Origin of the sequence: Nostoc sp. ChiQUE02 (assembly GCF_034531305.2) — a bacterium.
In the GTDB taxonomy this organism is placed as follows: Bacteria; Cyanobacteriota; Cyanobacteriia; order Cyanobacteriales; family Nostocaceae; genus Nostoc.
In genome coordinates, this window is the sequence record NZ_JAVRBN020000028.1 from 38,636 (window position 1) to 91,029 (window position 52,394).

A 52,394-nucleotide genomic window follows, 5' to 3' on the forward strand; every position below is an offset into this window, starting at 1 on the left:
AGCCTGAACAATTTGGCAGGACTCTACAAATCACAGGGAAGGTACAGCGATGCCGAACCTTTGTATATCGAAGCTTTGGCGATGAGAAAACGTCTGCTGAGGGATGAACACCCTGATGTGGCAACTAGCCTGAACAATTTGGCAGGACTCTACAAATCACAGGGAAGGTACAGCGATGCCGAACCTTTGTATATCGAAGCTTTGACGATGAGAAAACGTCTGCTGGGGGATGAACACCCCTCAGTGGCAACTAGCCTGAACAATTTGGCAGCACTCTACAAATCACAGGGAAGGTACAGCGATGCCGAACCTTTGTATATCGAAGCTTTGGCGATGAGAAAACGTCTCCTGGGGGCAAATCATCCCAATACAATAAACACTCGTGAAAGTCTGGAATCCTTGCGGCGGAATCGTCAGCCTTTATTCAGGAGAATGGTTGCTTTTGTTTCCCGTTGGTTTCAGTAATTTAGGTAATCTGCATCGGCTGCATTACCCGCTTGGAATTCAAATCCCAGTCTAATAAGTAGGCAACATAATTAATTACACAATGTTATTACGAATGCAGTGAAGCGAAATAATGCGATCGCACAACCTACAACTACTTCTCTACGATATGCTTTGCGAAGGGTGCGATCGCAATTACTGTAAATATTTTTATTTTTCTACTTAATGAGCCTCTGAACTCCGTCAACGAGTATTTTATCTCCGTCAACGAGGCTTTTATCTCCGTTAACGAGTATTTTATCTCCGTCAACGAGTATTTTAGCTCCGTTAACGAGGCTTTTATCTCCATCAACGAGTATTTTATCTCCGTTAACGAGCCTCTGAACTCATTTATGATGGTAAAACTTGAAATCCAGCTTGATAAAAATGATTATCTAAGGTTAAAGCCGTAACAATCTCTCGTTGTTGCATAACGATAAATGATAAACAATCAGTGAGAGAATAAGATTTGTCTTTATGCTTTTGAAAATATTCCCACCCTTGATTAAATAGAGTTCGATCGATTTCGATTAATTCTATATCAGAGCTTTCCAATAACCGATTACCAACTTCAACTGCTTTATAATGAAGATTTCGACTATTAAAAAAAGTAACCACTTCATCAAAAATGTATGTTGTTGTCATTAAAACAGGTTTGGACTTTATTAAAGTAGCCCAATTTTGTAATACTTTTTGATGAGCATCTTCATTTTTGATTTCCAGAGCTAAAATATAGCTGGTATCCAAAAAGTAGATACTTTTCATGGGTTATAGAGATAGCGATCGTGGTTAATTGCACTATCTGTTACATCACATTCCACAGGATTTGAACCTAAATCCCAAATAGAAGATGTTTGTTTAATGCTAGTAATAATAATTTTCCCATTTTCTTGAATAATCTCAAACTCTTGGTTTTCTCCTAATAGTTCTTTAGGGATTAATAAGCCTTTTTCTGTTGCTGTTAATTTCATATTTAATTACCTCGATTGATTTTGTAAGCTAATCAAATGAATTTGCTTTAGGGCGGGCAAGATGCCCACCCCACAAAATTGGATAAGGCTACCAGTTACCTACAGGTTGAGCTTCATGAGAAAACATTGAGGGATCGATTGAAATGCCCAATCCTTCAGCTACACGACGACCATAAGAAATATCTGCCCGGAAGAAGTGGCAAAGTTGGCGCATTTGGATGTCTTCCCTTGCTTGAGAGAGACTACCGACAATATTTTTAGCGAGACGCTCTTGCTGTTCAGGAGTTAGTAACCGATACAGATCACCAGCTTGGGTGTAATCGTCGTTTCCTTCACGATGACTGTAACGATCGACTGTGACATCGCCCAAATGACTAGGTGGCTCTGCATAAGCTGGATTTTCTTTGGGCGTACCCTCAGCACTATTCGGTTCATAGTTAGGAACGCTACCGCCATTGTTCCCCGATGCCATAAAGCCATCTCGCTGATAATGCATCACTGGACATTTGGGCTGGTTGACAGGTAGTTGCTGATAGTTACCACCCAAGCGATACCGTTGAGCATCTGGGTAAGAAAAAATTCGAGCTTGCAGCATTTTGTCTGGAGAGAAACTAACGCCAGGAACCACTGCACTAGGGCTAAAAGCGGCTTGCTCTACTTCGGCAAAATAATTCTCAGGGTTGCGATTTAGCTCTAATATCCCGACTTCAATTAAAGGATATTCGCCTTGTTTCCAAACTTTGGTCAAGTCAAAAGGATTATCAGGATGTTTTGCTGCTTGCTCTTCAGTCATCACCTGAATACACATCCGCCACTTAGGATAGTCTTTTTTAGCGATCGCTTCAAACAAATCATGAGTCGCATGATCTGGATCTTCGCCCTTAATCTTAGCGGATTCTTCCTCCGTCAAGGTTTGATGCCCTTGTAGAGTCTTAAAGTGGAATTTACACCAAACGCGATCGCCCTCAGCATTAATTAAACTGAAGGTATGGCTACCAAAGCCATCCATGTGGCGATAGGTTTTGGGAATTCCCCGATCTGAAAAGAGGATCGTCACCTGGTGAAGCGATTCTGGACTGAGTGACCAAAAATCCCACTTTGCATTCTGGTCTTTGCAATTGGTTTGGGGATTGCGCTTTTGAGTATGGATGAAATCAGGAAACTTCAAAGGGTCGCGGATGAAGAAAATCGGGGTATTGTTACCTACAAGATCCCAGTTACCCTCCTCAGTATAAAACTTGAGGGAAAAACCTCTAGGGTCGCGCTCGGCATCTGCTGAACCTTTTTCTCCTCCGACTGTAGAGAAACGCAAGAGAAGTTCCGTTTTCTTGCCAATTTCAGAAAAAAGTTTGGCTTTACTGTAGCGGGTAATGTCATTGGTAATAGTCAAAGTGCCGTGAGCAGCAGCACCTTTCGCGTGGACAACTCTTTCAGGAATACGTTCTCTGTTGAAATGAGCCAGCTTTTCTATAAGGTGGAAATCCTGGATTAATACAGGGCCACGCGCTCCAGCTGTAAGTGAGTTCTGGTTATCGCTAACTGGAATACCATCAGCAGTTGTCAAGTTTTGGGGTTCAGTCATCGGTAAAGAAGCTCTCCATGTAAGTTACTCAGATTGCCCACACTACATTTTAGTCAGTAGATGGATACCTACTGATAGAACAATCTAATTCATAGTCATAACGAGTTTATATATAAAGCATACTCGATATGATTATGAATTACAAGGAATTTTTTTGTATTTTGGTAAGATGTAAAAGCTAAAAGGGCGGTTAGAAACCGCGTCTATACAGGCAAAACCCACCTCCGTGGGTTAAAAAACCTTAATTTTCTCTTAGGTGCACTTCTCTGCGAGACGCTACGTGTAGCTTGCTTCTCCGTTCGCGTAGCGGGAGTACGCTTGTGTAGCCGCGAATTCCATTCCCCCTGGCTCTAAGTTGACTGCCTTTCAGGTATTTAAATGTTTGAGAATCAACGAGCAAACATCTGTCGCCTCAATTTGATGTTCATTAACTAGGTGAGTTTGATGGGTGATAAATAGAGGCCCTTCAGCAACAGAAGTGGTGATATTACCGTGAGAACCACGCACCAGGGAAGCATCCAGAGGAATTACGTCCATTAAGTAGCGGAAACCCAGTTGTTTTTTAAGTAACTTGAGAGCAACTTTGCCTTGAGGAAATTTTATTTGCGGATCGAGGAAAAGTTCTACAGGATCGTAACCAGGTTTGCGGTGGATATCTACAGTTCTAGCAAAATCAGGCGCTTTGGCATCATCGAGCCAATAATAATAGGTGAACCAAGCGTCAGGTTGAGCGATCGCCACCAACTCCCCCGATCTAGGATGATTCAGATGGTAGGCTTGTTTACCCTCTTCATCCAATACCTGCGCTACGCCTTGAGTCGCTTCTAAAAGCGATCGCACTTTCGGGATGTATGCTGGATCGTTCACATATACATGAGCAATTTGGTGATCCGCAACGGCAAAGGCAATGCTAGCACCAAAATCGAGCAGTTCTCGCCCTAATTCTTCCCGCACAGCAATTAAACCATTTTCCCGTAGTACGCGGTTTAAATCCATAGCTTTAGAAACTGAGGTAATGCCATACTCAGAAAGAATAATTACCTGAGTATTACGTGCTTGAAAATATTCAATTAAATCACCACAAACAGCATCAATTTCTTGCAAATCTGCTTTAATCTGTGTTTGATTGTTACCAAATTTTTGCAGACAGTAATCTAAATGTGGTAGATAAACTAGTGATAATGTCGGGCTGTAACGTTCCTCAATCCATTTTGCGGAATTGGCAATCCATTGGCTAGAACTAATGGAAGTTTTTGGCCCCCAGAAATCGAACAGAGGGAAATTTCCTAAATCAGATTGAATTTGCGATCGCACATCACTAGGATGTGTATAAATATCAGGTAATTTTCTCCCATCTGCGGGATACATCGGGCGCGGTGTAATCGCGTAATCTGCTGTCGAGTACATGTTGTACCACCAAAAAAGGTTGGCACAAGTGAAATTTGGATCGATTGATTTAGCTATTTCCCAAACTTTGGGAGCCTGTACTAGTTTATTAGATTGCCGCCAAAATTTCACTTCACACTCATCGCGGAAGTACCAACCATTAGCGACAATTCCATGTTCATCAGGCAATTTTCCTGTTAAATAAGTAGCTTGAACTGAACAAGTTACAGCAGGTAACACTTTTTTGATAGGAAGCACTTGCCCTTTAGCCGCCCAAGAAGATAAAAATGGCGTGTTTTCTCCTAGTAAACTGGGCGTTAATCCGACGACATTTAAAATAACTATTTTCTGCATAAGCTTACTTCCTTTTTAATTTGCGACTAATTCTTTTAATACCCACTCATATTCACGCTGAATAGAAGTCAGCATATCTATCTTCATTTCTGATGGCAATACGTCCCAAGTGTAAGTTTCAATTTCTAAATGTGAGCAAGCATCATTTGTCTGAAGTAGTTGTAAAACAGTAGCAATATCATCTTGCGTAGATTGCAAAATCTGATAATCATGAATAAAAATTGGGACATGAAAATGAGTCCGCCATTCTTCAGCTAGAGATTGCTCTAAATGTGGTAATGCAGTTATTAAGTCAGGATAATGATGGAGTGTACCATCGCTACGACGTTCTATTACCTGGTGAAGATAGGTAGATTCTGCAAAAGGACGTAAGCGTTCAACTATCAAACTACGCTTTTCAACCTCAGCAGGTATTTTTACTTTAATTGCAGCGCTAATTTGAATTTTCCCAATCTTAATTCCTGCCGATTGCAAACGTGTAAATACAGAATTTGGCTGCTCATATTCAACTGAAAAATGGCACGTGTCATAGCAAACTCGAACGTGTTCTAGCAATTTAGTCTCTGCTAAATCTTGCTCAATATTTAACTTTTCTGATAAATAACTACTGCCAATGGGCAATAACCAATTTTGATAAAAGTCAATTACTTCTGAGGTATTTTCAATTAAACCATCAGGCTCAGGTTCTAAATCAATATGAAGAATCTTGCCTGTTTCTTCAGAGATACGAATCATTTCTACAACAACTGATGCTATGTTCAAACAACTCTTTTTTAGAACAATCTCGAAAGTTGCTTGGTCTTTTACCCACCAAGGTTTATAGGATAATGGTAGTGTAGAAATTCCGCCATCAAGTCCTTGGGGTAATAGACTAGCTAAAATGTGTGCCAAGTTTAATGTATAATTAACCCGTTCTTGTGTAGACCAATCTGGTGCATAAACTTGGTCTTTTACCACCTGTCGATGAAATCCGCCATAAGGGAATCCATTTAAGGTGAAAACATATAAATCTTGTTGAGTTAGCCAAGTTTGGAATTGAGCCAAGTTATTACTTTCTAAAAGTTCTTTTGCTGCAACATCTGCTAACCTCAAGCCAATACCAAAAGGTTCTGTTGGCGATAAACGTGATTTGAGTTTGGGAATATACTTCTCCAAATTAGCGAAAACCTCTAGCCAAGTTTCACCAGGATGAATATTACTGCAATAAGTTAAGTGAAAATTATGGTTTTTTGTAATTTTCATTTTCTAGCTCTATCCTTTGTATATGTAATCTGTTTTCTTTGGCTTAAACTATTTTACAAAATACTTGCTACATATTCATGGGTAGGGGCGCATAGATGTGCGCCCCTAGAGCCAATTAATGGTATTACTGGGTGTATACATTCAAATTTAAGTAACAGCAAATACTTTTGCTAACTTCATCGAAAATGGTAGCAAAATTAGAACGAATAAACCGTAATACAAACCAGCAAAACCAGATGCAACGGTTGCATCTAATACTATTAGAGATAAAACACCTATTTTCACAGCATTGCGGATATTTTCGGCTATCGGTTCCCGTGCCGCTTTGATAAAGTTAGGCAAGATTCTGATAGCTAATAAAATAGCGAATGGTAGGGCTGCGATCGCTCTATAGTCTTCTAATAATCCTAAAGCTAAAACTGCTGTCAAAACTATTGCAATTAGCAGTAGTGCTAGTAATCCCGTAATCTGCTTACCTCCGTGAACTTCACCCTGACTAATTGCGGTGATAGCAGCAATATAAAGAACAGGAATTAGTGCTAAATACCAACGTTCTCCTATTATTGCAGGTACAGTACTTACACCTAATAATAAGTTACTGCCACGACACAAACCCATATTTAAAGGGCCAAAAAAAGGATGGTGTTTGGACAGTGAGTCATACAGGAGGGATGAAAGAGTGATAAATGTTGCGATCGCAGCACTTAACCAAGATACTTGAAATGCAGCTATAATACCGATTGCAAATAGTAGACTTCCCAATAAGGTAGCATTTTGACGAGATACGCGACCACTGGGAATTGCTCTATTTGGCCGCTCTTTTGCATCTAAGTCTGCATCGAAAACATCATTAAAAACTATACCGCCGCCGTATAAACCAGTTGTAGCCAATAACAACCAAGCTAATGGAATTAGTACAGGCAAATTTGATTCTCCATTAATTAATTGAACAAAAATAATCCCAGAGCCAGAAGCAGCAAAACCAACAAGAATATCCGCCCAAGCAGTAACAATATTAGCAGGACGCATCAATTCCAAATAACCCCGCCAGCTTTGAAATTTTAAGCTTGCAACATTCACTTATCTGCCTCCCTGCCTAGTAATTTTTCAAAATAAACCGCATATTACAGATAAATCATTTATGCAATTCCTACTTCCCACTACAGACGCGATTAATCGCGTCTCTCCCCAATTTTCTACTCAATCAACACAAAATCTGAAACTGATTTGATTCCTGGTTCTTGTCCCCGTAGCACAGAATTACCACTGAACATTTGACGTTGATCGATAGATTGAGGATTGAGCCAATCTGAAGCTTTCATCTGCCCAGTTTGACTATAAGCAGCTAGGGCATTTTCATAACAAACTGCTCGCACATGTTCTTCAGGAATGCCTCTATCTAACATCAACTGAGCCGTTTTTGGGACTGCCAAAGGATCGCTAATACCCCAATCAGCGCTACTATCTACAATGATGCGATCGCGTCCATACTTGCGGACAACTTCTACCATCCTGGCGTTACCCATCTTCGTCTGTGGGTAAATCGTGAAAGCTGCCCAAAAACCCCGTCCTAATACTTCTTCAACGGTTTCTTCGTTGTTGTGATCGATAACTACTTGTGAGGGATCTAAACCATATTCAATACAGCGATCCATACTCTTACTAGCACCTGCCTTTTTATTGCGGTGAGGAGTATGAATTAGTACTAACATATCGAGTTCTTTAGCTAATGCTAACTGTTGACAAAAGTACTTATCTTCTGCTTCTGTCATATCGTCATAGCCAATTTCACCAATGGCAACAACACCTTCTTTACAGGCGTAAAGTGGTAGCAGTTCCATAACTTCTGTTGCTAGCGCTTCATTGTTAGCTTCTTTCGGATTTAGTCCAATTGTGCAGTAATGCTGGATGCCAAACTGACTAGCACGAAACCGTTCCCAGCCCACAAGACTACTGAAGTAGTCTTTAAATGAACCAGCGTTGGTTCGGGGTTGTCCTAACCAAAAGGCTGGTTCAATAACGGCGACAATACCATATTCCCGCATTACTAAGTAATCGTAAGTAGTGCGGGAACACATGTGAATGTGAGGATCAATGAACATCATGGTTTTAATTACTGGGAATTGGGCATTGGGATTAGGGGAGAGGTGACAGGTAATAGGGAATAATCTGTACCCTATTCCCTTCTTCATTTGTAAACTGACAAGCGTTAGCGTAGCTCGCCGCACGCATCGCGGCTAAAACTGCTCCAAGTCAGATTACCTTGTTGAATGGATGACTGTAAATCTGGGTAAGTAGAAAGTAACGCTTGCGCTTGGGGTAAAGGAGACTCAGCACAAGCTAATGCTGCTGCTTTTTGCTCATCTATATCCCCTTCAGCCAGTACTTTTTCCAAATCTGTGATGATTGCGCTATCGGCAAACCGCCCTACAGGTCGCCAAAGTTCTGGCGTAACTGAGCGTTTAGCTGCCCAACGTTCATGGGCATAGTCTGCCAACATCCTCGCCAATTCTGGGTTCGCACGCCGATCTAGACCCCAAATTAGATGCAACGGACTGCCAACAAACACAGCCTTCAGCACCATCTGATTCCAAGCAGCATTGTCTAAATAATCTGCTGGGTAAGGGTTACGTAGTGCTATGGCTTGAAATACATTACTCATATTGCTGCGAATTCCCTCAGCAGTACGGTGGCGATGTAACTCTGGATGTGGTAAAAGGGGCAAACTTTGGTAAAGGACAACCAACTCCCCCATATCGGCAGTGGAGAAGACTTGATCAAGCGATCGCACATACCCCTGGGCATCATTGTGGGGCAAAGCTAGAAGCAAGAGTGTGCGACCTGCTTGATCTACACTCCAATTACCAGGATACCAACCGGGAATCACATCTTCTGCTGCTTCCAAGTCCTGGAATGTTAGCTGCAAATCCTGTTTACCTAGATAACGCGGCACAGCACTAAAAGCCGTAAAAAACACTCTCTCAGCAGCGCCGCTAGCAATCTGTGCTTGCTTCTGTTCCAGCCAAGCAAAAGCTTTCTCTGAAACAGACTTTAACAGCCAATGATGCAGTAACTTGTTTACTTTACTCATGATGAATTTCAGGAGAAGTTGCCCAACTTTTTTGTGACAACCAAGTATAAAATCTACCACTAAACTTGATACTTTGGAATTGAAGCAGTTAGATAATATACTACCGAGATCAGAACTTCACTGAATCTATAAAAATCTCCCAATTTTAAAGAAGATACTGTAAAGATCCGATTTTGATTAGATAAATCCTAAAATTGTCTTACGGAAAAAAATTAGAATTCTATGTAATAATGATCTACATTGCCAGCCTAAGATATAAAGTCTAAGCATCAATAAAAATTGCAACCTAATGTTATTTTGAACTTATTTATCAGGATGAAGGCACTTCAAAACTGTGATTTATTTAGTAGCTAAATCTGTCTAATAAATCATTTCAAGATAGAAGTGTTTAATAGATTTTCTAAGTTTATTTTCCTGTAATTTTTCATTGAAGTAGTGCATCTATTTACAGTTACTTAAAAAGCAATAATATTCAAATGATTATTCAACAAAAAACCGCTCTTAATCTGCAACCAATTAACCAATGTGTCCGCGTGAGCTTCAATTATGATGTTCACTTCACTAGAGGTCTGTTTCAGTTAGATAATCCTTTACTCGCACAAGTGATTGCCGCAGATGGGGAGACAACCCCAAAACAAGTGCTAGCAGTGGTAGATGGAGGATTTTTACAGTACCAGGATGGGTTGCTAAAAAAGTTATCAGTCTATGCCCAGCATTATGAAGATGTACTAACACTAAGCGGTGAGCCGATAGTAGTTCCGGGTGGAGAAGCAGTCAAGAACGATTCTAGATTTATAGAGCAAATTCATCAGCAGATCAATGCAGCTGGATTGTGCCGTCACTCCTACGTCTTAGCAATTGGAGGTGGAGCCGTGCTAGACATGGCAGGATACGCAGCAACAACGGCTCACCGAGGAATTCGGCTGCTAAGAGTACCGACAACAGTATTAGGGCAAAACGATTCGGGCGTAGGGGTAAAGAATGGAATCAATGCTTTTGGCAAGAAAAACTTTTTGGGTACATTCATGCCACCTTATGCTGTCTTGAATGACTTTGATTTTCTCACTAGCCTTGACGAGCGAGATTGGCGATCGGGTATTGCAGAAGCAGTCAAAGTAGCGCTGATTAAAGATGCAGATTTCTTCGATTTCATTATGACTAATGCCGAGAAATTGGCTAATCGAAACATGGACATAATGGAAAAGCTGATTTATCGCTGTTCCCAGTTGCACTTAGAGCATATTGCTGGTAGTGGCGATCCCTTTGAAATGGGTTCATCGCGTCCTTTGGATTTTGGACACTGGGCTGCTCATAAACTAGAGCATTTAACTAATTACAGCCTACGTCATGGCGAAGCTGTAGCGATCGGCATTGCTTTAGATACAACCTATTCATATTTAACAGGGCAACTGTTGCAATCAGAGTGGCAAATAGTTTTAAGTACACTCAAGAAATTAGGCTTTACCTTGTACGTATCAGCACTGACAGAGCAATTAGATCAGCTAGACCATCCGCATTGTCTATTTAAGGGACTTACCGAGTTCCGTGAACACTTGGGAGGAAAATTGACAATCACCCTTCTACAAGGAATCGGACAGGGAATAGAAGTTCACCAGGTAGATTTGTCTTTGTATAGAGATGCTATTTTGATGCTGCAAGAATGGGAACTTTTGCTATAAAAGCAAATGCTACAGTTGAAAGATTGGCAGATAAATTTTCAGAGAACTTACGAATCTCAGTATATTTAAATTCATAACCTGACATTTGATCGTAAACCGTAATCCAACCATTTTTTGGAAGAGATACGTAAGCTTTTGTCATAGTTAGATTTTTAACAATGGCTATGACATTCTCTAAGGAAAAGGCCGAGGAATTACTCGCAGCCCTTAAAGAAAATCCTTTTCAAAATCCTCCACCTGATGAAAAGCTGGTTGGTGACTTATCAGGTGCTTATTCTCGGAGTATAAATATACAGCAACGGTTGGTATATGAGGTCATCGAATCAGAGCAAATAGTCAAGATAATTCGTATGTGAACGCATTACGAGTAAGTTATCTCCTCAACCCCCCTTGGTGTTCACAATGAAAACCTCGATCCTCCCAAGCTTGCATATCTACTTGGGTAAGCCTTGTCACATTTGAGCATTGCGGTTGAATAATTTGACTTAAAACCGCCCAAAATAAGCTGCGTGTTACATCTAATCCAGTTTTGACCCAAGATTCACGATTACCAGGAACACCCAACTCCTGAACAATCTCTGTCTCTACCCAAATACCATGAGCGCCCAAAAGAATCTGTGCCATCCATTTAGCTCTGGGTAAATGACTTGGCGAAGTAATCAACATGACTTTATGCACTCCCCAACGCCGCAGAATCGGGATACCATAATAAAAATTTTCAAAGGTAGAATTCGCGCACTTTTCTAACCAAACGTTTTGTAACTCTGCTAATTCCGGCTGAAAAATTAACAATATACAGGGGTCTGGGGAACCATGAGAAATTAAAATTGGGGTTTGCGGATATTGTTTTGCTTGTTGGGCAACATAAGTTTCTCGACGAATACTACCACCAAGTACAAAGAAGGCATCTACTGGCTGCGAAGAAGCAAAAACTAAGGTTATAGTAGTAAAAATCAGCCAAACACCCAAGACAACGTACAATCCACCACTTAGTTTTTGTAACAATTGCCACAGATTAGCCAAATTATTTTTAATAGAAATTAATGATTTGATGGTAAATTTGCGTTTCATGACTTAGGTAATAAAAACTGATTTAATGGCTGTATAACAGTACTGCAATTCAGTGAACAAAGTGCTATCTTATAAAAGTAATCTAGAATGCAAACATGACGCTAATCAAAGTGTCACATGTTCAGTATAGCCTTCCGGAGAAGGCTAAGAAACTGAGAAATGGTTGTTAATAATGCGGTAGTTTCGGCATCATTCAACGATAAAAATGGTGAAGAAAAAATAGCTGAGTTTGGAGTATAAAAACTTAAAATTTTCTGGAAAGCCTGATTGCTAAACTGTCAACAACACAATTATTCCAGCTAATATACATGAACCAATCTGCGAAAAGTTACTCGCCGCTCCAAGTAGCCTTGATTGGTGGAGCGATCGCCACGACTGCTACTATGTCTGTGTTTGGCTCTGCTTGGACTCGTGGTGTCCGTGCCGCCCTAGCCCTACAAGACAGCCCAAAAACGATAGTTGACCAAGTTTGGCAACTGGTGAATCATGAATATGTTGATGGCAAATTTAATCAACAAGATTGGCAAGCAACTAGGCAAAGCCTGTTGAGCAAAGACTATTCTTCTCGGGAAGAAGCTTATGCTGCCATCCGTGAAGCTTTGCAAAAGTTAGGAGATCCTTACACTCGGTTCATGGATCCCCAACAGTTTGAAGCCCTGACTAACCAAACATCTGGGGAAGTCTCTGGCATTGGCATTCGGATGGAAGTAAACGAAAAAACTCAGCGGCTCACTGTTGTCGAAGCTATAGAAAATTCTCCGGCGTTGAAAGCTGGGATCAAAGCAGGCGATGAAATTTTGGCAATTGACGGCAAACCCACTCTCAAAATGAAAGTGGATGACGCCTCTAAGTTAATCCGTGGCAAAGCGGGTACTCCCATCAAGCTACGGCTGGGACGAACAGGGCTAAATGCCTTTGATTTGAAGCTGACGAGGGCAAATATTGAAGTGCCAACGGTACGTTATACCCTCAAGCAAGAAGGAAATCGCCGCGTTGGCTATATCCGTTTGCGGGAATTTAGCGCTCACGCCGCAGAACAAATGCAACGAGCCATCCGCGATTTGAATACTAAGAAAGTTGATTCTTATGTCTTGGATTTGCGGGGAAATCCTGGCGGTTTGTTGCAGGCGAGTATTGAAATTGCCCGGATGTGGTACGATAACGGCGGCATTGTCAAGACAGTAGACCGTGTGGGCGGCACTGAAGAAACTAAAGCCAATCGCACTGCTCTGACAAATCGTCCTTTGGCGGTCTTAGTGGATGGTAATTCAGCTAGTGCTAGCGAAATCCTCACAGGGGCACTCAAGGATAATAAACGGGCGGTAGTCGTTGGTGGTCAAACCTTTGGCAAGGCTTTAGTGCAGTCAGTTCACGAACTCGCAGATGGTTCCGGCTTGGCAGTTACCATTGCCCATTACTACACCCCGGCGGGAACGGATATTAACCATAAAGGGATTACACCAGATATCAAGCTAGACTTGACAGAGGCACAAGAGCGGCAGTTAGCTTCTAATCCAGATTTAATCGGAACTAGGAGCGATCCACAATATGCTCGGGCGATCGCAATTCTATCCAATAACAACTTCGCCCAGCCGCCGGCAAATCAGCCCACTCGACCCATGAGCCGTGCCGATAACCTGAAATTTTAGATTGACACGAGTGATATAGTAGTATTCCCAAATCCAGATTTTTGGAGTTATAAAAACTGCCTGATATTACTATTCCAGGATTTTGGTTTGGGAATACTAGCTAGTAATCCCATCTCCAAAATCTCAGATTTATGAATCATCAGCCAGTTGATGCAACCACCGCCACCAGCTTTTTCACAATGGTGTCGGTGGTTGTTCCTATTTATAACGGTGAGGCGGATTTACCAGAGTTAATCAATTGTCTGTTGTCTCAAACTTACCCAAAAGATCGGGTAGAGTACTTGTTGGTAGACAATAATAGTAGCGATCGCACTCTCACCATCCTCAAAACATCTGCCAAAAACTGCCCAATTACAATTCGCCCCTTGAGCGAAAACCAAATTCAAAGCTCTTATGCTGCTCGTAATACTGGGATTCGGGCTGCTACGGGTGAAATTATAGTTTTTACCGATGCAGATTGTCGCCCACAACCTCAATGGTTAGATTCATTAATTCAGCCTTTTGTCAACAAAGAAGTGGTAATTGTCGCTGGTGAAATTTTGCCGCTACCAGGCACAACTCTACTAGAACAGCACGCAGACCGTGAAGAAACTTTGTCACAAAAACATACCCTTGACCATTCCTTTCGTCCCTATGGTCAAACCGCTAATTTGGCGATTCGACGCATTGCCTTAGAAAAAGCGGGTTTATTTCGTCCCTATCTTACTACTGGTGGCGATGCCGACATTTGCTGGCGGATTTTGGGCGAGAACATTGGGCGTTTGGAATTTGCCCCAAATGCGATCGTTCAGCATCGCCACCGTGCTACACTAAAAGAATTGCAAAGTCAATGGCGGCGATATGGACGCTCAAATCGCTATCTGCACGAACTGCACGGTGTAGATTTAATGCGAGAGATGACACCCAAAGAATGCTGTTATCGTTTGGCACGTTGGTTATTGAAGGAAGTACCAAGGGATATTAAAAAGGCGTTGGCGCAGCCTGCCGCTGGCATCGCGGGTCAAGCCACCCTTGTAGATTTATTAAATACTCCCATTGGTTTGTTCACAGCTAGGGCACGTACTGCTGGGCAAAAAGACGCCAAGCTGCCAGAGAATGCCAAGATAATTGATCGACTGTAACAATATTAAGACTTAGGCAAAACTATATGCTTTAGGGACAATTCATGAATTGCCCCTAAGTAAATAAAGCACAGTCTCACATAGAATTGGTATAATAAAAAACAAACACTCTTGTCAGCCTCAAAGCATTGACCTTATTATTTCGTTAAGTCACAAAAGTGAATGTATCTTAAGAAGTATTTCCAAAAATATCGAAAGCAAATATGCTGTTACTAATAAAGTTTTAATTTTTATAGCCTGTATTTAATAAAATAAAAATTTCAGTAGGTAAGGCTTGTTGCAACTTTGCACTTAGGTGGTTAATAGATAAGTTTGTGGCACTGCATAGGGCGAATAGTTGATTTGAGCGTGTACAAATTTGATTGCTTCCTCATCATTGATAGACAAGTTAGTAAATCAAGAAAACAAGTTCTGCAATATTTATTTACAACGTGTCCGCTCTTGCAAGTAACCCGCTCCTTGCCTGCTCAATAGGTCTGAAGCGTCGATGAAGGCATGGGGTTTCTTTACCCAGTTCTCTTCATTCACAGCTACGCTTCATAGTTTTGTGAGTTGAGCAACATGAATGTGGATAGATTTAGCCAACAGATAGAGAAATTATGCTCACAAATAGAGAGACTATTGCAATGCGATGGAACTAAGCCAAACTTACAGCAAGAGATCATAATAGAGGCTTTCGAAGAACTTAACACCGCAATGGAAGAACTATTGGCAGCTTCCGAAGAGTTAGAGGTAATACGAGCAGCAGTAGAGAAAGAGCGCCAACGTTACCAAGATCTGTTTGAGTTCGCTCCAGATGGTTACTTGGTAACTAATACCATTGGAACAATCCAAGAGGCTAACCATGCAGCAGCAACCTTGCTCGGTGTGAGCCAAAAGTATTTAGTAGGTAAACCTTTAATTATCTTTATTGCTCAACAAGACCGCCAGTCCTTTAGCTTTCAAATGAACAATTTGCAGCAGCTACTGAACTGGGAAATTAACCTACAGCCTCGGAGAGGAAAACCTTTCCCTGCTAGCGTTAAGGCGTCTGTAGTATATGACCTTGAGGAGAAGCAAATTGGCTGGCGTTGGTTGCTATGCAACATCAGTGAACGCAAACAAGCTGAAGAAATGTTGCACCGAGCTTACGATGACTTAGAAATACGAGTAGCAGAACGGACAGCGGAACTGGTAAAAGCAAATCAGAAATTGCTAAATGAAATTACAGAGCGTAAACGAGTCGAATCACAACTGCTGCACCTTGCCTTTCATGATGCACTGACGGGTCTGCCAAACCGCGTTGCATTTATGAACCGCCTAAGACATGCAATAAATTATTCAAAACGGCATTCAGATTATCTATTTGCTGTACTATTTATCGACCTAGATCGATTTAAGGTGATCAATGACAGTCTTGGACACCTAAATGGAGACCAACTTCTGCTTGCTATTGCAACTAGGCTAGAAGTATGTGTACGTTCTATAGATACAGCCGCACGGCTTGGAGGAGACGAATTTACAATCCTGCTTGAGGGAATCCAGGATGTGTCAGACGCCATCAAAGTGGCTGAACGGATTCAACAGGAACTGGCGTTACCCTTTGAGCTTGACGGACAAGAAGTGTTTACAACGGCAAGTATTGGCATCGCCTTGAGTTCGACAGTAGACTATGAACACCCAGAAGACCTATTAAGGGATGCTGATACAGCAATGTACCGAGCCAAGGTGCTAGGCAGAGCGCGTTATGAACTATTCAACTCAGATATGTATGCTAATGCTCTGGCGAGATTGCAGTTAGAGACTGATTTGCGCCGAGCAATTGAACGCGAAGAATTTCGGGTTTATTACCAACCGATTGTTTCACTCATTAGTGGCTCTATTTTAGGTTTTGAGGCTTTGTTGCGCTGGCAGCATCCAGAGCGTGGTCTGCTTAATCCAGCAGATTTTATTCCGCTAGCAGAGGAAACTGGACTAATTTTCTCTATTGGCAACTGGGTGTTGCATGAAGCCTGCCGCCAGATGCAAGCTTGGCGGGCGTGCCATCGTTCCAACTTACTAGAGAAAATCAGTGTCAATCTCTCCCTCAAGCAATTTTCTCAGCCGGATTTAATTGAGCAGATTGAGCAAATTTTGCATTTAACTGGTCTTGATGCTGGCACTCTAGTGCTAGAGATTACTGAAAGCGTAATTGTGGAAAATGGCGATAAGGCAACTGCTGCCCTCTTACAACTTCGAGAGATGGGCGTTGAGTTATCAATTGATGATTTTGGGACAGGCTACTCCTCATTAGGTCGTCTTTATAACTTTCCGATTAGTGTGTTGAAAATTGACCGTTCTTTCATCAGCCCGATGGGCACTAATAGTAAAAATTTAGAAATCATTGAGATAATTGTTACCTTGGCACACAAGCTGGGTGTTGATGTGCTCGCCGAAGGAATAGAGACAAAAGAGCAACTAGTACTTCTAAGAAAGTTGAACTGTGAATATGGGCAAGGACATTTTTTCTCAGTTCCATTAAATAGCTCTGCCGCGGAGACATTAATTAGGGAAAATCCTCAGTGGTAAGAGTTATAAAAAAATTCTTAATGAAGTAGGGACACGCATCTGTGTGCCCCCTCTCACTGATGGTACTGGAGTCTTTATGCTGGCGTAGCTTGATTGAAAGCAATACCGGAGGATTCACACAGAGCAAGTGCTGGTGAAGACAACACAATTAAGTAAGTTGTGGAATCTAGAAACTGCTGTCAGTCCAGATGGTCAATACGTTGCCACTGGCGGTGATGAGCAGATAGTGAAATTGTGGGACATTCATACAGGAAGTTGTCACCGGATATTCCAGAGACATACCGGCCAAATTGTCTGTATTCTCTTCACCGCCGATGGTAGCCACATGATTAGCAGTAGTAGCGATGTCTACGACGGGCTACGCCTACGCACCATCAAAATTTGGCATCTGGCTACTGGAGACTGCCTTGCGACACTAGAGAATCACCAAGATTGGGTATGGTCGCTTAGTCTGAGCCATGACGAGCAAACTCTCCTCAGCGGTAGCCAGGATGAAACAATCAATTGTTGGGATATTGCTACAGGGGAATGCTGGACAACTTTGCGGCCAGCCCGTCCCTATGAAGGCACGATGATTGCAGAGGTTAAAGGATTGACTGAGGCAGATATCTCAACTTTAAAAGCTTTGGGGGCGGTAGAGGTGAATTCAAGTTGTTCAATGCCTACCAACTTTCGCTAAATTGGAAAAAGGAAAACTCAAGGGAATTTTAAATGTCAGCACAATTGTTACTGGTGGATGATGAACCAGGGATACGGGAAGCCGTGAAAGACTATTTGCAAGAGAGCGGTTTCAGCGTTCAAGTCGCCAGTAACGCCGTTGAAGGTTGGGAATGGATGCAGCTGAATACACCTGATTTAGTAATTTCCGATGTAATGATGCCCCAGGTGGATGGCTATCAGTTCCTCAAGCAACTGCGAGAAGACCCCCGCTTCCAAGCACTCCCGGTAGTATTTTTAACTGCTAAAGGTATGACAGGCGATCGCATTCAAGGCTATCACGCTGGTGTTGATGCCTATCTACCCAAACCCTTTGATCCAGACGAGTTAGTGGCTATTGTCGAAAATTTGCTAGCCCGTCGCGCCGCTAAGGCTGCGAGTACGGGAGATGACGCTGAAACCCCCGATCTTGCTGAACTAGCCAATCAGATTGCCCAAATTAAAGCATTGTTAACTCAAAGAAATGCTATTTCCCAATCGCCAGCCCCTTTCAAAATTGATTTGACTCCCAGAGAACAAAGTGTTTTAAATTTGGTCGCTGAAGGGTTGATGAACAAAGAAATCGCCCGTCGCTTAGAAACCAGCGTCCGCAATGTAGAAAAGTACGTTAGTCGTTTGTTTAGTAAAACTGGCACCAATAGCCGTACAGAGTTAGTTCGTTTTGCTTTAGAACACGGTCTGGCTAAATAAGTATTGGGGATGGAGAAGAGACAGAGCGGCAGTTCTTGCTGGGTGCAACGGGGAGAAAATTACCTCTTTCCCCTCTGCTCCCTGCTCCTCTGCTCCCCTGCTCTCCTGCTCCCTCTACTCCTGGGTAATTGGTAATAGGTAAGTGGCTGCTAAACCATAACCTACTACCTGTAATAGATAAAACATAAGTATTTCAGCAAATCAGGCACTTAGTTAAAGCAAAAGCTAAAAGAAAGGTTATTTATTTTTACTTTGGTCTTTTAGGTTTTCATTTGATTCGCGCCTGTTGTCCAATTCCCCATCTGTAAAGACACAGGGTTTTATTCTTCCTGCAATGTTTTTATAAAAACTCGGTAAAATGCACCCGGCTGAATTTGCTCTTAGATTCTACCAGTACCCTTTGCTACAAAGTTTTTAATAGCGGAAACTGTTCCTGGGACTTTCTGCTGCTAAATAAGACTTTCACAAAATAGAAATCACAATATTTTATGAATTCTACTTGCTGCTTAGTTTTTATGGCAACGGGGGTAGGGGATCAACATTTGATTTGATGCCCAATTCACGTTTTCTCACTACTTAAATTACACTTTTAAGTTTGTGGATTTTCAGCAGCATTACGTAAGCGCATGAGCTGGCGTCGCATTTGAGGTGAGGCTTTAAACTCAGACACCTCTTGCGCTTTAACGGTCGCTTGCAGTGTCTCTAGAAAGTCATCAGAACCTTCGGTTAAAGCATCAAGTAACACTTGTAATAGTTGCTCGCGATCGCCCAATAGACTCTTTTCCTCAATCAACCGGAATTTGAGATGTATTTCGCACTCATAAACACCTACTTCGAGATTATTTATCTGGCGTGGTAATGCTTTGGAGTTCATAGCTATTGAGATTCCTTTACTTGGTTGTCATGAGGGTAAGGAGGTAGATGTCCAGCAAAAATTCTTTATATCTCTTTTGAATCCAAAGTGCTTGAATTAAGAATTTTTCTTCATCAATCACCTTTGTATTCCATTTCACTCTCCTGTGTCGTATTTACAAGCTAAATTTTCACTGTCTAGATTTTGATGTTTCTGTGCCAGATGTAGCTTATGGTAAGCCATAACTATTATTCAGTTTTTAAGATTCTACACAATAAAGTTTCTGTAAGAAGTTGTTCGACCTTTTTAAAGGTTTTTACATCAACTTTATGTTAACGTCAATAACAGTTTGTCTTGTTACTTTACTTTTGGTATTTATACGTAAGTAAAACCGCTTAAGTTTTTTGAGTTTATTAAAGCCAGAGGTCGATGTAGCTCTATTCAGTAAAATTACTAGATGTACGTTTTTTTCAATAGAAAATTCCGGATAAATTAACGAGGATAATTATTAAAGTAAAAACTTTTGTTCTCCCAAAAAAAACGTACACAGATCAAATTATTCCTGTCAAGCGCTTCAAACTACCGTCTTTTGGGCTTGATGAGTAAAAAAATCTTAGCAATAGGTAAAATTATTACACCAGATAAAAATACTCTACCCAGTAATTTTTACAGAAAAATAATTGGACTACTGTCAGTACTAGCAGATAAATTTGTCTTCAACTCATCACAGAAGTAGCAAGCTAATCAGTACAGGTGATATTTTTACTTATGCCCATTAAACATACTCTTTTGAAACTGTGTTCAAAGCTTGTAAATTGAGAGCATTCAAGCTCAGATATAGCGTTTACAATAATTTCAGTGTAATTCACCCAAATCTTACACCCTTTTATGGATAACTCGATGCTGCTCAAGTCCACAACCCGGCATGTCCGCATTTTTGCAGGTGAAATTGACCGGGATGGCGAACTGGTTCCTAGTCAACAAGTTTTAACCTTAGATGTTGACCCAGATAACGAATTCAACTGGAACGAAGATGCGCTGCAAAAAGTTTATCGAAAATTTGATGAACTAGTAGAAGCATCTAGTGGCGCAGACCTCACAGACTATAACTTGCGCCGTGTAGGGTCAGACTTAGAGCATTATCTGCGATCGCTCCTGCAACTCGGCGAAATCAGCTACAATCTTTCTGCCCGTGTTACCAACTACAGCATGGGAGTCCCCCAAGTTGCAATTGACGATAAACAATAAGCGAATGAGTTAGTAGCGGTCTGGCTGAACCCTTCTGTGTCAACTTACAGCTATTTTCGTATCGAGTCGAGTACCTCGTTCCCAGCCAAAGGCTGGGAATGCCATCTAGGGGTTGTGCTGCCTCTAGTCCAATTTGGCAGAGCCTCCAGACGGGCATTCCCATACGCAGCATGGGAACGAGATCATCTCATCTTGACACGCCCTAGTACTACTTCTTACTCAGCACGGGCTAAACCTTAGCTATCCGCTAACAGAACTCCTGAAGAAATTTTTAAAGCCACTTCATTCGTCAGGTACTTTTGCCAAAAAAGTATATTTAGCAATCTTAATTCTTAATTAAAGTTAATTGTTGCTATCCTACTTATAAACTAAATAAATACCAAGATTATCTGCCTCTTGATAATGGGGTAATTCAGCAAAAGCAAATAGCACAGTTATGCTTGGGTTATGCTTTGGTAACAGGGTTGGCATTAGTTGCTTTGGCGATGGAGAGTCACAGGGCAATAAAAGCTATGATGAGGCTGTAGGGTTGACTTAGGAGCGTATTCTTTGGATAAGTAAGTATTAGCACCTGCTGATATCCACCAGCTAAAATCATCATCTAAAGTCTGGGTATGTCAAGTTTAAGAAAGATGAGCGGTCTAGATTGTCCCTACTAATGCTGTTAAAGAAATTGCCAATCGCTGATCGGTGCGAAAACTATGGAAAATGACGCGGCAACGCTCTACTGTCCAAACGAAAATTGTCAGGCTGCCAACCCCCTGACCCACAAGTTTTGCCAGCGATGTTCCACGCCCCTACCCAAAAATTACCTCTGGGCTGTGGTAGATGGCCCAAGTGTGGGTAGCCCTGGAGAAATATTAGCCGATCGCTATTTAGTCATTGATAAATTTGTTCTTTTAGATACGAAACCTGGTTTTTTAGCGCTAACGCCGGAGTTAGATAATTTACAGCCTCTAAGAGCTTACCTGAGACTCATTCCCTACCGTTTGCACGTACCGCAGGTATATGGAGTGCTTTTTCTAGCTGATGGTACCTCCCACCGAGAAATATTACTCTTAGAAAAACCGCCACTGTTAGTAGATGACACAATCCAACAAGTGCATTTGGGCAGCGAGTTAACTACTGCTTGGCGTGATGCTACATCGATGCGTCAACTCAATTGGTTGTGGCAAATAGCTCATCTATGGCAACCTCTTGTGAGTGAAGGTGTCGCCTCTAGCTTACTTGACTCTTATGTATTACGGGTAGAAGGATCATTAGTCCGTTTGTTGGATTTACGTTTTGACACCGCAACATCACCAGAATTACCTCAATTAGGTGAATTTTGGCAGCAGTTAGTCAGTGATGCCAAACCAGCTATAACTGAATTTGTCGAGCGCATTAGCCTTTCCTTAATTCAGGGAGAGATTAACTCAACCGATCAATTAATCGGAGTTTTAGATCGGGGACTGGCGCAATTAGGTCGATCGCAAACACCCACGATCAAAATTATCACCAAAACCGACACTGGCCCAAGCCGCCAACGTAACGAAGATGCCTGTAGCCCCCCCAGTGGCACTCTAGTGAGCAAACCACCCCAGCCAACTGCCTTAGCAATTGTCTGTGATGGCATCGGTGGACACGAGGGCGGTAATGTTGCCTCAAATTTAGCCATTGAAACAATCCAGCAGCAGGTACAGCAACTAACAAAAGTTCCCTATGACCACATAGACCCCTCACTGCTGCTGAATGACCTAGACAAGGCAGTGGCAATGGCCAATGACAAAATTAGTCAGCGCAATGACGTTGAAAATCGCCAAGGGCGTCAACGTATGGGCACGACTTTAGTCATGGCATTGCCTGTTGCTCATGAAATGTACATTACCCACGTTGGTGATAGTCGTGCTTACTGGATTACACGCCACGGCTGTTATCAAGTTACTCTCGATGATGATGTCGCCTCCCGCGAGGTGCGGCTAGGCTATGCCATTTATCGCGAGGCTGTGCAACAGAGTGCTGCTGGCTCTCTCGTCCAGGCATTGGGCATGGGATCGAGCAATTCATTGCACCCCACATCGGGACGGTTTATGCTCGACGAAGATGCTGTTTTTCTGCTCACATCCGATGGTTTGAGTGATTTTGATCGGGTGGAGGAGTACTGGGAAACAGAAATCTTGCCAATTATAGCTGGGGAAGCAAATTTAGCTAATGTTGCGGATAGATTAGTCGAAATTGCTAATACTAAAAATGGACATGATAATGTCACCGTCGCTTTAGTTCACTATCAAGTTCAATATTGGGAACCAGAAATCACCATCAAAGCAGTCATTTCAGAGAGTTATTCTGCCAAAACTGTTGATTTAGCGTCCAAAGCGACAAGTGCGACACTTTTAGGTAGCCCAAACCACAAAACTCAGGTCATTCCCGAAAAGGAGCCAGTCAAAACGCGCAGTTTACCGCTACAGTGGATAGTCCCGTTAATCTGTGTGGTAGCAGCAGGTTCTTTAGGGTTGTTCGTGAAGCAACTGCGATCGCCATCAGGAGCCTCTCCAGTTTTTTCCAATCCATTACAAACTCAAAACCCTGGCATCGAAGCGACACCCGCGCCGCGATCGCTTGCTAACCTTTCTCCTGGTTGGGTAATTAAAACCAATAATGATATCTCCTTAGGAAACAACCAATCGCTCCCTCGTGGGACTTTTTTAGAAGTTATTGAGAAAATATCAAATCCCAAACCTGCTTCTGGAAGTTTTTCGGTATCTATGCGAGTCTGTGCCAATAAAAGCACACAAGCTCCAGCTAATACTAATAACCCAGCAGTAACTACGTCAGTTCCAGCAAATTCAAAACCTTTGCCAGCAACAGTATTGCTAAACTTCTCCCAACTCAACCGTTTTGGCGTATCTGTTTTACAATCAGACGCACCAAGCCCATGTAGAACCGTCACGCAACCGCCAGTTACTCAACCACCTGCACCTGACACCAGTCCAACTTAATCAAATACTCGATAAACTGGTAAAAACCTGAAATAATAACAGGTAACAATCAGAGTAAAAACTTACAAGGTCAAAAAAGTAGAAAGTTTTCACCTTGGAGAATTGTTATTTGAAATTATCAAGAAAGGCAGGAAACAGAAAGCAGTTCTTGCTGGAGAAAAATGCCCTCTAGTTTCAGCAAGAACCAGAGGGAGCAAGGGTCTAAGACTCCCACTGAACGAGAGTTCAGTAGCTCCAAATCAGGAGAGGTCGAATCCTATAGCTGATTTACTCCTCCTGTCTCCTGCCGACGCTCACGGACTCGCTACCGCTGTGCTATCCTGCCTCTTTCATTTGTTTTTAGCTTTTAGTTTAATGAATCCATGCCATCCCTGAATTTGGCGATCGCCCGTCTCCTACACACTGGCACTGACAACTTCGCCATTTGGGTGGTCAAGGCTCCATATCCCAGTGGCTACGTTTTACGTGACTGTGTATGGCCTGTTGAACTCACCCAAGTTTGGCAAGAATGGCAGCAGATGTTTGCTGGTCATAGTCGCCTAGATATTTCCCCAAACTTAACATCGCAAAAGGCTAACCCATTCCCCCCAGATTGGATTTCACCCGCTTCAGGTCAGACCACTGGCCCCTACAGCAGTCGTTTGATGCAACACTTGGGAATGAATTTATGGCGCTGGGTATTTGACGGACAAATTCTTGGCAGTCTAGAACGCAGTCGCGGCATTGCTATGGGTCAGCATACACGTTTGCGCTTTCGACTAGAAATTCGTGACCCGGATCTCATCGCTTTGCCTTGGGAAATTATGCAGCGTGAACCTGGTCAATCGGCGATGTCCCTTTCTCAAGATTTGCTATTTAGTCGCACCAGCACTGAAGTTGACGCCTTACCGTATTTGCGAACTGACCAGGCTTTAAGTATTCTGCTGGTTTTAGGTCATGATGACAAGCTGCAACTAGAACAAGAAGCTGCTATTTTACAGCAAACTCTTGCAGATACGTCTGGGGGTGGTAATTCCCAAAGATATGCACCTTGTATAGTAAATCAACTGCTACAACCAACTCCACAGGAGTTGATTCAAGAATTAGAAAGCAAAGCATACAATGTTTTCTTTTATGCTGGACATGGTTTGCCAGACCCAGATGGGGGGTTACTGTTTTTGCGACCAGATATGCCCCTCAATGGGATAGAATTGGCGCAAGTCTTGACCCGTACAGGTGTGAAACTAGCGGTTTTCAACGCCTGTTGGGGCGCACAACCAGCTGCTATCAATCATCAAGCTATCCCTGCCAGCAGTTTAGCAGAAGTACTGATTCGTCATGGGGTGCCTGCGGTTTTGGGGATGCGCGATGAAATCGCTGACCACGAAAGCCACAGTTTTATTCAAGCCTTTACCGAAGCTTTGCGATCGCACAAACCAATTGATGAAGCCGTAGCGCAGGCTAGGCAAGAGTTGTTAACACTATATAAATTTAATCAACCTGCTTGGACTTTGCCTGTTCTCTACCTGCATCCAGATTTTAATGGCGAACTCATTAAGAACCTAGATGAAGGTATTACGGAACTACCAGATACAGCCATTCCTGATGTAGGTTCCTCACTTCCAACTGCTTCTTTGCGATCGCTCACCCCAAAAGGTAAAACCTGGCTACTGCGTTATGGAATCACCCGCATCGGCCGCACGAAAGACAATGATATTGTCATCCCTGAACCATCTGTATCCAAACGTCACGCCGAAATCTTTTGCCGCAATACTCTTACTGATGCTACATTGGTGCGAACTTATTATTTGCAGGATTTTTCCACCTACGGGACAACCTGGTTTTTAGGACCTAATGGTTGGCAACAAATCCTCCGAGAGGAAGTCCCATTGAAATCGGGAATGCAGTTAAAGTTTGGAAGTGCTAGGGGTGAAACCTGGGAGTTTATTATTGAAGACTCCTAGCAGAGCTATTGCAGAAATGGATTTGAGTCTTTAGCATCAGCTTTTAAAATCTGTTTTTACCGAAGAAAAATTCAACTGTTTTTGCGGAAATCTCTTCTGAGGAATTGTAGCTGTCAATACCACCAAATAATAGTGAGGTAAGAAAAAATGGCTAATAAAATTAACGGCTCAGACAGTTTCTCTTCTTTGCCATCTCAAGTAGATTTAGAATTATTAGAAGCTTTACTAGAACCAGACGATGCTAACTATCCCTGGAATCCAGGTGATGATGAATCAGAAGCTTATTTTCAGGAACTAGAACAACAGTTCGGAATGCAAGATTTGCTTGATGAAGAACTGATGAAGCGATCGCAAGATTTTTACAGCCATCTAGATACACTTTGGTCTGGTATTACTTCTACACCAGATTACAATGACAACCGAAAACAGGCAGTAGTGGTTGATCTTCAAGAAATATTACGTACTACTTTTGCCGCCTGTGTCCCCCAAACATTGCTCAACACCATCGCCACCAAAGCTGCTGAAATTTTTGCTGCCCAGCAATCAATGGGTGAACAATTAGTTGAGTGCGTTCAGACAGTACTACCAACCTGGGGAACAGAGGATCTTTTAGTTTTGGCTCGTCCTTTTGCTTACGCTATGCGAAGTAGCGAATCGCAAAACGCGGCATCTACCCTCAGTAATCTTAAAAATACTGAATGGACAGCTTTATCAGAAGTAGAGAAAGCAAAAGTTAGTTTAGCGATCGCTTCTTATGCTTTTACTCAACTCAACAAACCTCAGTCTGAAGTATAAATAGGGAACAGGTGACAGGTTACAGGTGATCGGGAAGAGAAATAGTAGAGAAAGCTAAAATTTTCATCATGCGTTGTGTTCGCGTAATCCGCGCTTTGCGCTCACTCTGTTCAGAGGCGTCTTTTGCAAAGATGTTGGTTTGCCTTACGCAGAGGCGCAAAGAAAGAGTCGAAAATCAAGACTTTTGCAAGAAGTTTAATGTTCTTTATTTTTTAGGTATGGTTACCCCAAAGTAAAGTAACTTTACACTGATATTCAAACTACGCCATCTATCCCAAGAGATAAATATTCAAGCATTGGACATTCGTTATTCTGCCTCATCTCCCCCTGCTTCCCCTGCTCCCCCCGGTTACTGAGCGTAGTCGTTGGCGTAGCCTCTCGTAGAGAAGTATGCTTCCCCTGATCCCTCTACTCCCCCTGCTCCCATCTCTCATTTGGGACCGAGAAATCGGGTAGCAAAATTTTGCGATCGCGTCGGTGACAGCGCCCGTGCCTTGAGAATTGCCGCCATCAAAAAGGCGTAAGATAACACTCCAACAACTACCAACAGCAAGGCATTGATTGATCCTGTTGCATTCCACAGAGCGTGGAGCGCAGAGGCACTAAGATAACCAATAGAAAGAATTTGCCAACTTCTGCTGGGCTTGAGGACAGCCAATCCGATAAAATAACCAAGGTAGCCACTATAAGCCATGTGTCCGGCTACAGAACCTAGAATTCGCGGAATTAGCAGTTGTAAACCCGCCAATTGACCAGCAGCACCTATACCCACCTGTTGCGTGACATTTTGAGTGATATCTGGCACATACTGACCGAGGGTTTCCAAGAGAGTGAAGCCCACAGCAGAAGCCGTTCCCAGGAGAATACCATCTAGAGGTTCCCAGACGCCTATGCGTTCCCGCCAAGGTGAAGACAACATTCTACCGATGGCAAAGGCCCCTAGTACAGGCAATGCCTTGAGTAGTTCCTCCATCAAGCCAGCACCAAAAAACATCCGCACCAGTAACTCTGTGAAGGTGATAGATTCTTGGGGTGAAGGCAAGTTTCCAGGCAAGATGCCGCGAAACACGAAGATAAATAGATCCAACAGCGGACTGAGCAAAATCAGCGTTGTACTCATTGCCGCAGCCATTAGCACCCACCAAGGCTTCTGTTTGCCGCAAAGTTGGTAAACAAAATAGTAGGCAGCGAAGGCGATGTAAGTTGCGACGATGACTTGATTAGCCTGGGGCTGACCGACTGTAGCAAACATCAGCACCACAAAGATTACGGTCAGTATTCCCGGTACAAGGTAAGCTTTACGAGTTAAATCTTTTCCAGTGGAAATAATGGGAAAAAGTTGGGTGAAGCTAACAGAATCTGGCTGCTTTAATTGCGTGTGGTTGTGGTAGTTCGTTGCCGAAGGCAGTGGTGTCATTTGATTCACTGTCGTCGCCGGGGTGAGCGAGGTATACTCATACTCAAAAACGTATTGCGGCCCATCAGCACCTAGAGAAATGCGATCGCCTGGGTGCAATTCCTGACATTCATACAAGCGTTGTCCATTCAAATAAGTGCCATTGGCACTATTCAAATCACAAAGCACCCAGCTAAATTTGCTATCTGGGGATAGAGAGAGGGGACGAACCACTGCATGACGACGAGATACCATTCGGTACATCATGGCATCTAAGACAACTTGGCAGCTGGGGTCGCGTCCAATTACCATCTCTTTACTGGGGGGCAGCGAGTAGCGAGATTCTGCTCCAGAAGCTGCCCCATTACCAGACACTAGCCGCAGAAATGCATTATGTCTTGCGTTTTTGCCTGTCATCGATAAGAAGTGCGTTTCTAAACTAATTCTTCACATAATTTGGCAGCAGGACTAACCTTAGCCACATTAACAGCAGCATTGCTAAATCCACTATAGCTTCACTTCCTGCTAAGAAATTTAAAATTCTAGATGCAAAATTTCAAATTGTTTCACCTAATGTAAATAAGTATTTCATCTGCTGAGAGTTTGTCCTATTATAAAAAAATAGTAGTTTTTACTGCATTTAGTTCTATTCCAAAAATATATAATCTTCAGTGGTCTGTTGTCAGTTGTTTTTGCCACTGATAATTAATTAAGCTCCTTAGGAGCAGGGAATAGGGAGTAATGAGTAGTAAAAGAAACTGCTTTGAAGATCAAACCAAAAGATTTTCGGTATCTTGCTTCAAGCAACTGTAGCTAGTTCTGGGTGTTCAATCTTAGTTCCAAGTACTGTGAGGAATTCTGCCAACCAATGGGGGTGAGCAGGCCAAGCTGGTGCTGTCACCAAGTTACCATCAACTATTGCCCGATCGACAGGGATATCGACATAAATCCCTCCAGCACTTTTGATATCTGGGCTACAAGCAGGGTAGCCAGTACATCTCTTGCCTTGCAGTACATCAGCAGCTGCCAATAACTGCAAGCCGTGGCAGATGGCAGCAATCGGTTTATTAGTTTGGGCAAAGTGACGGGTGATTTCTAGCACCTGCTGATTCAGACGGATATATTCTGGTGCCCGTCCTCCCGGAATTACTAAGGCATCATAGGTTGCGGCTTCTACTTCTGCAAACGTAGCATTTAAAGTGAAATTGTGACCGGGTTTTTCGCTGTAAGTCTGGTCTCCTTCAAAGTCGTGAACTGCTGTTCGCACCTTATCTCCAGCTTTTTTATCTGGGCAAACTGCATGGACAGTGTGTCCCACCATTTGCAACGCCTGGAAAGGAACCATCACTTCATAGTCTTCTACATAGTCCCCAATGAGCATCAAAAGTTTCTTTGCAGCCATATTTTTGTTACCCTCATTTATTAATCAATAGTCAATAGTTAATAGTTGTTTATAAAGTAAATATTAATTTAGAGTCAGCTACATTAGGCGTTAGCCTATGATGAATTTTTGATACATTACAGCACTAACTGTGATGTAATGTATCATTTAAGAGCGGCAAGTTAACAAAGTGTAATCCACCCTACAGATTTGTTCTGTTAATGACTATTGACTAATTAAAGCAGATGAAATTCTGCCATTGCTCTGGGAAAGTTTTTATTTTCATGTCCTGCACGGCTGAGTTTAATCAAGGCAAAACGCTGTAAGGGCGTTAAAGCTGCCCAATGTTGCTGTGTCAGAGTTACACCTATTTCTTGAGATTTTTCCTGAATGATAGCTGGTACAGTGGTAGAGTCTAGCCATGCGGGATGAGGCTCGATGGGCAATTTTGTAGCTGCTATGCCCGTGCGTTGTAAAATTAACTGCTGAATATGCTCGCGGTAAGACTGAATTTCTGTTTCTGTAGTGCAAGGTAATTCGACTAAAGCTTGACGCTCGGCTGTAGTCATTTGATTCCAATCAGACAATTTTAGCTTGATGCCACAGGTGTCTAAATTGTAACGCACCTGCATGGGGATGCAACGCAGGGAATCAACAAAGTCTGCTTCAAATTGAAAGAAATCTGTCATTGTTCGACAAACCCAAAGTTGATGGGTGAGGATGGGAAATAGGGAGTAGGAAAAGATTTTTTGAAATCCACAACAGTTTGTTGGGCCTTTTATTTAACTTGCATCTTTGGAATTACTGAGACGAATTATCAAATAACTAATTGATAAGGCAAGAATAGCTATACCTAGACCAATTATATCAATACCTCCAATTTTTTCTAAGTCAAGAATAATAATTTTTCTGGCAACAGCAATTAAAGAAGTGACAATAACTAATTCAACTTGAAAAACGTGTCTTCGTAAATAGGCTGTAATGTTTTCTAAAATTTCTAAAGCGATTAAAATATTTAAAAATAAACCGAAAATCTTATACAGTGTTGTGTTAAACTTTCCATAAGGCGCTGTAAATAACTCTTTAAAAATAAAGACTCCTAAATCTGCGATCGCTACCAAAATTACAATTACCATGAAGATAGATAGAACTTTAGAAACTAGCACTTCTATGTTTTCGATGATGTGCATGAAGTTCTCATCTTTGGTAGATTCTAAAATTCGCCTCACTAGCTTTTTCATCTGCTGCACCCAATTCTAAAATAAAAGAAAATCCCATAGATAAATCTAGAGGATTAAAAAAAGATTGCTTGCTGATGCTTCGGAAGTTTTTTATCTCTATTTTTATCCCTAGCTAAAATCGATAATAATAAAACCTTTAATTACTAAAGATTTAGGCTCTTTAAATATGGTAATTGGTAACAGTAGAAATTAGAGAGTCATAAAAAATGATAATAACTATTGACTATTGAGCATTGACGAAATTACTGATTGCTGATTATAAATTACCACTTTAGAGATATACCTTGCAGCTTACCATTGTGAGGACTGGAGTTGATGATTTTTGGTTGTAAGTCCCACAGAAATTGGTATTAATTGCACTGCACAGGCTTTTAATTCTGGTTGCAGCGAATCGGGGCAAGATTCTGGATGGGTGAGAGCGTTAGCTTCGGCATTATCTGCCCACAGCGAACCCCAATGCATGGGGACAAAAACTGTACCAGGTGCGATCGCCCTTGTCACTTTAGCCGGAAACTTCGCTTTACCCCGACGCGATCGCACTTCCACATACATACTTTCTACAATACCTAACTTAGCAGCATCACGGGGATGAATTTCGATAAACGGTTCGGGATGCATTTTGCAAATTTTTTCAATTCGACCGGTGCGTGTCTGCGTATGCCAGTGTCCGTAAAGGCGTCCAGTGGTTAGTACAAAAGGATAATCAGGATCTGGTGGTTCTGCCAATCCCTTTGAGTAATATGCCCCAAATCGAGCGCGTTTGTCAGGGGTATGGAAGCGTAAATCAGTATATAACCGCTTTTGAGAGGTTTTTCCCCCTGCTTCTCCTGCTCCTCTGCTCTCTTCAGAATGAGGCCATTGAGTCGGGCCTTTAGCTTGTAATTGTGCGTGACTGATACCTGTCATATCGCAGGGGCGAGTTTTAGTTAGTTTGACAAACTCAGCATAAACTTCAGCAGAGTTAGCAAAGGCAAATTCTCTTTCAAAACCTAATCTACGTCCAACTTCGGCAAAAATTTCCCAATCTGCTTTAGCTTCTCTTGGCGGTTGGCGGAATGCTGAACACAAAGTTACCACCCGTTCGGAATTTGTCATCACACCAGTTTTTTCACCCCACTGGGCAGCTGGTAGCAGCACGTGAGCGTAGGCAGAGGTTTCTGTAGGATAATAGGCATCTTGGTAGATAGTAAAAGGCGATCGCAACAATGCCTTCTTAGTCCGCTCTAAATCTGGCATACTCACAGCTGGATTGGTAGCCGCAATCCACAGTAACTCTACAGCACCATTTTCCAAGCCAGCGATCATATCCCAAGCAGTCAAACCGGGATTGGGCGAAATCTGTCCTGGCTTGAGTCCCCAAAACTCCTCAACTTCTGCTCGGTGCTGGGGATTTTTTACCACCCGATAACCCGGTAATAAATGCGCCAAACCTCCGGCTTCCCTTCCTCCCATTGCGTTTGGCTGACCAGTGAGCGAAAAAGGGCCAGCCCCAGGTTTACCAATCTGTCCAGTCATCAGGTGTAGGTTAATGATAGTTCTTACCTTAGCTGTCCCTTCTGACGATTGATTCACACCCATTGACCACAAAGACAGTACCCGCTGTGATTGACCCCAGTAGCGAGCTGCTGTTTCTAAATCTTCAATGCTGATTCCACATTGACGAGCCACCACTTCTGGGGGATAGTGGCGAATTACTTCAGCATAAGCAGGAAAGTTGGTGGTGCAATCGTCCATGAACATGGTATCGATGTAGTTCCAGCGCATCAACAAGTGGGCGATGCCGTTTAACAAGTCGATATCTGTACCGGGACGAATCGCTAAATGCAAATCAGCGGCTTCTGCGGTTGGTGTGCGACGGGGATCAACCACAATCATTTTGACTTTGCGGTTCTTTTTGTGATATTTCTCCAGTCGATTGAAAACGATGGGGTGACATTCAGCGGTATTAGTGCCAATTAAAAATGCACAGTCAGTTAACTCTAGGTCTTCGTAACAGCAAGGCGGGCCATCTGAACCAAAGCTTTGAATGTAGCCAGCCACAGCACTAGACATACATAAGCGAGAGTTGGCATCAAAATTATTAGTACCCAGACAGCCTTTCATCAATTTCTGAGCTATGTAATAGTCCTCAGTTTGAAACTGACCGGAACCATACATGCATATAGCTTCTGGCCCTTGGGTGAAGCGTATAGTTTGAATGCGCTGCACGATCGTATTAAAGGCTTCATCCCAACTAACCCGGCGGAACTCTTGATCTAAGGAGTCTCGCACCATTGGGTAATGTAATCTATTTTTATCTAAAGATTCCGCGATCGTTGCGCCTTTGACGCAAACCATTCCTTGACTGGATGGATGGGCTTTATCGCCGCGCACCCGCCAAGTCGGATTTCCTTGACTATCTCGATTAGTTGCTTTGCCAAGTTGGGCTGGGGGTGAAACTTCTAGTCCACAGCCAACACCACAGTAAGGACAGAGAGTTTTGGTAAATTCACTCATGGCAGTTGTACCATTTTGTTATTTTGATTGTGCAACCTCAAATGCAGTGCCAGCTTGGGAAATTTATATGTTGCACGCCAATCCTGGATAAAGATACCAATACGCTTGGGTTAAAGATATGTAAGTTGGGTTTCGCTTTGCTCATCCCAAAATTAAAGGCTAATTGTTGAGTTTCTTCCTCAACCCAACTTACTACTGCGTAAAGTGGATTAATTTTTGCAGGTCTCGCATTAACAATGCAGGTCGATGCATTGGCATTGCAGGTTTCGCATTAACAATGCAGGTCGATGCATTGGCATTGCAGGTCTCGCATTAACAATGCAAGTCGATGTATTGGCATTGCAGGTCTCGCATTAACAATGTAGGTCGATGCATTGGCATTGCAGGTTTCGCATTAACAATGTAGGTCGATGTATTGGCATTGCAGGCGAAGAGACACTGTAGGTAAGCGGGGAGAGGAGACTTTGATGTAAGTCAAAAACGGGGTGGATTTCTTATTTTCGATTTATGCAAGAAGTTTATTCTTCCGCTAAAAAGGCAGGATTTTTAGTTGCGGTTTCTGGTAATTCACCTTCATAAGCAGCGGCAAAGGAGCCTTTTGGTTCTTTGAGGAAGAAGGCACACATAAAAGCGCAGACTAAAGCAGCTAAACCCATTGTGCTAAACAGTGTTGGAGCGTCGGTTAAGCTAAAGATTGTGAGATAAACCACGCCGCCAAAATTACCGTAAGCTCCCACATTACCAGCAATTTGTCCAGTGGCTTCTTTCTTAATTAGGGGTACGATGCTGTAGGTTGCACCGCAGCCAGCTTGGGCAAAGTAAGCGGCAAACATTGTAACTGCGATCGCTAGCGGAATCGGCCAGTTACTACTAATAAAATGTGCCATCAAATAACTAACACCAATGCCAGCACTGATAATTGTCATTGTCCATTTACGGGAGCTAAATTTATCAGAAATTAAGCCACCACTGGGACGAGAAACCAAATTTAAGAACGGATAGGTAGCAGCAATCATTCCAGCGACAACATGCTCTAAAGCAAAGGTTTTTTCAAAAAATGCCGGGAGCATAGAAACGGCTGCCAGTTCGCTGCCAAAGTTAGTGATGTAAGTGAATTCCAGTAAAGCTACTTGACCAAATTGAAAGCGTTCAGATGGAGCGTAAGTTTTCTTACCAGTTAGAAGTTCTCGGTTTACCTGCCAAGCTCTGTAACTTTGGTAAGCAAACAATCCTGCTAATAGCAACCAAGCCAGATACATTTGGCTCAAAGTTAGGAAGTGAATATTCTTTTGTTCCAAGCGCCAAGCTAATAAACCTAAGGCGAAAATCAAACCAAAATTCGAGACAATCATCGCCCAGAAGCTTTTAATGCTGGTCACTTCTAGAGAACCATTTTTCTTAGGTTTCTTGTAGACTTTGCCTGCGGGCGTATCTTGGACGCTGTTGTAATAAATTACGCCGTAGATGGCTGCAACGAATCCTGTAAATGCGATCGCAAACCGCCAGTTAGAACCACCACCAGCGAAAAAGCTAGTAGAAACTGCAAGTATCGGTAAGGCAAACTCTGCGCCAAAAGCCCCAAAGTTGCCCCAACCACCATAAATGCCTTGGGCAATTCCCATCTCCTTCGGCTGGAACCATTCCCCCACCATGCGGATACCCACAACAAACCCAGATCCGACAATTCCCATCAGCAAACGACTGATGACTAATTGATTAAAGTCTTGTGCTAGCGCCGTCGCCAAACAAGGAACTACCGCAAACATCAGCAGGATTGAATACGTGATTCTCGGACCAAAACGATCCAGAAGCATCCCAATAATTAGGCGTGCGGGAATTGTAAGGGCGAGGTTACAGATACCTAAAGTTTTGATTTGCTCAGGCGCTAAATGTAGCTCTTTACCAATGGTTGTAGCGAAGGGAGCAAAGTTAAACCAACAAACAAAGGTGAGAAAGAAGGCAAACCAAGTCTGATGTAAGATGCGATAGCGATCGCTGGATGAAAATAAGTTTTTAAGCATTCCAATCTTCCTAAATTGAGGGGAGTGGGGAGCAGGGAGCAGGGAGCAGGGAGCAGGGGGAAAATTCCTTTCCTCTGCACCCTTCCCCTTGCCCCTCTGCCTCTTTTCAATGCCTTGAAGCACTAGCAGTTAGTAACTACTAAGGCTTCTTGCTTGAGTTTTGCCCCAAAGTCTTTGATGAGTAAGTCTTGTAATATTGGCTTTAAGTCTTCACATGGTATGCCTTTGATGACGCAAGTACCCAAATGAGCATCTTTGCCGACTTTGCCACCTAAATATATGTCAACGCCTTCCAGGGTTTTGCCATTTTTGCGAGTTTTAGTTCCCATTAAACCGATGTCTGCAACTTGGGGCTGTCCACAGGAGTTTGGGCAACCTGTCCAGTGAATTCGTACTGGATTGATGAAGGTTAACTCTTCTTCTAAGGCTTTAATCATTGCCAGGGCACGGTTTTTGGTTTCGATGAGAGCAAAGTTGCAAAATTGTGCACCTGTGCAAGATACTAGCGATCGCGCCAGCAAACCAGGCTCAATGGAAAACCTTTCTAGGATCGGCTCTACTGAAAATGTTGCTAAACGTGATTCAGTAACGTTGGGGATGACAATGTTTTGCTCAACTGTGAACCGGATTTCACCACTGCCGTAAACTTCCGCTAGACGAGCGATTTCAAACATATCTTCGGCATACAACCGACCGACAGGAATGTGCAAGCCTACGTAATTTAATCCTGCTTGTTTTTGTTTATATACCCCAATGTGGTCGCGTTTTTCCCAGTCGATTTCGTCTTTTGCAGCTGCGGGTAATAATGATTTACCCAAACGGTTTTCTACTTCTGCTCGAAACTTTTCTAAACCCCATTCATCAATTAGCCACATCAGGCGGGATTTTTGCCGATTAGCACGCGGGCCATGGTCACGAAAGACTTCCAAAACCGCTCTACATACGGCTACCACATCTTCTGGAGCTACCCACGCATTCAGAGGAATCGCCGCCTCACAACGTTTGGCTGAGAAAAAGCCACCAACGAGGACGTTGAAGCCGAATATTGGTGATTGGGAAAATTCTTGCCCTGTCCCCTCCTTAAATGCGGGAACAAAAGCTAAATCGTTGATTTCAGCATGAACTGAATTGTCTCTTCCACCTGCGATCGCAATATTAAACTTCCGTGGTAAGTTGCTAAACTCTGGATTACCTTCCCCTTTGTTGGTGAGCATATCTTGAATTTGCTGTACCAACTCTCGTGTGTCGTACAACTCATCTGCATCTAACCCCGCCACAGGGTCGCCTGTGATATTGCGGACGTTATCCATCCCTGACTGAACGCTGGTTAAACCAACTGCGTGAAATCTATTAAAGATATCTGGTAAATCTTCAATCCTGATCCCCCGTAATTGAATGTTCTGTCTCGTAGTAATATCAGCGCAGCCATCATCTCCGTAACGCTGCACCACTTGGGCCAAAACACGCATCTGACTGCTGGTCAGAATACCGTTGGGCATCCGCAACCGCATCATGAACTTACCTGGGGTAACTGGACGAAAAAACACACCCACCCACTTGAGTCGATGGTCACGGTCTATTTCGTTCATTGCTTCCCAGCCCAGGGCGGCAAATTTCTCTATCTCACTCTTAATGGCGAGTCCATCTTTTTCTGCTTTTAATTTCTCGAACTTATTGAGGCTGGTGGTAGTTGCTGTGTCTGTCATGAGGCTGACTCTCGTTGCAAATTACTGATATCCTGAGGACTTGTGCTGGTAATTGCCCAATATCAATCAATCCGTAGTTACATCAGGTGCTGTATCTAGGAGGTTAGGGAATAAAACCTTAATATTTGATTACGGCTGATTATTTTTACTCAAGAGCATTCCAACGCGAAACTTTAAAACCGTGGTTAGCTAAGGAAAACTTGTCGCCATTTACTTCTTGGGAATTTGTCAAGCAGGTTTAGATACTGTTCATGTAACAATTTCGATACTCATAAGTTAAGGTGAGATTTCTGTTAAAATCGTATAAATTGTTACGTTTTTTTGGTAAAATTGCTGAAATCGTATGAATATTATGCATTTTTTGCATTAAAATCGCCAATAAACGACCAAAACCCTTAATAAGCGGTATTTGAGATGACTTAAGCAATTTTGGATCGCCATAGATTAATTCAAAATCTAAAATCCAAAGTTGGATGACAGATGTTAGCTAAAACTTAGATATTATTTCAGCAGTTATGAAACGTCGTGATTTTATTAATTGGGTAGGTTTGGGTTGGATAGCGAGTTCTCTACCTGTAGCGATCGCAGCTTGTTCTTCTCAAACAACTCCACCTTCTGGGGATTGGCAAACAATTGGGACATCGGCAGAATTAGATAAAACAGGTCAATTGCTGGCAAAAAACTCACCTGCTGGGCCTGTGCTGGTAGTCGGCACATCTAAAGCCGAAAAACTGGCTGCTGTTAACCCTACCTGTACTCACAATGGTTGCACCGTAGCATGGAAAGCTGAAGCAAAAAAATTCGCCTGTCCCTGTCATGGTTCGGAATTTGGCGTTGACGGTAAAGTGCAAAAAGGCCCAGCGACAGACCCACTGAAAACTTACGCCGCCAAAATTGAGGGGTATTCAGTTGTAGTCAAGCCAAGTTAGAGAAGGCAGGGGGCAGAAGATGATAATTCAAGCAGGATATTGTGAGTAACATCAACCAGCTTTTGGTACAAGCTGAGGCAGCATATAATGCGGCTGATTGGTCATCACTAATTCAATATTTGCAACAATTAATCTTCGGGGCAGACTCTAAACATCCAGACATAGTTAAAAACCGGGAATATCTGCTGACATTAGGACTTTCAATATTAGAGATGGGGGATTTTCAACAACGTTGGGAAATTACCAAAGTGTTGACTTACTTGGGAGATATTGCTATCCCACCGCTGATTGAGATATTGGAAGATGAAGACGCAGAAGAAGAATTGCGTTGGTATGCAGCAAGGACTTTGGGCGAATTTCAGCACCCAGAAGCCATCACACCTTTGGTGGAATTGTTGAAAACTGATGAGGATGAAGAACTTAAAGCGATCGCAGCTACAGCACTGGGACAAATGGGTACTGTTGCTATTACCTCACTAACTGAACTTCTATTAGATGAAGAGACACGACTGTTAGCAGTGCGATCGCTTTGTTGTATTCGGCAACCAGAAACCATCACACCGCTGTTGAGTGTAGCGCAAGATCCACAAGCAGGAATCCGCGCCGCCGCAATTGAAGCCCTCAGCAGTTTTCATGACGAACGTGTACCACCAGTATTGTTGAACGCTTTGGATGATATAGCTGCCATAGTTAGGCGTGCAGCAGTGCTTGGTTTAGGTTTTCGCCCTGACTTACACCAAGCATTAGATTTAGTAACGAGACTGCAACCTAAGCTTTACGACTTTAACCTTGAGGTTTGTTGTGCAGCCGCAGTTGCCCTTTCTCGTATGGGTAGTGATGATGCTGCCAAACACTTATTTGAACTGCTGATTTCACCTCAGACACCGACAACGCTGCAATTAGAAAGCATTCGCGCTTTAAGTTGGGTAGGGACACCATCCAGTTTGGAATATTTGCAAACAGCGCTTAATCAAATCACTTCCGAGACACTTTGGCAAGAAATTGTCACAGTTTTGGGACGAGTCCAAAAACCGCAGCTAACTACACCAGCCGCAGAAATCTTACTGCAAATACTGCGATCGCACCATCCAGCCACAGAGATTGCCAGCATCAAAAGTGCGATCGCTCTGTCTTTAGGACAGTTAGGCAAAATGCAAGCAATTGAACCATTGATTTCGCTGTTAGCCGATCGTAATGCATCTGTAAGACTGCACGCGATCGCTGCACTAAAAAATCTGGATGGGGAAGCCACACATCAACAATTGCAACAGTTAGTAAATAACGCCACACTAACACCAGATTTGCAACAAGGAATAGCGATCGCTTTAGCCGAATGGTAAATTCTAGGATTTACACATTGACAAGAAATCTCAAATATAGAGAATGCCTTATTTCGATAAAAAGGATTGCGAAATTTTTTTTGCAATCGGTCCCTTGACAGGGGAGATATTCTGCGGACTGGGCTGTCAATCAAGTTTAGAAAAACTTAAGTGAAATGAGATAATAAACTAATTGATAACAACATATTCCTTAAGTCGAAACTAAAATACACCTAGAGTATGAAGTTATAAATTCTCAGGTGAAATAAGATTGTGGAGTATTCTTAATAGAGTCTTAACTGCTGGCAGCAAAAAGTTATCTTGAATAACAGTAACAAAGAGAATAATTCATAATAAGTAGTTAAAAGTAAGGATAAAAAGGAATGTAATTTTATAGTAAAAATAAATATTATTATTCCTTTTTTTGTGAACAAGCGACTTTATTCGAGGGTTCCTAATCCTGAATTAGTAATTACAGATTATGAATTAGTTTGCTCTAACGCATAGTAAGTTTTGTGGGATATTCAGATGCTTTACAATTTCCCCCAAAGAAACTGGGTGAAAGACTCCTCAATTTGTCTTGCTAAGAATTTACATAATTTAGCAGTAGATTGAGTAGACAATGTCGGTTTTGAAGATCAATCAACCACAGAAATCTAGAACATAACATAAAAGGAACGATAAGCATGAAGCCTTTTGATTTATCTAAAACTGTTTTAGCTACTGTCTTTGCCATCAGTTTCGCTTCGGTGTCCTTACCTCCTTCTGTTTCTGCCCAAAGTGGAGGCTCCGGCAGCGGAGCTTCCAGTGGTGGCACTAGCTCAGGTACTGGTACAACAGGCACAACAGGTACTGGAACTACAGGTACTGGTACTGGTACTGGTACAACAGGCACTGGCATAACAGGTAGCGGAACTACAGGTACAACAGGCACTGGAACTACAGGTACTGGTACAACAGGTACTGGAACTACGGGCACTGGCACAACAGGCACTGGAACTACGGGCACTGGCACAACAGGTACTGGTACAACAGGCACTGGAACTACAGGCAGTGGCACAACAGGCACTGGCACAACAGGCACTGGAACTACAGGCACTGGCACAACAGGCACTGGCACAACAGGTACTGATACCACAGGCACTGGAACTACAGGCACTGGCACAACAGGTACTGGAACTACAGGCACTGGAACTACGGGCACGGATCCCACAGGTACTGGAACTACGGGCACTGATCCCACAGGCACTGGAACTACGGGCAGTGATCCAACAGGCACCGGCACAACGGGCACTGATCCCACAGGCACCGACACTACAGGTACTAACAGAAATGCAGGCGTCACAACTTCCCAAAGAACTAGCGATCGCGGTTTCGATTGGGGTTGGCTAGGTTTGCTTGGTCTAGCCGGTTTAGCAGGGCTGGCTCGTAATCGCCAAAAAGTCCGGGCTTATAGCGATCCTAATGAAGTAACAGGTACTCGCTCCAGATAGTATTCACCACACTCTAAAAGGTGTACAGTCGTTTTTTGGGTCAACTTCAATTTCTACTGACAAAAACGCTCTTGGGGTTGGCTTATATTCGGGTGGGCGATTGCAATGAAGTCCTAACTCGAAACTTAGGACTCTTCACATAAAAGACCAATACTGTAGGGGTACAGCATTGGTCTTTTTTGTATCAAAGAATAATTAAGAAAAGCCTGAAACAAGCTATTTTTGTTAATTCATATCATGATGAATTTTTACAGTGCCTAAGCCCTAAATTCTTTAAAACGACCCGCTATCCGTTACCTTTCCCGATCCTGACCATATAATTCATAATTCGTAAATGCAAATCTGATGCGATCGCAGCCCTATCCGCAAGTTGTACGCCTATCTGGTTGAGGTTGTACAAAACCCTGTGTTGCTCAGACTTTATAATCATTAGCATAATGTGTTAAAAATAGTATCTAAAAATTCATCTATTTCAGCAGAGAATAATCAATTATTTTTTGGCGGTATTTTCCGAGAAAAAGTGTGCCAAGGAGATAATTGACGATAAAGGTGGTAAAAGCTGATTTACTTACAGCAGTTTGCAAGTAAATGAGGTACAAAATGCAGGACTCATACATCAGACATAAAGAGTTTCTACCTCCTGCCCGGTTGTTGAGCGACTTGTGCCGACTTGTACTGAGCGGCGTCGAAGTAGCGAAGTCGAGGTAAGTCGAAACACTGCCTCCAAACCCCTAGCTTTGTACTTCATCTAAAAGAAAACTGCTGTAAATGTAAATTCGAGTCAAAGACCTGTAACAAACCCTACCAAATTGTGCCTAAAAATCCGTTAACTTAATGAAACCGATAAATGTAATTCAGGCTACATAAAAATGCGCCTAGAGCAGTTGCAAGCCTTTCTAGCGATCGCCCAAACCGGCAGCTTTCAACAAGCAGCGCGAACATGTGGTGTTACCCAATCAACGATTAGTCGCCAAATCCAAGCATTAGAAGCAGATTTGGGGATAGAACTGTTTCACAGAACCAGTCATGCCAAGCTAACCCTGGGAGGTGAACATTTGCTACCCCGCGTCCGCAAAATTTGCCAAGAGTGGCAGACAGCGACAGAAGAACTAGCTGATTTAATCGCCGGAAAGCAACCAGAACTTTGCATTGCTGCAATTCACTCCTTATGTGGATCTTACTTACCACCTGTGTTGCAAAAATTTTGCCATGAATATCCAGATGTGCAATTGCGGGTGACTTCATTAGGAAGCGATCGCGCCCTCAAAGTCCTCAAAGATGGATTGGTGGATTTAGCAATTGTGATGAATAATCGCTTTTTAACCACTGGTAGAGAAATGGTGGTAGAAGTACTTTATGATGAGCCTATAGAAGTCCTAACCGCAGCCAATCATCCACTAGCTCAATATGAATTCGTCCCTTGGTCGGAGCTAATTCGTTATCCCCAAGTGGTTTTTAAAGATGGTTATGGGATGCAACGCTTAATACAAGATAGATTTGAGCGAATGGAAGCTACACTCCGGGCGGCTTTAGAGGTAAATACCCTAGATGCCTTTCGGGGAGTCGTGCGCCAAGGAGAACTGATAGCTTTGCTACCTCAATCAGCATTACTGGAAGCTCGTCTTGACCCGACTCTGGCGATTCGTTCCTTAGCCAGCAATAATACTAGTGGTTTAGCAGATGGTTCGAGTTTGACTCGTCGGGTAGTTATGGTAACAACTCAAGACCGTCTGCAAATTCCGCCCATCAAGCACTTTTGGCAACTCGTGCGAGAAAATATCCCACTGCAAATTGACCAGCAGCGATCGGCTTCGTCAACTACCATTTTGTTGGACAACGTGAGTTAACTCATGGGCAAGTAATTCCTTTCCTCCATGACTCTCTGGAGCATATTCTCCTTGACGGAAGAAGATATCCTGCCCTGTGGTGAAGGCACGAGCTTGGATGGATTGGTTGAGCTGGTCTGAGCGGCTATCTGTGTGGATTTTGACACTACTGAAGTCAGTACCAAAAGCCTGCTCCATTGGTTGCCGAATATCGTCTGAGAGTGGCTGTCCACTTCCCCGTTCCTGTTGGATTGAAGTTTCCAGGTCAGGTGTGGCTGCCATCCCATCACCTTGACGCTGCACCACAGGAGTCATGGAATCCGCCAGAGATTTCATTTGTAATTCTTCTTCTTCATCTGGCAATGCCTCCCGTTGCAGCGCAATATTAGCATCTGCCAGGGATTTCATTTGTAATTCTTCTTCTTCATCTGGCAATGCTTCCCGTTGCAGCGAAATATTCGCATCTGCCAGAGATTTCATTTGTAATTCTTCTTCTTCATCTGGCAATGCTTCCCATTGCACAGACTGTTTACTTACAGGCTCGCTCATCGTCTGCATTACTTGCTGTGCTACTTTATCAGCTTCCTGCTCGTAAACATCTCCTGGCTGGTTAACCGTGAGTTTTGTTTGTGGACGCAGTGATATTCGACTGATGTCGTGCATTAAAGGTTTATTTAGCGATCGCACTTCATTTATTGCTTGGGATGAATCACCAGAGGACTCTAAACCAAAACCACGTGTTGGTTGTTTGAGTGCAGGTATTGAGAAGGAAGCAGTGGTAGCTTTTTTGGGCTGGCCTATGCGTTCTCTCATTTTTTCTCCTGATGCCTAAGCAGTAGGTGGATGAGTATTTTGCTATTACTAACATCTAGAGTACAGCGATCGCACTTTTAACACAATTTATCAAAAGTCTAAATTTTCAAAAATCCAATTCTATAGTATCGGGCGATCGTACTTCAAGAGGTGTAGGGTGGGCAAATTCTGATAATTTGACAATTTCATGTCCATTTACTCAACTTAAAAGAGATGCGATCGCACTATGTAGCTCATGGCTATCATTGTAAAGCCGCTATAACCGCAGGTAAAACGTTTTGATCAACATTAACCCGCAGTGATACCGTCGTATCGGCATCTAATGCCGCCTTGTACTGCGCCATCCGCGCCACCCCTGCTGGCGTATTGTCCAACATGTTTTGGTTGAATTCTGCCAATGTCGTCGGTCCGGGAATGATTGGTTGAATCGACACTCCTCCCACTGCAATTAGGGCACCTAGAAATGCCATATGCTCGGGTATTATCACGGGGTCCAGTTCATCTGACAATTTTCCCTTCGTCAACACTTGCGTCTTCTCTCGTTTTAATTTTAAGTAAAACGCTTTCGCCTTCCCCCACCAGCCGCCCAACGCCGACCCTAACAACTCCACCACCGTCTTCAGCGCCACTGCCCCCTGTGGATGCATCTGCACCGATCCTGCCGGTCCGCCCGCCGCTTGGCACGCCTGCATCGCTTGATATATATCCTGTATCGCAGCTAACATGTCGCCTTGGGTCAAACTCACTCCTGGACCACCAACTGCTATATGTGCATCTGCGACGTTGGTATTAGTGTTATAGCTCCCATACACTAATCCGTACTGCCATGATTGCCGCCCGGGGGCAGCGCCTCCATTGAGATTTCTCTGGATTATCTGCTCGGACATCCTGCTTATTCTTACTTCACCGCCTTCCAGTGCTCTATTTAACCCACCTGTCTGCTGCACCACATGAGTTAACTCATGGGCAATCAACTCCTGTCCTCCCCGACTCCCCGGCTCATATGCCCCCTGCCGAAAGAACACATCCTGCCCTGTCGTAAACGCCTTTGCCTGAATCGACTGATTCAACTGGTCTGACCGAGCATCCGTATGCACCCGCACCCCACTAAAATCCGCCCCCATCGCCTGCCCCATAGACCTTTGCAGACCCCCATCTAAGGGCTGTCCACTTCCCCTAGCACCGTTAATGGCAGATGCCAAATCCGTTGAAGCTTCCCCTCCAGCGATCGCTTCCCCACTCTTGAGGGTTGACTTCGCCTGAAGCTCCTCTTTCTTTTCTTCCTGCCGTTGGAGCGCCGTAATCTCAGATTTAGCCTGAAGTTCCTCTGGCTTTTCTTCCTGATGCTGTAGCGACTGCCCTTGAGTCGACTGTGCCGCTGAGGGTGTATTTATCTGTTTTATCACCTGGGATGCCACGTGATCGGCTTCCTGCTCATACTTGTCCCCTGGCTCCCCAATTGTCAACTTTGCCTGTATCGGTTGCACCGGATGATTTTGGGTATTTCTTTCCTTTAACATCAATTCTTCTTCATCCTCTGGCATTTCTTGTCGTTGCAATGTGCTACTGTCCAGAGATTTCATTTGTAATTCTTCCTCTTCCTCTGGCATTTCTTGTCGTTGCACCAAAGGCGTGATGGAATTTGCCAGAGGTTTCATCTGCAATTCTTCTTCTGACTCTGGCAATGCAACTCGATGGATAGACTGGCGATTTACAGGTTGCGCCATTCTTTGCATTACCTGCTGTGCTACGCTATCGGCTTCCTGTTCATAAATGTCTCCAGGCTGGCTAATTGAGAGTTTTGCTTGGGAACGCAGTGGTATGAGATTTATATCGTGAGTAAGTGGTTTATGGAGAGGTTGTATTTCAGGAACCGCTTGGCGTGAAATTGCCGACGACTCCAAACCAAATCCGGGTGTTGGGTGTTTCAGGGATGGGATTGAGAAGCCTGTAGTAGTTTTTTTCTTCCGGCTGACCTGTTCTCTCATTTTCTTATCCTGTTACCCAAGCCGTAGGTAGATGAATATTTTGCTGTTACTAACATTTAGAGTACAGCGATCGCACTTGTAACACAATTCCTCAAAAATCTAAATCCAGGCAAAAACTAAGTTCGACTTTTGGCTACTTTTGATTCTGATGCACTACCTTTAGCCTGGATTCTAGGAGAGTTTTTTTATTTATGGACTCAAATCAACAACAAACTTTTTTCACCTTCGATGGAGATGTTGGCGGTACTGCTGGATATGCAGGGGTTTCGGCGGCATCTGATGCCAGTAAGGCGGCTAAAACGGCAAGTAAATATCTCAACGACTCACGGCTGATGAACCAGCTTACAGAGCAGGTATATAAACTTTTGCTAGAAGACCTGCGATCGCAGCGGGAAAGGCTTGGTAACTATGGTTCTCAAAGGTGGTTGTGATGGCTACAGGCGCTAATAACGGCAACATTACTCACGAATTAAATTATGTCACTACTAATCGTTTCTACGTAGAAATAGACAGTTCTATTGCTGCATCTTTCGCTGAATGTTCAGGATTAAGTGTTCAAATTAAGAAAAATGTTTTTCAGGAAGGTGGTGTTAACGACCAGCAAAGAATTTATTTAGGTCATACAGAATTTGCAGACATAACTCTTAAACGTGGAGTTACCGATCATCCAGGTTTTTGGAACTGGATGAATGCAGTTTTTGATGAAAAAAAGAAAACATCTCGACGCAATGTCAATATTCTGATTTTCAATCAAGCTGGTGAAACGATGATGAGTTGGACTTTGATTGGTGCTATTCCTATAACTTGGAAAACACCTGCACTCCAAGCAGATGGAAAGGCTGTTTCCATTGAAGAATTAACCTTAGCTTATGAAGGTTTACAAGTTGCTAGAGCTACAGGAGGAGGCACTTCTGTACAACGAAATCAAAAAACAGGATATTTCGTTTCTAGTTAATTGGCTATTCATCAACTATAACTATGCAAATTATTCAATCTCCACTAGGAAACAATATTTATCCACTTGGGGCAAGATCATCTTTATCTAATCCTCATACAATTGGATATAGAAAACAGTCCCCTTCTCTGCATTTACGAAATAATTTTATTAGTCATATCCAAACTAAACAACCATTAGTCACATCATCTAAATTTTTCTTGTCTCGTGAACATGAACCGTCTATCCAACCATTAATAGGTTGGGATAGTTGGGATAATCAGGAAATAAATAGTAATTTTTCACCACTTGAGATTGATTCTTTTGATTCAATAGCTCCACCAGAAAATAATAATTTTAATAGTAGCGAATTAGTAAAAAACAGTATTCTAGAGATAATGCCAAATCGTATTATTAACAATACGAGTAATGATGCCTCATCAGAAATAAATCTTAAAGATAAATCTAAATCAAAAAAAACAAATAAATCTCAACAGTCAACAGAAAAAAAGTCAAAGCCGAAATCTAAGGCTAAAAAAGCAGTCACATCAGCAGCTAATAATGTTGCTCAGTTTGTTGATAAAAGTAAAAATCCTATTAATAGAAATGAAGATAGTTTATTAGTATCAGATGAGCCTCTTTCTGTTGAGGATAATTCAGATAACCCCACATTACAAGGGGATATTGCTTCAGATAACGCTACAAGTGATAATGATTATTTTAGTACTATAGCATCTAGCACAACGGCATCTACTTCGCCTAGTGTTGGAAATCCTTCAACTTTGTTAAGGAATATTGCTAACGATGATTTGCAAACAAATTCGGAGATAACATCTAGGTTTTCCAGTATAGACTCATCTGTAACACAAAGCAATTTTCAATCACAAAAAAAAATTGAATTAGACAATGATTTACCTATAAAATTTACTTCTCCTAATAATGAGAAAGAAATATTTACTCCAGCTAGTAACTATATAAACAATGAACAAAAAGTAATTTCTGAAGCATCAGAATCATTTAATATCTCAGATATCCCAGTCAGCCCAACGGCCTCAAAACAGAATAATGAAACATATCAAGCTGCTTCTATAGTTGACAATCACAGTATCGCTTCCCAAACAAATTTAATACAAGCAAAAGAGGTGTTGCCAACCTTAAACTCTTCATCGCAGGAAGAAGAATTACCAAATAATAATAGTAATTTTGAGTCAATTACAGCTATTGAACCAGATTTAATATTAGAAAGCATCGCAAATGATTTTGTCACAGATAATGCTGTCATTGATAATTCTCTGACTTTGTTATCAGCACTTACCTCACCTGATGTTGATGACACACCTACATTAATTCATCCTTCAGCAAATGATGAAAATATCATAGAGACGCATGTTGCAGCACCTAATTCTGAGTCTTCAGTTGCAAAAATTCCTATTACAATACAACAAGAAATTGATTCCAGTCTTTCGAGTGAATTTCCAACTAGTGCGCCTGTTCAGTTAACGCCTACATCAGCCTATATTGAAGACACACCTAGTTTATTTAGAAACTCTGATAGCGATGAACAGTTAGTAACTTCAGAGCTACAGTCTGCTATGACGGTTAATGTCTCAGATATCTCAGCAGTGACTTCACTGCAACATGATAGCAATGTTGAGAATACTACCAGCAAGTCTACAGAAAGTCAGCCTATATTAGCACCATCTGAGATTGTTGAAGAAGCGATATCTAACGACAAGGCGCTTGGCGTCTACGTACCACTTTCCGCCACATCGCCTAAGATTGCTGACGCACCATTAATTATCGCCAAATCATCTGAAATTCCTGAAACACCAACAATTACTGCTACATCTCCTGAGATTGATGAAACACCAACAATTTCCACCGCATCGCCTGAGATTGGTGAAGCACCAGTAGTTAGGGCAACATCGCCTGAGATTGGGGAAACACCAATAATTACTGCAACATCACCTGAGATTGGTGAAGCACAAGTAACTAGCGCTATATCGCCTGAGATTGCAGAAACACCAATAATTACTACTGCATCGCCTGAGATTGGTGAAGCACCAGTAGTTAGGGCAACATCGCCTGAGATTGCGGAAACACCAATAATTACTGCAACATCACCTGAGATTGCTAAAGAAGCAATGTCTAACGACAAGCCGCTAGGCGTCTACGCACCACTTACCACCACATCGCCTGAAATTGGTGAAACTGCGAGTATTTTCAGGAAAATTATTGACAATGAACAAACAGTAGAATCAGAAGATAATCCAACTTCCCCACAAGATGAGGTAAGCACAGCACCTAAAGTTGAGCAAAATGCGATCGCAGAAAATTTGCCAGCACTTAAAGGTTATGCTACTGGTGGTCAGGTTACAGACTCCCATGTTGAAAATCGTCAGCAGATAGCACCCTCGGATACTGTACCTGCAATGCTCACGCCTGGGGAGTTTGTGATTAATACCAGGGATGCACAGAAGAATTTACCTTTACTACATCACATCAACACTGGTGGGACAGCACAGGATATTATCCTTCCAAGTTTACAGACACGCAATCCCACAGAACCAGAAGAAACAACTTCTCCAGAGACTCCGACTAAAGTCGATTCTTTTTCAGACGCTTCATTACAGCTAAAAAGCGCTGAGACTCACTCACCTCAGATATCCAATTCTTTTATTCCTTCTTCCTTGGGGTTGGATATTGGAAAACAGAAGCTTTCGATGCTGAATTCTCCACAACTTAATATTCTCCAAAATGAAACAATTGATGTGGATGAACCTTCACCTCAATACTCATCACCTCCCCTGATTTTCCGAAAAGCAAATCCCACCCCTTCCCAATGGTCAAATACACCTTCTCAATGGTCAAGTGTTGAAGAATTACTAAATGGAAATAATGATGAATTCACTAGCTTCAACTTTAGTGATGTGGAATCTAACAGCCAAAATTATGAATTTTCCCAAGTTTCAGAATCGCCACAAGTTTTTGCTAAACACCTTCCTTCACCTAGAGGTTTTGCTGATGGTGGAGAAGTCGCTACACCAGACATATCTAGAGAAATAGAACCTGTAACTGAGACGATAGAGAGTGCATCCTCGTCTTCTGAGGGAGATGAAAAAGATGATACAGCCGAACTTGAAGCTCTATCACGTGAAATCTATAAAAGATTACGACAACGGATAGAAATTGAGCGAGAGCGTCATGGCGGTTATTCAGGTCGATTACCTTGGTAAATTTATATTCAATAATTAATTTTTGGAGAAAAACTCAAATGGCAAGTCCTGCAATTATTGTTATTCAAAAGCGTCAACCACAACTTGAGAAAGCCAAACTTGTAGCTTATAACGGTGAAGCACCAGATATTGAATTAATGTTTAATCCCACAGATATTAGTTTTGCTCGGACTGTTAAGTGGGAAAGTAAGCAAGGGAATAGAGGAACTACTCTACTTCCGAAAGTAAATTTTTCTGGCGTTGAGCCTTACAAGTTCACACTTAAACAGTTACTCTATGATACTTATGAAACGAAAGAGTCGGTGATGAAAAAGTATATAGATAACATCAAAAAAGGTGTAGAAACCATCAATAGAGCAACTGATAAGCGTCCACCTGTTTACATATTGACATGGGGAACAGAGTATTTTTATTGTGTAATCACGAGTTTAACTTACACATTAAATATGTTTTTGAGTGATGGTACACCAGTCAGGGCGCTGGTAGATATTGCTTTGCAAGAAGTAGATAAAAATAACCTTCCAGGAGGGCGCGAATCTGATTCTAAAGGCGCAAGTCGCAAGGCAAATCCCAAGTTGGGAAAAAATACTTAAATCTTAGGATTGTTGGAATATTTTAATTTTCTAGATTACTACTTATGCCTCCTAAAAAAAGCCTTTATTTAAGCGAACCTAAAATTCAGATAGACGGAAAACCTGCTTCTCCTGAATTAATGAAAGATTTGTTGCAAATCACAGTCGAAGAAAGTCTTCATTTGCCAGCAATGTTTACGCTAGTAATACATAATAGCTATATTCCCACATCTGATCGGCCAGAAAACAAGGCTTGGCGACATGAGCAGTTATTTAAAATTGGCAAAAAAGTTAAGTTGGGTTTTACTTCGAGTACTACTCAAGATAACAATTTTCAAGATGAAGTAGAAAAATTCCTAATTGAAGGCGAAATTACAGCGATGGAAGTTCACTTCAATGAAAAATCTGAAGCTGATATTATTGTTCGCGGTTATGATATTTCCCATCGTCTTCATAGAGGTCGCTATAATCGTTCTTTTTTGAATAAAACTGATAGCGATATCGTCAAAAAAATAGTTAAAGAAGTAGGGATAAGTCCTGGCAATATAGAGCCAACTGGTGAAGTTCATCAGTATGTCTTCCAAGAAAATCAAACTAATATGGAGTTTCTACGGGAAAGGGCTGCCCGGATTGGTTTTGAACTATTTATAACAGAGGAAAAACTAAATTTTTGCAAACCAAAAACTCAGGGAGATTTACCACTAGAATGGCTAGTCGATATTAGTAAATTTAGTACCCGCGTCACCAGTGCTGAACAGGTGAGTTCTGTGGAAGTACGTGCCTGGGACTATACCCAGAAAAGATTGATTAGCGAAACAGCCAAGAAAGAGAAGCAAATAACCGAGACAGGTAATCAGCTAGGAAGTAGTACCAGTAATGCATTTTCCAATCTTAAGTCCCCGAAAATGATTGTTGTAGATAAACCTGTTGCCAGCAAAAAACAAGCAGAGACGATGGCTCAGGCTCTGTGTGATGAACTGGGAGGAGAATTTGTTTATGCAGATGCCAAAGCAGCAGGGAATCCTGAGATTCGTCCAGGACGAGTTGTTAAGCTTCAGGGTATGGGCGATCGCTATAGTGGTAAGTATTATGTTACAGAAACACGCCATTTCTTTAATCAGCGGGTTTATGAAACTGATTTCAGCGTGCGGGGACTACGTTCTGGTAACTTATTCACAACTCTATCTCCAGAAAAACGTCTCCAGCCATCTGAGACTTTATTAGTAGGAATTGTGACTGATAACAAAGACCCACAGGCATGGGGTAGGGTGAAGGTTAAGTTTCCCACGCTCACAGAAGAACATACAAGTGACTGGGCGAGAGTCGTAGCTGTGGGAGCAGGCCCAAATAGAGGTTTTGACTGTTTACCAGAGGTGAATGATGAAGTTTTAGTAGGTTTTGAGCATGGCGATATCCATCGTCCCTACGTTATTGGGGGAGTATGGAATGGCAAGGATGCACCACCGGAAAAGGTAAGGGATTCAGTTGCAAACGGTGTAAGATTACGCACCATTAAAACTCGTGTAGGTCATACTCTACAGTTTGTTGAAGAAGATAAAGGAAGTAGCAAAAAAGGTATTCGTGTAGAAACTGAATACGGTCACAAAATATATCTTAATGACAGTCAAAGGTGTATAGAGATTGAAACCAAAGGCGGTCATAGAATCAAAATGGATGATATGGCTAAATCTGTTTCAGTGAAATCAACAGGTAATATGTCATTAGATGCTGCTGGAAATATAGACATTTCAGCCAACGGTACGATTACAGTCAAAGGTGCGTTGATTCGACTTAATTAATTCGTAATTTGTAATAAACACAATAGGAGGTTGTGATGGGTAGACCAGCAGCAAGAATTACCGACAATGTGGCGCACCCCTTACCCCCAGTCTTAACAGGAGGGCCGGGTAGTCCTAATGTGTTGATTGGGTCTTTACCTGCATGGCGGGGTGTACTTGCAGCAGCAGTACCAGGTTTGCAGTCTGCCAAAACAACTTCTGATGCAGCTATCCAAGCGGCTGAGGCTGCTACCTTAGCGGCGGCTGGTACACCAGGGGCACCTGCTGCCTTAGCCGCCGAACAAACTACAAAAGCAACATCAGCAGCTACTATGGGTAGTGCGATCGCTGCTGCTGCTGCTGGTGCTGATATTCATAATTGCGCCACACCTTTACCCTTACCTCCTCACGGGCCTGGGGTTGTGATTGACGGTAGTCAGACAGTGCTGATTAACAATCTGCCTGCTTCTCGGATGGGCGACACTGTTTTAGAAGCATTGGGACCACCGAATAAAATTATCAAAGGTAATCCCACTGTCTTAATTGGCGGCTGATTAGAGAAGTAGGAAGTAGAGGACATCAGGGAGGGGAGAGTGCAACTTTACTCATCCATTTCATATCACATTCGCTTGAGCGATCGCATCCTTAGATTGAACCGTATAGCGATAAGAGCGGTTTATGCAATCTCCTCGCAGGTCAGCGCATAAAAGCTTTTATTCCAGATGAAGGATACCACCATCCTTGGATCGTTTGGCTTTTTGAAATTGGCGTGTGGGATGGACAATCATTTATAGCGGTTCTCGCTTGAGTGAAATACAAAATGTGGGAGGATGAACAAAGTCAACAGCAAAGTGCATCTAGCATG

The 52,394-nt window shown here is 42.6% G+C and carries 42 protein-coding genes; 22 read left to right on the top strand and 20 right to left on the bottom strand.

Annotated features, from left to right (window positions below; genetic code table 11):
* Positions 1-465, top strand: a 465-nt coding sequence (locus tag RM347_RS24550; RefSeq protein ID WP_428850607.1) for a tetratricopeptide repeat protein, incomplete at its 5' end; no start/stop codon positions are given.
* A 369-nt stretch (positions 466-834) separates the two neighbouring features.
* Here RM347_RS24550 and RM347_RS24555 read toward each other — a convergent pair.
* The 8 genes from RM347_RS24555 to RM347_RS24590 all read right to left on the bottom strand — a co-directional run bounded on the left by RM347_RS24555 (position 835) and on the right by RM347_RS24590 (position 9,109).
* On the bottom strand, positions 835-1,248 hold the full coding sequence (locus tag RM347_RS24555) for a type II toxin-antitoxin system VapC family toxin (protein ID WP_322718479.1): 414 nt from the start codon (positions 1,246-1,248) through the stop codon (positions 835-837).
* The gene (locus RM347_RS24560; RefSeq protein WP_322718480.1) at positions 1,245-1,454 is read right to left on the bottom strand and encodes a hypothetical protein; all 210 of its coding nucleotides are present in this window, start codon (positions 1,452-1,454) and stop codon (positions 1,245-1,247) included. The genes RM347_RS24555 and RM347_RS24560 overlap by 4 nt, the downstream gene beginning before the upstream one ends.
* A gap of 88 nt (positions 1,455-1,542) precedes the next feature.
* On the bottom strand, positions 1,543-3,036 hold the full coding sequence (locus RM347_RS24565) for a catalase (RefSeq protein WP_322718481.1): 1,494 nt from the start codon (positions 3,034-3,036) through the stop codon (positions 1,543-1,545).
* Positions 3,037-3,402: 366 nt separating this feature from the next.
* Positions 3,403-4,776 (bottom strand): alkaline phosphatase family protein, encoded by a 1,374-nt coding sequence (locus tag RM347_RS24570; protein WP_322718482.1) that lies wholly within the window; start codon positions 4,774-4,776, stop codon positions 3,403-3,405.
* A gap of 15 nt (positions 4,777-4,791) precedes the next feature.
* Positions 4,792-6,018, bottom strand: coding sequence for a metabolite traffic protein EboE (eboE, locus tag RM347_RS24575; protein WP_322718483.1), 1,227 nt, complete (start codon positions 6,016-6,018; stop codon positions 4,792-4,794).
* A gap of 147 nt (positions 6,019-6,165) precedes the next feature.
* Positions 6,166-7,098: a UbiA-like protein EboC gene (gene eboC, locus RM347_RS24580; RefSeq protein ID WP_322718484.1), complete on the bottom strand. Its 933-nt coding sequence runs from the start codon at positions 7,096-7,098 to the stop codon at positions 6,166-6,168.
* A 116-nt stretch (positions 7,099-7,214) separates the two neighbouring features.
* Entirely contained in the window at positions 7,215-8,123 is a 909-nt protein-coding gene (locus tag RM347_RS24585) for a TatD family hydrolase (protein ID WP_322718485.1), read from the bottom strand.
* Between the two features lie 104 nt (positions 8,124-8,227).
* The gene (locus tag RM347_RS24590; protein ID WP_322718486.1) at positions 8,228-9,109 is read right to left on the bottom strand and encodes an EboA family metabolite traffic protein; all 882 of its coding nucleotides are present in this window, start codon (positions 9,107-9,109) and stop codon (positions 8,228-8,230) included.
* A 476-nt stretch (positions 9,110-9,585) separates the two neighbouring features.
* Between RM347_RS24590 and RM347_RS24595 the strand changes: the two genes are divergently transcribed.
* Positions 9,586-10,788 (top strand): 3-dehydroquinate synthase, encoded by a 1,203-nt coding sequence (locus tag RM347_RS24595; RefSeq protein WP_322718487.1) that lies wholly within the window; start codon positions 9,586-9,588, stop codon positions 10,786-10,788.
* On the opposite strand, the gene RM347_RS24600 is transcribed toward RM347_RS24595, so the two are convergent.
* Positions 10,751-10,930, bottom strand: a complete 180-nt coding sequence (locus RM347_RS24600; protein ID WP_322718488.1) for a hypothetical protein — start codon at positions 10,928-10,930, stop codon at positions 10,751-10,753. The genes RM347_RS24595 and RM347_RS24600 overlap by 38 nt on opposite strands.
* A gap of 16 nt (positions 10,931-10,946) precedes the next feature.
* On the opposite strand from RM347_RS24600, the gene RM347_RS24605 reads away from it, so the two are divergent.
* Entirely contained in the window at positions 10,947-11,144 is a 198-nt protein-coding gene (locus RM347_RS24605; protein ID WP_322718489.1) for a Txe/YoeB family addiction module toxin, read from the top strand.
* 16 nt (positions 11,145-11,160) lie between these two features.
* Here the strand turns inward: RM347_RS24605 and RM347_RS24610 are convergent, their stop codons facing one another.
* Entirely contained in the window at positions 11,161-11,859 is a 699-nt protein-coding gene (locus RM347_RS24610; protein WP_322718490.1) for a YdcF family protein, read from the bottom strand.
* A 308-nt stretch (positions 11,860-12,167) separates the two neighbouring features.
* On the opposite strand from RM347_RS24610, the gene ctpB reads away from it, so the two are divergent.
* From ctpB to RM347_RS24635, 5 genes are all read left to right on the top strand, one after another.
* A complete protein-coding gene (gene ctpB, locus RM347_RS24615) occupies positions 12,168-13,508 on the top strand; it encodes a carboxyl-terminal processing protease CtpB (RefSeq protein ID WP_322718491.1) in 1,341 nt (446 codons plus the stop codon).
* Positions 13,509-13,639: 131 nt separating this feature from the next.
* Positions 13,640-14,629 (top strand): glycosyltransferase, encoded by a 990-nt coding sequence (locus RM347_RS24620; protein ID WP_322718492.1) that lies wholly within the window; start codon positions 13,640-13,642, stop codon positions 14,627-14,629.
* 696 nt (positions 14,630-15,325) lie between these two features.
* Complete coding sequence (locus RM347_RS24625; protein ID WP_322718493.1) at positions 15,326-17,176, top strand: sensor domain-containing protein; 1,851 nt, start codon at positions 15,326-15,328, stop codon at positions 17,174-17,176.
* 133 nt (positions 17,177-17,309) lie between these two features.
* Positions 17,310-17,855 carry a WD40 repeat domain-containing protein gene (locus RM347_RS24630; protein WP_322718494.1) on the top strand — a complete coding sequence of 182 codons (546 nt, stop codon included), beginning with the start codon at positions 17,310-17,312 and terminating at the stop codon, positions 17,853-17,855.
* Positions 17,856-17,887: 32 nt separating this feature from the next.
* Positions 17,888-18,583, top strand: a complete 696-nt coding sequence (locus RM347_RS24635; RefSeq protein WP_322718495.1) for a response regulator transcription factor — start codon at positions 17,888-17,890, stop codon at positions 18,581-18,583.
* Positions 18,584-19,172: 589 nt separating this feature from the next.
* On the opposite strand, the gene RM347_RS24640 is transcribed toward RM347_RS24635, so the two are convergent.
* The gene (locus RM347_RS24640; protein WP_322718496.1) at positions 19,173-19,457 is read right to left on the bottom strand and encodes an Npun_R1517 family heterocyst differentiation transcriptional regulator; all 285 of its coding nucleotides are present in this window, start codon (positions 19,455-19,457) and stop codon (positions 19,173-19,175) included.
* Between the two features lie 867 nt (positions 19,458-20,324).
* Here RM347_RS24640 and RM347_RS24645 point away from each other — a divergent pair.
* From RM347_RS24645 to RM347_RS24660, 4 genes are all read left to right on the top strand, one after another.
* Positions 20,325-20,684: an NAD(P)H-quinone oxidoreductase subunit M gene (locus RM347_RS24645; protein WP_322718497.1), complete on the top strand. Its 360-nt coding sequence runs from the start codon at positions 20,325-20,327 to the stop codon at positions 20,682-20,684.
* 701 nt (positions 20,685-21,385) lie between these two features.
* A complete protein-coding gene (locus tag RM347_RS24650) occupies positions 21,386-23,662 on the top strand; it encodes a protein phosphatase 2C domain-containing protein (protein WP_322718498.1) in 2,277 nt (758 codons plus the stop codon).
* Between the two features lie 362 nt (positions 23,663-24,024).
* The gene (locus tag RM347_RS24655; protein ID WP_322718499.1) at positions 24,025-25,605 is read left to right on the top strand and encodes a CHAT domain-containing protein; all 1,581 of its coding nucleotides are present in this window, start codon (positions 24,025-24,027) and stop codon (positions 25,603-25,605) included.
* 147 nt (positions 25,606-25,752) lie between these two features.
* Positions 25,753-26,400 (top strand): hypothetical protein, encoded by a 648-nt coding sequence (locus RM347_RS24660; RefSeq protein WP_322718500.1) that lies wholly within the window; start codon positions 25,753-25,755, stop codon positions 26,398-26,400.
* Between the two features lie 430 nt (positions 26,401-26,830).
* Here the strand turns inward: RM347_RS24660 and RM347_RS24665 are convergent, their stop codons facing one another.
* The 7 genes from RM347_RS24665 to RM347_RS24695 all read right to left on the bottom strand — a co-directional run bounded on the left by RM347_RS24665 (position 26,831) and on the right by RM347_RS24695 (position 36,641).
* Positions 26,831-28,213 (bottom strand): PrsW family glutamic-type intramembrane protease, encoded by a 1,383-nt coding sequence (locus tag RM347_RS24665; RefSeq protein WP_322718501.1) that lies wholly within the window; start codon positions 28,211-28,213, stop codon positions 26,831-26,833.
* A gap of 382 nt (positions 28,214-28,595) precedes the next feature.
* Positions 28,596-29,198 carry a DJ-1/PfpI family protein gene (locus RM347_RS24670; RefSeq protein ID WP_322718502.1) on the bottom strand — a complete coding sequence of 201 codons (603 nt, stop codon included), beginning with the start codon at positions 29,196-29,198 and terminating at the stop codon, positions 28,596-28,598.
* Positions 29,199-29,413: 215 nt separating this feature from the next.
* Entirely contained in the window at positions 29,414-29,866 is a 453-nt protein-coding gene (locus tag RM347_RS24675; RefSeq protein ID WP_322718503.1) for a nitrate reductase associated protein, read from the bottom strand.
* Positions 29,867-29,959: 93 nt separating this feature from the next.
* Positions 29,960-30,418: a phosphate-starvation-inducible PsiE family protein gene (locus tag RM347_RS24680; RefSeq protein WP_322718504.1), complete on the bottom strand. Its 459-nt coding sequence runs from the start codon at positions 30,416-30,418 to the stop codon at positions 29,960-29,962.
* A 291-nt stretch (positions 30,419-30,709) separates the two neighbouring features.
* Positions 30,710-32,914, bottom strand: a complete 2,205-nt coding sequence (locus RM347_RS24685; RefSeq protein ID WP_322718505.1) for a molybdopterin oxidoreductase family protein — start codon at positions 32,912-32,914, stop codon at positions 30,710-30,712.
* Positions 32,915-33,432: 518 nt separating this feature from the next.
* Positions 33,433-34,935 (bottom strand): NarK family nitrate/nitrite MFS transporter, encoded by a 1,503-nt coding sequence (locus tag RM347_RS24690; RefSeq protein WP_322718506.1) that lies wholly within the window; start codon positions 34,933-34,935, stop codon positions 33,433-33,435.
* 122 nt (positions 34,936-35,057) lie between these two features.
* Entirely contained in the window at positions 35,058-36,641 is a 1,584-nt protein-coding gene (locus RM347_RS24695; protein ID WP_322718507.1) for a ferredoxin--nitrite reductase, read from the bottom strand.
* Between the two features lie 515 nt (positions 36,642-37,156).
* Here RM347_RS24695 and RM347_RS24700 point away from each other — a divergent pair.
* From RM347_RS24700 to RM347_RS24715, 4 genes are all read left to right on the top strand, one after another.
* Positions 37,157-37,570: a ubiquinol-cytochrome c reductase iron-sulfur subunit gene (locus RM347_RS24700; RefSeq protein ID WP_322718508.1), complete on the top strand. Its 414-nt coding sequence runs from the start codon at positions 37,157-37,159 to the stop codon at positions 37,568-37,570.
* 38 nt (positions 37,571-37,608) lie between these two features.
* Positions 37,609-38,910, top strand: a complete 1,302-nt coding sequence (locus tag RM347_RS24705; RefSeq protein WP_322718517.1) for a HEAT repeat domain-containing protein — start codon at positions 37,609-37,611, stop codon at positions 38,908-38,910.
* Between the two features lie 665 nt (positions 38,911-39,575).
* Positions 39,576-40,382 (top strand): WGxxGxxG-CTERM domain-containing protein, encoded by an 807-nt coding sequence (locus RM347_RS24710; RefSeq protein WP_416211898.1) that lies wholly within the window; start codon positions 39,576-39,578, stop codon positions 40,380-40,382.
* An 869-nt stretch (positions 40,383-41,251) separates the two neighbouring features.
* Positions 41,252-42,229 (top strand): LysR family transcriptional regulator, encoded by a 978-nt coding sequence (locus RM347_RS24715; protein WP_322718509.1) that lies wholly within the window; start codon positions 41,252-41,254, stop codon positions 42,227-42,229.
* Here the strand turns inward: RM347_RS24715 and RM347_RS24720 are convergent.
* A complete protein-coding gene (locus tag RM347_RS24720) occupies positions 42,197-43,021 on the bottom strand; it encodes a DUF4157 domain-containing protein (RefSeq protein WP_322718510.1) in 825 nt (274 codons plus the stop codon). The two genes, RM347_RS24715 and RM347_RS24720, sit on opposite strands and share 33 nt — an antisense overlap.
* 242 nt (positions 43,022-43,263) lie before the next feature.
* Positions 43,264-45,009: a DUF4157 domain-containing protein gene (locus tag RM347_RS24725; RefSeq protein WP_322718511.1), complete on the bottom strand. Its 1,746-nt coding sequence runs from the start codon at positions 45,007-45,009 to the stop codon at positions 43,264-43,266.
* A gap of 191 nt (positions 45,010-45,200) precedes the next feature.
* Between RM347_RS24725 and RM347_RS24730 the strand changes: the two genes are divergently transcribed.
* From RM347_RS24730 to RM347_RS24755, 6 genes are read left to right on the top strand one after another with little or no spacing between them, the layout of a single operon-like run.
* Positions 45,201-45,440, top strand: coding sequence for a hypothetical protein (locus RM347_RS24730; RefSeq protein ID WP_322718512.1), 240 nt, complete (start codon positions 45,201-45,203; stop codon positions 45,438-45,440).
* Complete coding sequence (locus RM347_RS24735; RefSeq protein WP_322718513.1) at positions 45,440-45,964, top strand: phage tail protein; 525 nt, start codon at positions 45,440-45,442, stop codon at positions 45,962-45,964. The genes RM347_RS24730 and RM347_RS24735 overlap by 1 nt, the downstream gene beginning before the upstream one ends.
* A 23-nt stretch (positions 45,965-45,987) precedes the next feature.
* Positions 45,988-49,179, top strand: coding sequence for a hypothetical protein (locus RM347_RS24740; RefSeq protein WP_428850608.1), 3,192 nt, complete (start codon positions 45,988-45,990; stop codon positions 49,177-49,179).
* 38 nt (positions 49,180-49,217) lie between these two features.
* On the top strand, positions 49,218-49,772 hold the full coding sequence (locus RM347_RS24745) for a hypothetical protein (RefSeq protein ID WP_322719799.1): 555 nt from the start codon (positions 49,218-49,220) through the stop codon (positions 49,770-49,772).
* A gap of 44 nt (positions 49,773-49,816) precedes the next feature.
* The gene (locus tag RM347_RS24750; protein ID WP_322719798.1) at positions 49,817-51,550 is read left to right on the top strand and encodes a VgrG-related protein; all 1,734 of its coding nucleotides are present in this window, start codon (positions 49,817-49,819) and stop codon (positions 51,548-51,550) included.
* A 35-nt stretch (positions 51,551-51,585) separates the two neighbouring features.
* Positions 51,586-52,083, top strand: coding sequence for a PAAR domain-containing protein (locus tag RM347_RS24755; RefSeq protein WP_322719797.1), 498 nt, complete (start codon positions 51,586-51,588; stop codon positions 52,081-52,083).
* Positions 52,084-52,394 lie beyond the last annotated feature (311 nt).

What these genes read in the sequence shown, in the direction of transcription:
- ctpB (WP_322718491.1), top strand. Translation starts at nt 12,168, where the DNA reads ATGAACCAATCTGCGAAAAGTTACTCGCCGCTCCAAGTAGCCTTGATT.
- eboE (WP_322718483.1), bottom strand. Translation starts at nt 6,018, where the DNA reads ATGAAAATTACAAAAAACCATAATTTTCACTTAACTTATTGCAGTAAT.
- RM347_RS24600 (WP_322718488.1), bottom strand. Translation starts at nt 10,930, where the DNA reads ATGACAAAAGCTTACGTATCTCTTCCAAAAAATGGTTGGATTACGGTT.
- RM347_RS24565 (WP_322718481.1), bottom strand. Translation starts at nt 3,036, where the DNA reads ATGACTGAACCCCAAAACTTGACAACTGCTGATGGTATTCCAGTTAGC.
- RM347_RS24685 (WP_322718505.1), bottom strand. Translation starts at nt 32,914, where the DNA reads ATGAGTGAATTTACCAAAACTCTCTGTCCTTACTGTGGTGTTGGCTGT.
- RM347_RS24680 (WP_322718504.1), bottom strand. Translation starts at nt 30,418, where the DNA reads ATGAAAAAGCTAGTGAGGCGAATTTTAGAATCTACCAAAGATGAGAAC.
- RM347_RS24570 (WP_322718482.1), bottom strand. Translation starts at nt 4,776, where the DNA reads ATGCAGAAAATAGTTATTTTAAATGTCGTCGGATTAACGCCCAGTTTA.
- RM347_RS24655 (WP_322718499.1), top strand. Translation starts at nt 24,025, where the DNA reads ATGCCATCCCTGAATTTGGCGATCGCCCGTCTCCTACACACTGGCACT.
- RM347_RS24640 (WP_322718496.1), bottom strand. Translation starts at nt 19,457, where the DNA reads ATGAACTCCAAAGCATTACCACGCCAGATAAATAATCTCGAAGTAGGT.
- RM347_RS24555 (WP_322718479.1), bottom strand. Translation starts at nt 1,248, where the DNA reads ATGAAAAGTATCTACTTTTTGGATACCAGCTATATTTTAGCTCTGGAA.
- RM347_RS24635 (WP_322718495.1), top strand. Translation starts at nt 17,888, where the DNA reads ATGTCAGCACAATTGTTACTGGTGGATGATGAACCAGGGATACGGGAA.
- RM347_RS24650 (WP_322718498.1), top strand. Translation starts at nt 21,386, where the DNA reads ATGGAAAATGACGCGGCAACGCTCTACTGTCCAAACGAAAATTGTCAG.
- RM347_RS24745 (WP_322719799.1), top strand. Translation starts at nt 49,218, where the DNA reads ATGGCAAGTCCTGCAATTATTGTTATTCAAAAGCGTCAACCACAACTT.
- RM347_RS24735 (WP_322718513.1), top strand. Translation starts at nt 45,440, where the DNA reads ATGGCTACAGGCGCTAATAACGGCAACATTACTCACGAATTAAATTAT.
- RM347_RS24610 (WP_322718490.1), bottom strand. Translation starts at nt 11,859, where the DNA reads ATGAAACGCAAATTTACCATCAAATCATTAATTTCTATTAAAAATAAT.
- RM347_RS24695 (WP_322718507.1), bottom strand. Translation starts at nt 36,641, where the DNA reads ATGACAGACACAGCAACTACCACCAGCCTCAATAAGTTCGAGAAATTA.
- RM347_RS24725 (WP_322718511.1), bottom strand. Translation starts at nt 45,009, where the DNA reads ATGAGAGAACAGGTCAGCCGGAAGAAAAAAACTACTACAGGCTTCTCA.
- RM347_RS24645 (WP_322718497.1), top strand. Translation starts at nt 20,325, where the DNA reads ATGGATAACTCGATGCTGCTCAAGTCCACAACCCGGCATGTCCGCATT.
- RM347_RS24740 (WP_428850608.1), top strand. Translation starts at nt 45,988, where the DNA reads ATGCAAATTATTCAATCTCCACTAGGAAACAATATTTATCCACTTGGG.
- RM347_RS24665 (WP_322718501.1), bottom strand. Translation starts at nt 28,213, where the DNA reads ATGACAGGCAAAAACGCAAGACATAATGCATTTCTGCGGCTAGTGTCT.
- RM347_RS24625 (WP_322718493.1), top strand. Translation starts at nt 15,326, where the DNA reads ATGGAAGAACTATTGGCAGCTTCCGAAGAGTTAGAGGTAATACGAGCA.
- RM347_RS24675 (WP_322718503.1), bottom strand. Translation starts at nt 29,866, where the DNA reads ATGACAGATTTCTTTCAATTTGAAGCAGACTTTGTTGATTCCCTGCGT.
- RM347_RS24755 (WP_322719797.1), top strand. Translation starts at nt 51,586, where the DNA reads ATGGGTAGACCAGCAGCAAGAATTACCGACAATGTGGCGCACCCCTTA.
- RM347_RS24750 (WP_322719798.1), top strand. Translation starts at nt 49,817, where the DNA reads ATGCCTCCTAAAAAAAGCCTTTATTTAAGCGAACCTAAAATTCAGATA.
- RM347_RS24730 (WP_322718512.1), top strand. Translation starts at nt 45,201, where the DNA reads ATGGACTCAAATCAACAACAAACTTTTTTCACCTTCGATGGAGATGTT.
- RM347_RS24660 (WP_322718500.1), top strand. Translation starts at nt 25,753, where the DNA reads ATGGCTAATAAAATTAACGGCTCAGACAGTTTCTCTTCTTTGCCATCT.
- RM347_RS24590 (WP_322718486.1), bottom strand. Translation starts at nt 9,109, where the DNA reads ATGAGTAAAGTAAACAAGTTACTGCATCATTGGCTGTTAAAGTCTGTT.
- RM347_RS24690 (WP_322718506.1), bottom strand. Translation starts at nt 34,935, where the DNA reads ATGCTTAAAAACTTATTTTCATCCAGCGATCGCTATCGCATCTTACAT.
- RM347_RS24605 (WP_322718489.1), top strand. Translation starts at nt 10,947, where the DNA reads ATGGCTATGACATTCTCTAAGGAAAAGGCCGAGGAATTACTCGCAGCC.
- RM347_RS24700 (WP_322718508.1), top strand. Translation starts at nt 37,157, where the DNA reads ATGAAACGTCGTGATTTTATTAATTGGGTAGGTTTGGGTTGGATAGCG.
- RM347_RS24560 (WP_322718480.1), bottom strand. Translation starts at nt 1,454, where the DNA reads ATGAAATTAACAGCAACAGAAAAAGGCTTATTAATCCCTAAAGAACTA.
- RM347_RS24715 (WP_322718509.1), top strand. Translation starts at nt 41,252, where the DNA reads ATGCGCCTAGAGCAGTTGCAAGCCTTTCTAGCGATCGCCCAAACCGGC.
- RM347_RS24710 (WP_416211898.1), top strand. Translation starts at nt 39,576, where the DNA reads ATGAAGCCTTTTGATTTATCTAAAACTGTTTTAGCTACTGTCTTTGCC.
- RM347_RS24595 (WP_322718487.1), top strand. Translation starts at nt 9,586, where the DNA reads ATGATTATTCAACAAAAAACCGCTCTTAATCTGCAACCAATTAACCAA.
- RM347_RS24620 (WP_322718492.1), top strand. Translation starts at nt 13,640, where the DNA reads ATGAATCATCAGCCAGTTGATGCAACCACCGCCACCAGCTTTTTCACA.
- RM347_RS24720 (WP_322718510.1), bottom strand. Translation starts at nt 43,021, where the DNA reads ATGAGAGAACGCATAGGCCAGCCCAAAAAAGCTACCACTGCTTCCTTC.
- RM347_RS24585 (WP_322718485.1), bottom strand. Translation starts at nt 8,123, where the DNA reads ATGATGTTCATTGATCCTCACATTCACATGTGTTCCCGCACTACTTAC.
- RM347_RS24670 (WP_322718502.1), bottom strand. Translation starts at nt 29,198, where the DNA reads ATGGCTGCAAAGAAACTTTTGATGCTCATTGGGGACTATGTAGAAGAC.